This window comes from Riemerella columbina DSM 16469 (genome assembly GCF_000374405.1).
GTDB classification, from domain to species: domain Bacteria; phylum Bacteroidota; class Bacteroidia; order Flavobacteriales; family Weeksellaceae; genus Riemerella; species Riemerella columbina.
In genome coordinates this window covers 1-57,671 of record NZ_KB894273.1, presented here as the reverse complement: position 1 = coordinate 57,671, position 57,671 = coordinate 1, and the positions used below count along the sequence as shown (strand labels likewise).

62 protein-coding genes and 1 tRNA gene (1 of these 63 running past the window's edge) are annotated in these 57,671 nt (G+C 42.2%); 42 read left to right on the top strand and 21 right to left on the bottom strand.

The genetic code is table 11. The features are described from left to right. The 3 genes from C237_RS14370 to C237_RS0110665 form a co-directional block, all read left to right on the top strand. Positions 1–189, top strand: the 3' portion of a protein-coding gene (locus C237_RS14370; RefSeq protein WP_004304269.1) for an RteC domain-containing protein. 417 nt of this gene lie to the left of the window's left edge; only the last 189 of its 606 coding nucleotides appear in the window; its start codon lies beyond the left edge, outside the window; its stop codon occupies positions 187–189. Between the two features lie 301 nt (positions 190–490). Further along, entirely contained in the window at positions 491–1,621 is a 1,131-nt protein-coding gene (locus C237_RS0110670) for an ATP-binding protein (RefSeq protein ID WP_004291480.1), read from the top strand. A gap of 16 nt (positions 1,622–1,637) precedes the next feature. Next, positions 1,638–4,892 (top strand): P-loop NTPase fold protein, encoded by a 3,255-nt coding sequence (locus tag C237_RS0110665; RefSeq protein WP_004291481.1) that lies wholly within the window; start codon positions 1,638–1,640, stop codon positions 4,890–4,892. A 131-nt stretch (positions 4,893–5,023) separates the two neighbouring features. On the opposite strand, the gene mobC is transcribed toward C237_RS0110665, so the two are convergent. The 3 genes from mobC to mobA are packed head-to-tail and all read right to left on the bottom strand — an operon-like array spanning position 5,024 to position 8,727. Then, the gene (gene mobC, locus C237_RS0110660; RefSeq protein WP_004291482.1) at positions 5,024–7,042 is read right to left on the bottom strand and encodes a conjugal transfer protein MobC; all 2,019 of its coding nucleotides are present in this window, start codon (positions 7,040–7,042) and stop codon (positions 5,024–5,026) included. A gap of 30 nt (positions 7,043–7,072) precedes the next feature. After that, on the bottom strand, positions 7,073–8,320 hold the full coding sequence (mobB, locus tag C237_RS0110655) for a conjugal transfer protein MobB (protein WP_004291483.1): 1,248 nt from the start codon (positions 8,318–8,320) through the stop codon (positions 7,073–7,075). Beyond that, a complete protein-coding gene (mobA, locus tag C237_RS0110650; RefSeq protein ID WP_004291488.1) occupies positions 8,299–8,727 on the bottom strand; it encodes a conjugal transfer protein MobA in 429 nt (142 codons plus the stop codon). Before mobA ends, mobB begins: the two co-directional genes overlap by 22 nt. A gap of 421 nt (positions 8,728–9,148) precedes the next feature. On the opposite strand from mobA, the gene C237_RS0110645 reads away from it, so the two are divergent. From C237_RS0110645 to C237_RS15260, 19 genes are all read left to right on the top strand, one after another. Continuing rightward, positions 9,149–10,198 carry a ParA family protein gene (locus C237_RS0110645; protein ID WP_004291492.1) on the top strand — a complete coding sequence of 350 codons (1,050 nt, stop codon included), beginning with the start codon at positions 9,149–9,151 and terminating at the stop codon, positions 10,196–10,198. 17 nt (positions 10,199–10,215) lie between these two features. Next, the gene (locus C237_RS0110640) at positions 10,216–10,641 is read left to right on the top strand and encodes a DUF3408 domain-containing protein (RefSeq protein WP_425343211.1); all 426 of its coding nucleotides are present in this window, start codon (positions 10,216–10,218) and stop codon (positions 10,639–10,641) included. A gap of 2 nt (positions 10,642–10,643) precedes the next feature. Beyond that, complete coding sequence (locus C237_RS0110635) at positions 10,644–10,997, top strand: DUF3408 domain-containing protein (protein ID WP_004291505.1); 354 nt, start codon at positions 10,644–10,646, stop codon at positions 10,995–10,997. Between the two features lie 16 nt (positions 10,998–11,013). Further along, positions 11,014–11,742 (top strand): hypothetical protein, encoded by a 729-nt coding sequence (locus C237_RS0110630; protein WP_004304280.1) that lies wholly within the window; start codon positions 11,014–11,016, stop codon positions 11,740–11,742. Positions 11,743–11,955: 213 nt separating this feature from the next. Next, a complete protein-coding gene (locus tag C237_RS0110625) occupies positions 11,956–12,261 on the top strand; it encodes a DUF4134 domain-containing protein (protein ID WP_394810154.1) in 306 nt (101 codons plus the stop codon). A 10-nt stretch (positions 12,262–12,271) separates the two neighbouring features. After that, on the top strand, positions 12,272–12,604 hold the full coding sequence (locus C237_RS13395; RefSeq protein WP_004291514.1) for a DUF4133 domain-containing protein: 333 nt from the start codon (positions 12,272–12,274) through the stop codon (positions 12,602–12,604). Further along, the gene (locus C237_RS13390; protein ID WP_004291515.1) at positions 12,601–15,105 is read left to right on the top strand and encodes a TraG family conjugative transposon ATPase; all 2,505 of its coding nucleotides are present in this window, start codon (positions 12,601–12,603) and stop codon (positions 15,103–15,105) included. Before C237_RS13395 ends, C237_RS13390 begins: the two co-directional genes overlap by 4 nt. 40 nt (positions 15,106–15,145) lie before the next feature. Beyond that, on the top strand, positions 15,146–15,526 hold the full coding sequence (locus tag C237_RS14360) for a DUF3876 domain-containing protein (RefSeq protein ID WP_004291516.1): 381 nt from the start codon (positions 15,146–15,148) through the stop codon (positions 15,524–15,526). Positions 15,527–15,549: 23 nt separating this feature from the next. Further along, entirely contained in the window at positions 15,550–16,179 is a 630-nt protein-coding gene (locus C237_RS14355; protein ID WP_004304283.1) for a DUF4141 domain-containing protein, read from the top strand. 3 nt (positions 16,180–16,182) lie between these two features. Continuing rightward, entirely contained in the window at positions 16,183–17,187 is a 1,005-nt protein-coding gene (gene traJ / locus C237_RS0110595; RefSeq protein ID WP_004291518.1) for a conjugative transposon protein TraJ, read from the top strand. Positions 17,188–17,218: 31 nt separating this feature from the next. Beyond that, positions 17,219–17,842, top strand: coding sequence for a conjugative transposon protein TraK (traK, locus tag C237_RS14350; protein ID WP_004291519.1), 624 nt, complete (start codon positions 17,219–17,221; stop codon positions 17,840–17,842). Positions 17,843–17,848: 6 nt separating this feature from the next. Then, positions 17,849–18,157, top strand: a complete 309-nt coding sequence (locus C237_RS14850) for a TraL conjugative transposon family protein (RefSeq protein WP_004291520.1) — start codon at positions 17,849–17,851, stop codon at positions 18,155–18,157. Next, positions 18,138–19,490, top strand: coding sequence for a conjugative transposon protein TraM (gene traM, locus C237_RS0110585; protein ID WP_004291521.1), 1,353 nt, complete (start codon positions 18,138–18,140; stop codon positions 19,488–19,490). The genes C237_RS14850 and traM overlap by 20 nt, the downstream gene beginning before the upstream one ends. A gap of 34 nt (positions 19,491–19,524) precedes the next feature. After that, entirely contained in the window at positions 19,525–20,511 is a 987-nt protein-coding gene (traN, locus tag C237_RS14345) for a conjugative transposon protein TraN (protein ID WP_004291522.1), read from the top strand. 2 nt (positions 20,512–20,513) lie between these two features. Next, positions 20,514–21,089, top strand: coding sequence for a conjugal transfer protein TraO (locus C237_RS14340; protein ID WP_004291523.1), 576 nt, complete (start codon positions 20,514–20,516; stop codon positions 21,087–21,089). Positions 21,090–21,096: 7 nt separating this feature from the next. Continuing rightward, a complete protein-coding gene (locus tag C237_RS0110570) occupies positions 21,097–21,999 on the top strand; it encodes a toprim domain-containing protein (RefSeq protein WP_018676455.1) in 903 nt (300 codons plus the stop codon). After that, positions 21,996–22,499, top strand: coding sequence for a DUF3872 domain-containing protein (locus tag C237_RS0110565; RefSeq protein WP_004291525.1), 504 nt, complete (start codon positions 21,996–21,998; stop codon positions 22,497–22,499). The genes C237_RS0110570 and C237_RS0110565 overlap by 4 nt, the downstream gene beginning before the upstream one ends. Then, positions 22,496–23,023 carry a glycoside hydrolase family protein gene (locus C237_RS0110560; protein WP_004291526.1) on the top strand — a complete coding sequence of 176 codons (528 nt, stop codon included), beginning with the start codon at positions 22,496–22,498 and terminating at the stop codon, positions 23,021–23,023. The genes C237_RS0110565 and C237_RS0110560 overlap by 4 nt, the downstream gene beginning before the upstream one ends. Positions 23,024–23,231: 208 nt before the next feature. Beyond that, positions 23,232–23,477: a hypothetical protein gene (locus C237_RS15260; RefSeq protein WP_004304288.1), complete on the top strand. Its 246-nt coding sequence runs from the start codon at positions 23,232–23,234 to the stop codon at positions 23,475–23,477. Between the two features lie 33 nt (positions 23,478–23,510). On the opposite strand, the gene C237_RS0110550 is transcribed toward C237_RS15260, so the two are convergent. The 9 genes from C237_RS0110550 to C237_RS14840 form a co-directional block, all read right to left on the bottom strand. After that, a complete protein-coding gene (locus tag C237_RS0110550) occupies positions 23,511–23,819 on the bottom strand; it encodes a hypothetical protein (protein WP_004304290.1) in 309 nt (102 codons plus the stop codon). A gap of 53 nt (positions 23,820–23,872) precedes the next feature. Next, positions 23,873–24,118 carry a DUF6956 domain-containing protein gene (locus C237_RS0110545; protein ID WP_004291529.1) on the bottom strand — a complete coding sequence of 82 codons (246 nt, stop codon included), beginning with the start codon at positions 24,116–24,118 and terminating at the stop codon, positions 23,873–23,875. Then, positions 24,115–24,336, bottom strand: a complete 222-nt coding sequence (locus C237_RS14335) for a DUF3873 domain-containing protein (protein WP_004291530.1) — start codon at positions 24,334–24,336, stop codon at positions 24,115–24,117. The genes C237_RS0110545 and C237_RS14335 overlap by 4 nt, the downstream gene beginning before the upstream one ends. 31 nt (positions 24,337–24,367) lie before the next feature. Further along, positions 24,368–24,625 carry a hypothetical protein gene (locus tag C237_RS14330; RefSeq protein ID WP_004291531.1) on the bottom strand — a complete coding sequence of 86 codons (258 nt, stop codon included), beginning with the start codon at positions 24,623–24,625 and terminating at the stop codon, positions 24,368–24,370. Positions 24,626–24,649: 24 nt separating this feature from the next. Continuing rightward, positions 24,650–25,981 carry a PcfJ domain-containing protein gene (locus tag C237_RS0110540; RefSeq protein WP_004291532.1) on the bottom strand — a complete coding sequence of 444 codons (1,332 nt, stop codon included), beginning with the start codon at positions 25,979–25,981 and terminating at the stop codon, positions 24,650–24,652. Beyond that, the gene (locus C237_RS0110535) at positions 25,978–26,394 is read right to left on the bottom strand and encodes a PcfK-like family protein (protein ID WP_004291533.1); all 417 of its coding nucleotides are present in this window, start codon (positions 26,392–26,394) and stop codon (positions 25,978–25,980) included. The genes C237_RS0110540 and C237_RS0110535 overlap by 4 nt, the downstream gene beginning before the upstream one ends. Positions 26,395–26,407: 13 nt before the next feature. Beyond that, complete coding sequence (locus C237_RS14325) at positions 26,408–26,629, bottom strand: hypothetical protein (protein WP_004291534.1); 222 nt, start codon at positions 26,627–26,629, stop codon at positions 26,408–26,410. Positions 26,630–26,640: 11 nt separating this feature from the next. Continuing rightward, positions 26,641–26,856 carry a hypothetical protein gene (locus C237_RS14320; protein ID WP_004291535.1) on the bottom strand — a complete coding sequence of 72 codons (216 nt, stop codon included), beginning with the start codon at positions 26,854–26,856 and terminating at the stop codon, positions 26,641–26,643. A 161-nt stretch (positions 26,857–27,017) separates the two neighbouring features. Then, entirely contained in the window at positions 27,018–27,404 is a 387-nt protein-coding gene (locus tag C237_RS14840) for a hypothetical protein (protein WP_245539724.1), read from the bottom strand. Positions 27,405–27,982: 578 nt separating this feature from the next. Here C237_RS14840 and C237_RS0110520 point away from each other — a divergent pair. Then, positions 27,983–29,239, top strand: coding sequence for a CinA family nicotinamide mononucleotide deamidase-related protein (locus C237_RS0110520; protein ID WP_018676449.1), 1,257 nt, complete (start codon positions 27,983–27,985; stop codon positions 29,237–29,239). A gap of 6 nt (positions 29,240–29,245) precedes the next feature. Here the strand turns inward: C237_RS0110520 and C237_RS0110515 are convergent, their stop codons facing one another. The 4 genes from C237_RS0110515 to C237_RS0110500 form a co-directional block, all read right to left on the bottom strand. Next, positions 29,246–29,614, bottom strand: a complete 369-nt coding sequence (locus C237_RS0110515) for a DUF4377 domain-containing protein (RefSeq protein ID WP_018676448.1) — start codon at positions 29,612–29,614, stop codon at positions 29,246–29,248. A gap of 264 nt (positions 29,615–29,878) precedes the next feature. After that, complete coding sequence (locus C237_RS0110510) at positions 29,879–32,416, bottom strand: heavy metal translocating P-type ATPase (RefSeq protein WP_018676447.1); 2,538 nt, start codon at positions 32,414–32,416, stop codon at positions 29,879–29,881. Between the two features lie 91 nt (positions 32,417–32,507). Then, positions 32,508–33,203 (bottom strand): dipeptidase PepE, encoded by a 696-nt coding sequence (gene pepE / locus C237_RS0110505; RefSeq protein WP_018676446.1) that lies wholly within the window; start codon positions 33,201–33,203, stop codon positions 32,508–32,510. A 195-nt stretch (positions 33,204–33,398) separates the two neighbouring features. Next, positions 33,399–34,178 carry an SPFH domain-containing protein gene (locus C237_RS0110500; RefSeq protein WP_018676445.1) on the bottom strand — a complete coding sequence of 260 codons (780 nt, stop codon included), beginning with the start codon at positions 34,176–34,178 and terminating at the stop codon, positions 33,399–33,401. A gap of 128 nt (positions 34,179–34,306) precedes the next feature. On the opposite strand from C237_RS0110500, the gene recF reads away from it, so the two are divergent. From recF to C237_RS0110445, 11 genes are all read left to right on the top strand, one after another. Beyond that, a complete protein-coding gene (recF, locus tag C237_RS0110495; RefSeq protein WP_026315641.1) occupies positions 34,307–35,419 on the top strand; it encodes a DNA replication/repair protein RecF in 1,113 nt (370 codons plus the stop codon). A 31-nt stretch (positions 35,420–35,450) separates the two neighbouring features. Then, entirely contained in the window at positions 35,451–36,800 is a 1,350-nt protein-coding gene (locus C237_RS0110490) for a DEAD/DEAH box helicase (RefSeq protein WP_018676443.1), read from the top strand. A 45-nt stretch (positions 36,801–36,845) separates the two neighbouring features. After that, positions 36,846–37,391, top strand: coding sequence for a DUF1599 domain-containing protein (locus tag C237_RS0110485; RefSeq protein WP_018676442.1), 546 nt, complete (start codon positions 36,846–36,848; stop codon positions 37,389–37,391). After that, positions 37,384–38,457 carry a BT_3928 family protein gene (locus C237_RS0110480; RefSeq protein ID WP_018676441.1) on the top strand — a complete coding sequence of 358 codons (1,074 nt, stop codon included), beginning with the start codon at positions 37,384–37,386 and terminating at the stop codon, positions 38,455–38,457. The genes C237_RS0110485 and C237_RS0110480 overlap by 8 nt, the downstream gene beginning before the upstream one ends. Before the next feature lie 29 nt (positions 38,458–38,486). Beyond that, positions 38,487–38,837: a hypothetical protein gene (locus tag C237_RS0110475; RefSeq protein WP_026315640.1), complete on the top strand. Its 351-nt coding sequence runs from the start codon at positions 38,487–38,489 to the stop codon at positions 38,835–38,837. A 10-nt stretch (positions 38,838–38,847) separates the two neighbouring features. Continuing rightward, positions 38,848–39,606 carry a triose-phosphate isomerase gene (tpiA, locus tag C237_RS0110470; protein ID WP_018676439.1) on the top strand — a complete coding sequence of 253 codons (759 nt, stop codon included), beginning with the start codon at positions 38,848–38,850 and terminating at the stop codon, positions 39,604–39,606. 168 nt (positions 39,607–39,774) lie between these two features. Next, complete coding sequence (gene purD / locus C237_RS0110465; protein ID WP_018676438.1) at positions 39,775–41,013, top strand: phosphoribosylamine--glycine ligase; 1,239 nt, start codon at positions 39,775–39,777, stop codon at positions 41,011–41,013. 103 nt (positions 41,014–41,116) lie between these two features. Next, entirely contained in the window at positions 41,117–42,646 is a 1,530-nt protein-coding gene (gene guaA / locus C237_RS0110460; RefSeq protein ID WP_018676436.1) for a glutamine-hydrolyzing GMP synthase, read from the top strand. 26 nt (positions 42,647–42,672) lie between these two features. Continuing rightward, a complete protein-coding gene (locus tag C237_RS0110455; protein WP_018676435.1) occupies positions 42,673–43,599 on the top strand; it encodes a mechanosensitive ion channel family protein in 927 nt (308 codons plus the stop codon). Positions 43,600–43,646: 47 nt separating this feature from the next. Then, positions 43,647–44,660, top strand: coding sequence for a hypothetical protein (locus C237_RS0110450; RefSeq protein ID WP_018676434.1), 1,014 nt, complete (start codon positions 43,647–43,649; stop codon positions 44,658–44,660). Positions 44,661–44,675: 15 nt separating this feature from the next. After that, positions 44,676–46,139, top strand: a complete 1,464-nt coding sequence (locus C237_RS0110445) for a lipopolysaccharide biosynthesis protein (protein WP_018676433.1) — start codon at positions 44,676–44,678, stop codon at positions 46,137–46,139. 8 nt (positions 46,140–46,147) lie between these two features. Here the strand turns inward: C237_RS0110445 and C237_RS0110440 are convergent, their stop codons facing one another. The 3 genes from C237_RS0110440 to C237_RS0110430 are packed head-to-tail and all read right to left on the bottom strand — an operon-like array spanning position 46,148 to position 47,586. Next, positions 46,148–46,633, bottom strand: a complete 486-nt coding sequence (locus C237_RS0110440; RefSeq protein ID WP_018676432.1) for an SRPBCC family protein — start codon at positions 46,631–46,633, stop codon at positions 46,148–46,150. Between the two features lie 39 nt (positions 46,634–46,672). Beyond that, entirely contained in the window at positions 46,673–47,131 is a 459-nt protein-coding gene (gene dtd, locus C237_RS0110435; protein ID WP_018676431.1) for a D-aminoacyl-tRNA deacylase, read from the bottom strand. A 2-nt stretch (positions 47,132–47,133) separates the two neighbouring features. Further along, positions 47,134–47,586, bottom strand: a complete 453-nt coding sequence (locus C237_RS0110430) for a hypothetical protein (RefSeq protein WP_018676430.1) — start codon at positions 47,584–47,586, stop codon at positions 47,134–47,136. 99 nt (positions 47,587–47,685) lie between these two features. Between C237_RS0110430 and greA the strand changes: the two genes are divergently transcribed. From greA to C237_RS0110395, 7 genes are all read left to right on the top strand, one after another. Beyond that, positions 47,686–48,153 carry a transcription elongation factor GreA gene (gene greA, locus C237_RS0110425; protein WP_018676429.1) on the top strand — a complete coding sequence of 156 codons (468 nt, stop codon included), beginning with the start codon at positions 47,686–47,688 and terminating at the stop codon, positions 48,151–48,153. Positions 48,154–48,181: 28 nt separating this feature from the next. Further along, positions 48,182–48,577: an HIT family protein gene (locus C237_RS0110420; protein WP_018676428.1), complete on the top strand. Its 396-nt coding sequence runs from the start codon at positions 48,182–48,184 to the stop codon at positions 48,575–48,577. Positions 48,578–48,635: 58 nt separating this feature from the next. Beyond that, positions 48,636–49,805, top strand: coding sequence for an ATP-dependent Clp protease ATP-binding subunit ClpX (clpX, locus tag C237_RS0110415; RefSeq protein ID WP_026315638.1), 1,170 nt, complete (start codon positions 48,636–48,638; stop codon positions 49,803–49,805). Positions 49,806–49,871: 66 nt separating this feature from the next. Continuing rightward, positions 49,872–51,815, top strand: a complete 1,944-nt coding sequence (locus C237_RS0110410; RefSeq protein WP_018676426.1) for a T9SS type A sorting domain-containing protein — start codon at positions 49,872–49,874, stop codon at positions 51,813–51,815. Between the two features lie 7 nt (positions 51,816–51,822). Further along, positions 51,823–52,080 (top strand): hypothetical protein, encoded by a 258-nt coding sequence (locus tag C237_RS13380; RefSeq protein ID WP_156809751.1) that lies wholly within the window; start codon positions 51,823–51,825, stop codon positions 52,078–52,080. A gap of 51 nt (positions 52,081–52,131) precedes the next feature. Beyond that, positions 52,132–53,421 (top strand): peroxiredoxin family protein, encoded by a 1,290-nt coding sequence (locus tag C237_RS0110400; protein WP_018676424.1) that lies wholly within the window; start codon positions 52,132–52,134, stop codon positions 53,419–53,421. Between the two features lie 46 nt (positions 53,422–53,467). Continuing rightward, positions 53,468–53,541: transfer RNA gene (locus C237_RS0110395), tRNA-Met, on the top strand. Between the two features lie 131 nt (positions 53,542–53,672). Here the strand turns inward: C237_RS0110395 and C237_RS0110390 are convergent. Both C237_RS0110390 and C237_RS0110385 read right to left on the bottom strand, forming a co-directional pair. Beyond that, positions 53,673–55,166, bottom strand: a complete 1,494-nt coding sequence (locus C237_RS0110390; protein ID WP_018676423.1) for a restriction endonuclease subunit S — start codon at positions 55,164–55,166, stop codon at positions 53,673–53,675. Then, the gene (locus tag C237_RS0110385) at positions 55,160–57,184 is read right to left on the bottom strand and encodes a type I restriction-modification system subunit M (protein WP_018676422.1); all 2,025 of its coding nucleotides are present in this window, start codon (positions 57,182–57,184) and stop codon (positions 55,160–55,162) included. The genes C237_RS0110390 and C237_RS0110385 overlap by 7 nt, the downstream gene beginning before the upstream one ends. A gap of 226 nt (positions 57,185–57,410) precedes the next feature. On the opposite strand from C237_RS0110385, the gene C237_RS0110380 reads away from it, so the two are divergent. Further along, positions 57,411–57,671: transposase (locus C237_RS0110380; protein ID WP_018676421.1), on the top strand; the 261-nt coding region annotated here is incomplete at its 3' end.

The window sequence follows — 57,671 nt, the reverse complement described above, 5'->3', positions numbered from 1 at the left end:
ATGCCGCTCAAACAGCTCGCCCCACTTCTCTATAAGATATTCGGGGTTGATTCTAAAGACTGCTACCGCTTCTACACTGATATCAAACGCCGGAAGAACGAAAGCCGCACCTATTTCATTGACAGGATGCAGGAAAAACTGAACGAGAGAATGTTGCGTGATGAGGAGTTGGAGCGGATGAGAAAATAAAAAAATATCCATTACATATGAGAAGACAGGAATACTCGTATCCTGTCTTTTTATTTTCATTTAATTATATATTAATTAGCACAATATATGTGAGTTTTTCATTCCTATAAGGACAAATTTCAGAAACGTATGTCTGGTAAATTATTGAGTCATCATAGTATGAACATATATCATTACTAAAAACAATGAAACAACTTCCATAAGATTGTGGTTGTAAAAATCGCCATTTAATAGCCCGTTTTTTTTGTAAAATTCGCCAATTAAAAAAATATGATTATCTTTGCATTATATTTTATAAGGTATGGAAACAGTAAATAGAATACTTCAAGAGAAGATTACAGCACGAATCGCGCCCAATAAAGCAGTACTGATTTTTGGTGCTCGCCGTGTTGGTAAAACGGTAATGATGCGTAAAATTGTGGACAACTATTCAGGTAGGACGATGATGCTCAACGGCGAAGACTACGACACATTAGCACTATTGGAGAATCGCTCAATAGCCAATTATCGGCATTTATTGGATGGTATTGATTTGCTGGCTATTGATGAGGCACAGAACATACCACAAATCGGTAGTATTCTGAAGTTGATAGTTGATGAAATACCGGGAATAAGTGTCTTGGCAAGTGGTTCTTCGTCATTCGATTTGCTGAATAAGACTGGTGAACCGTTGGTCGGCCGCAGTACGCAATTTCTCCTTACACCATTCTCGCAACGGGAAATCGCACAGACGGAAACGGCACTTGAAACCCGCCAGAACCTCGAAGCGCGCTTGATTTACGGTTCCTATCCCGAAGTAGTAATGATGGAGAACTATGAACGTAAAACAGACTACCTACGTGATATTGTCGGTGCATACCTGCTTAAAGATATCTTAGCAATTGACGGCTTAAAAAATTCGAGCAAGATGCGCGATCTACTGCGATTGATAGCTTTTCAGTTGGGCAGCGAAGTTTCTTACGAAGAGTTAGGTAAACAACTCGGCATGAGCAAGACGACCGTTGAAAAATACCTCGACCTATTGGAAAAGGTCTTCGTTATCTATCGTCTGGGGGCTTATTCGCGTAACCTACGCAAGGAGGTTACAAAAGCTGGCAAGTGGTACTTCTACGACAACGGCATTCGCAATGCCATTATCGGGGCTTTCTCACCGCTGGCCATTCGGCAGGATGTCGGTGCGCTGTGGGAGAACTACATCATCGGAGAGCGGCGCAAAGCGAACTTCAATGAGGGACTGCACAGGGAGTTCTATTTCTGGCGCACCTACGACAAACAGGAAATCGACCTGATTGAGGAGAGTGCCGACAGTCTTACCGCCTTGGAGTTCAAGTGGGGAAATAAAATGCCGGCCGCACCGAAAGCCTTCCAAGAAGCCTATCCCTATGCCGAGTTTCATGTGGTAAATCGGGAGAATTATTTGGAGTTCGTATAATCAATAAATTACGTATATGGAAACAAAACTACAATCCAAACAGCAATATCCGCGGTTTATCCAAAATAAACCGTGTGGTATTGACAAATTCGATGGAGGTTCGCAAGAAAGGTTGGCAAAAACTATTGCTCGCCATTTTTGTCAGAATGATTCATTGGATGAGGAATGTACTTTACCTCGAATTATCGGCATCGAAGGTATTTGGGGATCTGGAAAATCCAACGTGGTTAAAATGTTGGAACGTGAATTATCAGACGACTATTACTTTTTTGAGTATGACGCATGGGGACATCAAGAGGACTTGCAACGCCGCTCTATATTGGAATTGCTTACAAGCAAACTTATTGATGATGGTATCCTATCTGGAAATGCAACAATAAAAGTCAAAGGTGGAGGTACGAAAACCGTATCATGGTCTGAAAAGCTGAAATATTTATTAGCCCGTAAAACGGAGACCGTAACCGAAAAATATCCCCTTATCAGTAATGGTATGGTTGCGGCATTTTTGGTTGCAGTTTTAACTCCGATATTTACATTTATTGCGTATGCAGTAAAACCTACACCCACAACATGGTGGTTTTCTTTATTGTCTATTATCATAGCTGCACTGCCAGTTCTTATTGCATTGTGCGTTTGGAAATGGGCATATAGCAAAGATCATAAATATGGATGGAGTTATATGTTAGCTATTTATCAAGATAAAGTCGAAAAGGACGTTTGCTATGAGACTTTGAGCGAAGACGAACCAACGGTTTACGAGTTCAAAACATGGATGCAAGACATTTCTGATTTTATCAAGGAAAAAGGACAACGTAAATTAGTCCTTGTTTTTGACAACATGGATCGTCTCCCCGCTGAAAAAGTAAAAGAATTATGGTCTTCTATCCATACGTTCTTCGCCGATAGCGGTTTTGAAAATGTTTGGGCTGTTATTCCTTTCGATGAAACACATTTAGCTTGTGCATTCGGAGATGAGACCGACGAACAAACGAAACAACTGACCAAGTATTTTATCAATAAAACTTTCCCTATTGTTTATCGTGTTGCTCCTCCTGTTATTACCGACTATCGAAGTATATTCAACAAACTGTTTGTTGAAGCATTTGGAGAAACAGAAAATGAAGCGAAAGAAACTATAAATCGGATATTCAGATTGGTAAATCCTAATGCCAATGTTAGGGAAATTATATCATATATCAATGAGATGGTCGCTCTTAAACAAGAGTGGTGTAACGAAATTTTGATGATAAACATAGCATTGTTCTGTTTGAAGAAGACGGATATTCTGGCAAATCCAGTAGAACAAATATTGTCCGGCGACTATCTGAATGGCATTCAAACAATAATTAACAATGATCTGCAAACACAACGCGAAATTGCAGCTTTGGTATATGGTGTCGATGTTGAAGATGCTCGACAAATTCCATTGAAAAAATATATTGAAGGCTGCATCAACGGAGAAGAAGACCACGACATAAATCAATATGCAGAGACTAATAAACAATTTGACACTGTATTAGAAGAAGTTATACAATGTATGGACAATGCGCTTATCGATAAGATTATACATTGTTTGCATAAATTAACTCGAAAGAGCGATGTTATTCTGCGTGTATGGCAAAGAATAGCACAATTGAAATTAAAAGAATCCATAGAGAAGCAGGTGTTCCCTGTCGAATACCAAGAACTGCTGTTGCATTTAGACACGGAAAGCCAAAACCATGTGATTGCTCAATTATATAAGAAGATAGTTCGGTTCAATGACTTCAATGGCGGCGACTATTTCAAAACGTTAGATGCAATAGACAGGTTTATTGCGCAAAATAAGTTGGCGTGCGATTTTACGTCATTGATTGAAGCAAAAACAGTCAAGCCAAATACATTTATCGATTATATTCAAGCTGCAAATGCAACAGATGCTGCCTATCGGGATAACGCGACAACTAAAGCATATAAATATTATCAAGTAGCAACAAATTCGGAGGCGCTCGATAATTATTTGGCAAACTTACTACCCGATAATTTCGACCATGCAGATATTGTAAAAACGTTAAAAGATAATTCTACCTATACGTTTCCAACGCTTTTGCAAGCGATCACGAATTGCATTGATGAACAGAATGTAAATAAAGATAATATAGGGGCTATATTTACAACCTATCGTTTATTGGCATCTGACGAAGAAAGACCTTTACCTGTAACGTTAGATTCAACCTACATAAATCAGTTGCATTCTGAATTAGAAACTGATGGCCGAAACATTAAAGAGTCTGGATATTACGATTTAGTCGCCATGCAATTGGCACATGGTCATTCCGTTTCCTTAATAGAGGGTGGAGATATAAAATATGTTGCAGAACTCATGGACTATTATGTGGATCATGGAGACTTATTAGTAAATAGTGTGGGATGGAATATACCGCTATTAAATGAAACACTACAATACATGGTAAATCATAAACTTGGCTATAAATTATTGCTCTCAGACATATTGCCCCAATTTGAAGATATTAAGAACAGAATAGGTGTAACGGATGAGGTATTTATCGAGCATTTAGCAGAGTGGAATACCGATTTGGATAAGTATATCACTAAGAACAATATTAAAGATGTAATTCCTGACGCATCTTTTTACGATTTGACCACTAAAATAAGCAATGTCCTGACCGATCATATCAATAAAATAGCGTTCGAAGCGTTGTCTGAAATAAGTGTTGATACATTATACGCCCAAAGAACAGCACATACATCATATTATTGGTTTGTCGCAATAAAACATTTACTGGCTAAAATCAAATCCTTGCCAGATAACTTGACTGAATTTGGCAAAAAGATTCTGATGGATATTGCTTCTGGAACTCAAAGTTTGAATCCTTTCCCTAATTGTTTCAAGAATATAGTTGAAAGATTGGATAAACGAAAAATTAAATCGACAGTTACCGATATAAGAAATGATTTCTGCATCGGTAAAAAGACTATCAATGCAATAAAGTTTCAATTTTTCGAAACATGGCTTAGATCGCATGGTAATTTGAAAAGTCAAGCTGGAGACGTTATTGATAAAATAGTGAAACCTGTAATTTCCGATGGGGCATGCCGTTCATTGATTCTGCAAAACAAAGATTTTTATATGGATTTAATAAATACAGCAGGGGATGATGCTTATGAATTGAAAAAGAGTCTCCGAAACCTCATACAAAAAGATTCAGATCCGCAATTGGTTAAATTTGTCAATTCGATAGATTCAGTACCTGAGGTTGAAACCGCGTAAGTATTTGTCTAACAAGTCCGAATTTTACGATTTTACCCGTCAGAACTGAAGTGCCCCCCAAAAAAATTGTATCCAACTTTTGGGGGTCACTTCAAACTTCGATAGGGATAATTTTCAATTTTGGGGACTTGTTAGACAGTCTCATTATCTGGTAGCAGTTTACACAGCACCGGATCGTTTTTGATACGCTCCAGTTCCTCCTGCACAATCTGCTTCACCTCTTCCTTGATGCGCCGGTAGTTCGCCTGCACCGTTTCCTTCATGCGGTCGTTGCCGTCCTCGTCCGTGAAGTTTGTAATGACGGGAATTTTCTTGTAGGCACTTTCTTCCCGTTTCACCTTTTCGGCATCCACCACAATCTCGCAATGAAAAATCTTCTGCTCGATACGCTCGTTGAAGTTGTCGGATACAGAACCGACAAACATTCCCTGCGTAAGCCCGGAAATCTTACTCGGTGGAATGAGCGCGTCCATCTGCGTGTTGATGGAGGTGGAAACATCCTGCCGGTTGATGGAGATGGACTGCCGTTTCTGCAACACCTTACCGAACCGCTCGGAGAGCGTCTTGGCTGTTTCCCCCACCACCTGACCGGAGAAAATATTGCCGACAGTGTTCATCACCACTTTCGCCTCTTTGTCCCCGTAGTCACGCACTAACTGGCTGAAATCCTGAAAGCCCAGACACACGGCAACCTTGTTGCTTCGGGCGGTAGCTATAAGATTGTCCAACCCTTTGAAGTATATTGTGGGCAACTCGTCGATGATGACCGATGACTTCAGCATCCCCTTCTTGTTGATGAGCTTCACGATACGGGAATTATACAGACCGAGTGCCGCACCGTAGATATTCTGACGGTCGGGATTGTTACCCACGCAGAGGATTTTCGGCTCTTCGGGATTGTTGATGTCCAGCGTAAACTCGCTGTCTGACATCACCCAGTAGAGCTGCGGTGAAATCATCCTCGAAAGCGGGATTTTTGCCGACGCTATCTGACCCATGAGCTGCTCCGCAGCCCCTCCAAGCCACGCATCCATGAACGGCGAAAGGTAGTTCTCCAGCTCCGGATAAGAGGTCAGTATCGGAAATATATCCTCGTAACGGCGGTTCAGAAACTCGATAGCATGGGGAAACGTGCAAAACTTCCCGTTCTGATAGATTTTGAGATACCAGATAATACTGGCAAACAGAATGATAGGTGACTCCACGAAGAAGTCGCCCTGCTTTTGCACCCACGTTTTATTGAGGTTGAGCATTATTGTGTAGGCACTCTCATAGGCATCCGTAATATCTTCCATAAAATCCGGGTGAATGGGATTGCACCGATGAGAGCGTCGCGGGTCGTCGAAGTTGATCACATAGAACTTCGGCTTTACCTTGTAGCCGTCCGGGTGGTTCAGCAAATGGTTGTAGGCAATAGTAGATAGGTCGGGATACTTGAAATCGTAGATGTATTGACTAAAGCCCTTTTCAATCTGTTGCTTGATAAAATTGTTTACCACGGCATAGGACTTGCCGCTGCCCGGCGTACCCAACACGATGGACGCACGGAAGGGATTAACTACATTGATCCAACCGTTGTTCCAGCGTTTCCTGTAATAGAAACGTGTCGGCAGATTGACCGAATACTCGCTTTCGATAAGCCTCGTTTCCTGCATGAAACTCTCGTTCTCGTTGTTGAAAACATCCTCCATCAAATTGTGTTTCAACAGGCGGCTCATCCACAGACCACCCATCAACAGGCAGACATAGCCCGTTCCAATGGTAAGGACATACAGTCCCGTCACCGCTTCAAGCGGCAGCGGCAGGGGCAGCAACCACCAGTTCAGGAAAAACAGCACGAACCCGACGGCAAATGCTGTCCAGATTCTCCCCCAAGTGATTTTCTCACCCTTGACACCCTTCGTACCCAGACAGGACAAGGCAAGCAAAAGGACGGAAAACAGCTTCGTGTAGAGAATGGAATGGAACAGCCCCGCCGTGCGGTCGAAGTTCAGAAGGATTTTGTCCACCACGCCGATGTTCACGCCCCACAGCCGGATGGCTTCGTAGCAGAACCAGTACACGTTCATGACCACTAAAATGATACTCACGGCACGCAGAAAATCCATGATTTTCGCCAATGCCCTCAAATCGTCTTCTTGTTGTGACATACATTGATTTTTTAATTGTTGATACTCTGATTACATACCCAAGCCCTTGCGTTTTTTCTTCTTTTTGCGCTTCATCGCCCGGATGAAAGCCTCTTCCTCGGCATCTACCGCCGGACCTTCGGGAGTGAGCAAGCCCATACCGCCCGATATATCTTCACTGTCGTAGGCGGTCTGCCCGTGTGCCTTGTCCGCAGCATCCACAGGGATGGATAGCGGTATCGGCGGTTGTCCGGCGTATGGCAGGGTGAAGTGTTCCTGCAAGGCATTCGCCGAAAGCTCCTTACCCATGCGCGAACCGTTCAGCACGCATCCCGTGCGGTGGTCGATGAAGGTAGCCCCATAGATGCGCCCTTCCTCTGTGTAGCGCAGTACGGTGTCGATGCCCTTCTCTTTGAGTTGGGATACAAATTTGTCCTTGTCATAAGTGCCTTGCAGCACGGAAAGGACGGTGCGTTTCGTCATGTCTGCCAGTTTCCTATCCTTGATTTCCGATTTGGAACGGACAAACTTCTTCTGTACGGCTTCATAGCCTGCGGACTTCCCGAAAAGCGAGGATTTGAACGGGTTGCCCACCTTGTTACCCTTGTCGTCCGTGACGGAATAGACCAGCCCGTGATACTCCCGTCCGCGCACGTTGCCCCTCGCTTCCTCCACCGTCATATTATATAAGGAAAGGAGCGCACGGTATTCGCCCATCGTCTGGAAACGGTACTGCCCATTCAGAGCCTTCACGGTGTTGCCTACCTGCTTCTTCACATCACCTGCCGATGCGGCCACCTTGCGCAACGGATTATCCAATCTCTGATTTTTACGTTCTGCCGGATGCAATCCGTACTTCTGTTCCAGTTCCCTGCGGATACGGTCGCTGCGGCGGTAGAGAAAATCCCGGTTGAGCCTTTTCCCGTTCTCGTCCACGTTGACCGTCACGATGTGCAGGTGGTGGCGGTCGATGTCCTCGTGCTTGAATACAAGATAAGGCTGGTTTCCGAAACCGAGTTTTTCCAGATACTCGCGGGCGATATTCTGCAACTCAATATCGGTCAGCACATCCTCCGGGTGCGGGTTGAGAGAGATATGCACCACCGGCTTCTCGATCTTCATCTGCGGTGGCAGGAAGGTGAGAAAACCCTCCATCGCCTTGCCTATGTCCACCGTTCCCGAACCGTCATTGTAGATGCGGTTGGTGGTGAGAAGCCGCCCCTGCGCCTCGTTAATCTTCTCCCCGTTGTAGGCAATCGCGCCGTACAACGAACTTCCTACACTGATTTTTGCGACCATTTTGCCTCCATTTCCCTTGAAAGTTCCACAATCCGGCGGCTCAGTTTCACGAGTTCGACGGTGTGTTGCTCTAATTTGTAGAGCAACGCCATCGCCTTTTTCTCTGAAAAATGCAGCCTCAGTTCCTTCACGACTTGGTTGTAATTCGTACCCACGGCACGGAATTGTGCATGAAAATCCGACAGTTTGGTGTAATAGTCCACCAACGTCTTGTCCACCTTCAGCACCTTGAACGGTTGCCCGAAGAAGTGCGCTTTGAGGAAAACAGACCGTGCATAGACACCCGATTTTCCGAACATGGCGAGGAAACGGTTGTGTTCCTCCTCGTTGAAACGGACGGTGTACCGGTACACCGCCGGATCAAGTTTGGGATTTCTCCCTGATTTGCTTTTCCTTTTCTCTTTCATATTACTTTGGATTTAGCGGATTGACGGCATAAGCCGCCGCTTCGGATTACAGCACCGCAGTTCTGAAAGGCTTCCCGACTTCGGAGGGAAAGCCCGCCCCCTGCAAGGGCAAGTGCTTTTCGTGGCTGCTCAAAATATTTTGAGCGGCTGAAAAGACATCTTGCTATGTTCAGGTGAACATAAAAATCCGTCAGGGGACGGATTGGGAAAATACCTTTCAGGACTCCGGGCCGCGCGTCATCGGCGAACCCTGCTGTCCGGGTGCAAAGTTACGCCCTTAAAGCGGTATCGGACAGATGCTTGACCCGGTCAATGACTGCCAACCGGCGCAACGTGCCGCCACTTGCCGGAGAAGTGATACAGGTTCCAAAATATACTTGTTTATTTGCAGCATGATTCAAGAAACGAACGATTTGAAGATATGATAAACGGAACATTCAAATACCCGGAAATCCGCTTCTTCGGATACTTGCCGAAACGGATACCCGAACCGTCGGAAACCCGGTTCTCCGACAATTCGGTGACGTATGGATTCAATGACTTCATGACGCAATGTCGTCAATCACCATTTGTCCGACGCACCGCTTCACCACAGAACCGGATACGCGACGACCCGCCTGCGTGTGTAGTCACGGAAGCGGATGGTGCGACAGCCAAATCCGTATGGAAACAGAAAAACAAATCATCAACAATTAAAATAAATGGAACTATGAGTAAGGAAATCTTCGTTGCATTCGCAACACAGAAAGGTGGCATCGGCAAATCCACTGTCACGGCACTTGCCGCCAGCTACCTGCACAACGTGAAAGGCTACAATGTCGCCGTCGTGGACTGCGACGACCCGCAGCACAGCATCCACGGGCTGCGCGAACACGAAATGGGGCTTATCGACAGCAGCACCTACTTCAAGGCTCTCGCTTGCGACCATTTCCGCCGGATCAAAAAGAACGCCTACACCATCGTCAAAAGCAATGCGGTGAACGCCCTCGACGATGCCGAGAGGATGATTGCCACTGAGGACGTGAAACCCGACGTGGTGTTCTTCGACATGCCCGGCACACTCCGAAGCAACGGCGTGATAAAGACGCTCTCGCAGATGGACTACATTTTCACTCCGCTGAGTGCCGACCGCTTTGTCGTGGAGAGTACCCTGAAATTCGTCACGATGTTCCGCGACAGGCTGATGACTACCGGACAGGCGAAAACAAAGGGGCTGCATCTGTTCTGGACGATGGTGGACGGCAGGGAGAGGAACGACTTGTACGGCATCTACGAGGAAGTGATAGCCGAAATGGGCTTTCCGGTACTTTCCACCCGCTTGCCCGACAGCAAGAAGTTCCGCCGTGACCTTTCGGAAGAGCGCAAGAGCGTTTTCCGCTCCACCATCTTCCCGATGGACACGGCACTGCTGAAAGGGAGTGGCATCCGGGAGTTTTCCGAAGAGATAAGCGACATCATCAGACCGCAGTGAGCATGGGCAGCAGGAAAGTGAACACGGAAGGCATCGACGAGGAACTGCTGTTAGCCTCCATCGGGCGGCGCACACAGGACGGGACACTGCGCCCCGCACAGGAAGTACCCGCAGCTGCACCGACCGAAGAGGACACCGCCGCACCGGAACCATCTCCTGTGCAACCCGTAACACGGGAAAAAGCGCAGAGGGAAAGTGGACGCCGGAAAAGGCAGGACGAGGACTACAACGAGCTATTCCTGCGCCGCAACGAGATAAAGACCCGCCAATGTGTCTATATCAGCCGTGACGTCCACGGCAAGATCCTCAGAATCGTGAACGACATCGCCGGAGGGGAAATCTCAGTAGGCGGATATGTGGATACCGTGCTGCGCCAGCATCTGGAACAGCACAAGGAGAGAATCAACGAACTGTACAAGAAACAACGTGAAGATCTGATTTGAAAATGGAAAAAGAAATGACACCGAATGAAAAAAGACCACAGCAAGACTGCGGAGGTATGTTTACCCAAGTGCAGGCGAGTGTGGAAATACTGTCGCCTGTCCCGGTAAGCGGCAAATGCAGTGAGAAGGACTATGAACGCCTGTTCATCCGCGACCCGGAAGTAAAGGCACGTGAGGGGAAGATGGCGTATGTGCGCCCGGAGTACCACGAGCGTATCATGCGTATCACCCGTGTAATCGGGCATGACCGGCTTACGCTGTCCGCTTACATCGACCATGTGCTGACGCACCACTTCAACCAGTGCGAAGATGCGATAAAGAGCCTTTATGCCCGAAATTACAATTCAGTATTCTAACCAAAAACGGAAGGATATGAATTACACAATCAGCATGACAGACATTCTGCTGGCGGTATCGGTCGGCTGCAACCTCTGGTTCCTGTTCCTGCTCCTTTACGAGCGCATCATGGACACGCGGATTGTCCGCTTCTTCAAGGGCATTGTCGGATTATGGCGGTCACTGGACGGGAATGAGGCTAAACGCATAGCGGCACACGAGGAAGTCCCTGCGGAAAAGGCGGACATCATCGGCAAGAGCCGTTTCAGGATGGCATCCACCCGGACAACCGCTGCCATACCGACGCAAGAAGCCGCCACTATTGAAAAAGGCATTGAGCTGTCGGAGGAAGAGGCTACTTTTGACGACGGAAAAACGGGAAACGCATCCCGCCCGGCACAAGTCCCGGAGGAAAAACTCGATGAGACCTTCACGAGCATACCGCCGGAGGAACTGGGATACGGGGACGACGAACCGGAAGAGGACGCCTCGGACACGCCACGGGCTTCGGGCAGCAGCTTTGACGAGATTGACGACGCCTGCAAGACCGCCAAAAACCCGGACGCGACACAGGCGGAACGTGAAAAGGCGGCTAAGGTGTTCACCGACATGGAGGGCACGGAGTTGTACGAGAAAATGATGGAAGGCTCTTCGGAGATAGGCATCCGCATCAAGGGGCTTATCGAGATTCGGCTGAAGAAATCTGAAAAGGAGTTCGTCGTGCCGGACAACATCGAGGAGTTCGACATTCGCAACTATGTATGACAACAATAAAAGAAATGAACATGAAAGAATGACATCAACCCACGCGGCGAGGAAACGCAAGGCGCATCCCCATCCGCAACGGACACGCCCACGTCCGTGGAAACAAACGGGCATCCACTAAAACCAAAGTAAAGAAACAAAGTATCAACCGCCCGACAAAGGACCATCCACCCTTTTGACGGCAAAAAACAAGAACAGTTTATGAACAAGAACATCTTGAAAAACAGAAAAGCAATCCTCTCCGCGGCACTTGTCATCGCCGCAACCGCCTCCGCTTTCGCGCAGGGAAACGGCATCGCGGGCATCAACGAAGCCACCTCTATGGTGAGTTCTTATTTCGACCCCGGAACTAAACTGATATACGCCATCGGTGCAGTCGTCGGGCTTATCGGGGGCGTAAAAGTGTACGGCAAGTTTTCATCGGGCGACCCCGACACCAGCAAGACAGCCGCCTCGTGGTTCGGCGCGTGCATCTTCCTGATTGTTGCCGCCACCATCCTGCGCTCATTCTTCCTTTAATAAATAATGTATGGCTGAATACCCAATCAACAAGGGTATCGGCCGTCCGGTAGAGTTCAAGGGCTTGAAGGCACAGTACCTCTTCATCTTCTGCGGAGGTCTGCTGGCTCTCTTCGTCCTGTTCGTCATCCTCTACATGGTCGGTATCGACCAGTGGATATGTATCGGCTTCGGCGCGGCATCGTCCTCCCTCCTTGTATGGCAGACCTTCGCGCTGAACGCCCGGTACGGTGAACACGGGCTGATGAAATTAGGAGCGGCACGGAGCCATCCCCGATACCTTATCAACCGGCGGCGGATAACCCGTCTGTTCAAACGACAACGAAAGGAAGAAAGACAATGAGGAATACATCGAAAATGACAACACTGGAAAACAGGTTCCCACTTTTAGCGGTGGAGCATGGCTGCATCATCTCAAAGGACGCCGACATCACGGTGGCTTTCGAGGTGGAACTACCGGAACTTTACACCGTGACGGGTGCGGAGTACGAGGCGATACACAGTTGCTGGTGCAAGGCTATCAAGGTGCTGCCGGACTACTCCGTCGTCCACAAACAGGACTGGTTCATCAAGGAACGCTACAAACCGGAGCTTCAGAAGGACGACATGAGCTTTTTAAGCCGCTCTTTCGAGCGTCACTTCAACGAGCGTCCGTACCTGAAACACACCTGCTACCTCTACCTGACCAAGACAACAAAGGAGCGTAACCGGATGCAGAGCAATTTCAGCACGCTGTGCCGGGGACATATCATCCCGAAGGAGCTGGACAGGGAAACCACGACCAAGTTCTTGGAAGCCTGCGAACAGTTCGAGCGCATCATGAACGACAGCGGGCTTGTCAGGCTGCGCCGCCTCTCCACCGATGAGATTGTGGGTACTGAGGGAAAGACGGGACTTATTGAACGCTACTTCTCGCTCATGCCGGAAGGTGACACCACCTTGCAGGACATCGAGCTTTCGGCAAGGGAGATGCGCATCGGCGACAACCGCCTGTGTCTGCACACCCTCTCCGACGCGGAAGACCTGCCGGGCAAGGTGGCTACCGACACCCGTTACGAGAAGCTCTCCACCGACCGGAGTGACTGCCGACTGTCATTCGCCTCCCCGGTGGGGCTTCTGCTCTCCTGCAACCATATCTACAACCAGTATGTGCTGATAGACAACAGTGAGGAAACCTTGCAGAAGTTCGAGAAGTCCGCCCGTAACATGCAGTCGCTATCTCGCTATTCAAGGAGCAACAGCATCAACCGCGAGTGGATAGACCAATACCTGAACGAAGCCCATTCCTACGGACTGACCTCGGTACGGGCACACTTCAACGTCATGGCGTGGAGCGACGATGCGGAGGAACTGAAGCATATCAAGAACGACGTGGGCAGCCAGTTGGCAAGCATGGAATGCGTGCCGCGCCACAACACCATCGACTGCCCGACACTCTACTGGGCGGCGATACCCGGCAATGCGGCGGACTTCCCGGCGGAAGAGAGTTTCCACACCTTCATCGAACAGGCGGTGTGCCTGTTCACAGAGGAAACCAACTACCGCAGCTCGCTCTCGCCCTTCGGCATCAAGATGGTGGACAGGCTCACGGGAAAACCGCTGCACCTTGACATCTCCGACCTGCCCATGAAGCGAGGTATCACGACCAACCGCAACAAGTTCGTGCTGGGTCCTTCGGGCAGCGGCAAGTCTTTCTTCATGAACCACCTCGTGCGCCAATATTATGAGCAAGGCGCACATGTGGTATTGGTGGACACGGGAAACTCCTATCAGGGCTTGTGCGGCATGATCCGACGCAAGACAGGCGGAGCGGACGGTGTGTATTTCACCTACACGGAAGATAAGCCCATCAGCTTCAACCCGTTCTACACCGACGATTACATCTTCGACGTGGAGAAGAAGGACAGCATCAAGACCCTGTTGCTGACGCTCTGGAAGTCGGAGGACGACAAGGTGACAAAGACGGAGAGCGGCGAGCTGGGCAGTGCCGTGAGTGCCTATATTGAGCGCATCCAATCCGACCGTAGCATCGTGCCGTCGTTCAACACCTTCTACGAGTATATGCGTGACGACTACCGCAAGGAACTGGCACAGCGTGACATCAAGGTGGAGAAGTCCGACTTCAACATCGACAACATGCTCACCACCATGCGGCAGTATTACCGGGGCGGGCGTTACGATTTCCTGCTCAACTCCACGGAGAACATCGACCTGCTCGGCAAGCGGTTCATCGTCTTCGAGATAGATTCGATTAAAGAAAACCGCGAACTGTTCCCCGTCGTGACCATCATCATCATGGAAGCCTTCATCAACAAGATGCGGCGGCTGAAAGGCGTGCGGAAACAGCTTATCGTGGAAGAGGCTTGGAAGGCCCTCTCATCGGCGAACATGGCTGAATATCTGCGCTATATGTATAAGACGGTCAGAAAATATTACGGCGAGGCAATCGTGGTGACGCAGGAGGTGGACGACATTATCAGTTCTCCGGTGGTCAAAGAGAGCATTATCAACAACTCGGATTGTAAAATCCTGCTTGACCAAAGGAAATATATGAACAAGTTCGACCAGATACAGGCGTTGCTCGGACTGACGGAAAAGGAGAAGTCGCAGATACTCTCCATCAACATGGCGAACAACCCTTCACGGCTCTACAAGGAGGTGTGGATAGGCTTGGGCGGCACGCAGTCGGCGGTCTATGCCACGGAGGTCAGCGCGGAAGAGTATCTGGCGTACACCACCGAGGAAACGGAAAAAGTGGAGGTTTACCGTCTGGCGGAGAAGCTGGGCGACGACATCGAAGCCGCCATCCGGCAGCTTGCCGAAAGGCGGAGAAACAAGGAATAACTAAAAAACAGAATGTATCAACCAAAAAAGAAAAACGCGTATGAATTTACCAAAAGTGAAAATGCTGCAAGTCAGCAAGTGCCTTATCGGATTGGCGGTCATGATGCTGCAATCCTGCGACGTGGCCGACAACCGCCGCGACATGCTGTGCGGGAACTGGGAGAGCGTGGAGGGAAAACCTGACGTGCTTATCTACAAGGAGGGCGAAGCCTACAAAGTGACGGTGTTCCGTCGTAGCGGTCTGCGCCGCAAGCTCAAGCCGGAAACCTATCTCTTGCAGGAGGAGAACGGCAACCTGTTCATGAACACCGGCTTCCGCATCGACGTGTCCTACAACGAGGCCACGGATGTGCTGACTTTCTCGCCAAACGGGGACTATGTGCGGGTGAAGCCGCAGCCGGGACATCCGACCGAAGAATAACAACCACTAAAATCCAAAGTAACATGAGAACAAGAATAACAATGATTATCTGCCTGTGCCTGCTTTTCGCGGGCAGGGCAAGCGCACAGTGGGTCGTAAGCGATCCGGGCAATCTAGCGCAGGGCATCATCAATGCCTCCAAAAACATCATCCATACCTCCAAGACCGCCACGAACATGGTGAGCAACTTTCAGGAGACGGTGAAAATCTATCAGCAGGGCAAGAAGTATTACGATGCCCTCAAATCGGTGAACAATCTGGTCAAGGACGCCCGCAAGGTGCAGCAGACCATCCTGATGGTGGGCGACATCACAGACATCTATGTGAACAGTTTCCAACGGATGCTCCGTGACGGGAATTTCAGACCCGAAGAGCTTTCCGCAATCGCTTTCGGCTACACGAAACTGCTGGAGGAAAGCAACGAAGTGTTGACGGAACTCAGGAACGTGGTGAACATCACCACGCTCTCCATGACCGACAAGGAGCGCATGGACGTGGTGGAACGCTGCCACTCGAAGATGAAGCGTTACCGCAACCTCGTGAGCTACTACACGAACAAGAACATCTCCGTGAGTTACCTGCGTGCGAAAAAGAAGAACGACCTCGACCGCATCATGGGGCTGTACGGGAACATGAACGAAAGATACTGGTAGCCTATGAAGTTCGACAACCTTCATCAGATTTTACGTTCACTTTATGAGCAGATGATGCCGCTGTGTGGGGACATGGCTGGTGTGGCGAAAGGCATCGCCGGGCTGGGTGCGCTGTTCTACGTCGCCTACCGGGTATGGCAGTCGCTGGCGAGAGCTGAACCGATAGACGTATTCCCGATGCTCCGTCCTTTTGCCATCGGTCTGTGCATCATGTTCTTCCCGACTGTGGTGCTGGGCACGATAAACAGCATCCTCTCACCCGTCGTACAGGGCACGGCAAAGATGCTGGAGGCGGAAACGCTGGACATGAACCGATACCGGGAGCAGAAGGACAAACTGGAATACGAGGCGATGGTACGCAACCCCGAAACCGCCTACCTCGTGTCCAACGAGGAATTTGACAAGCAACTGGAGGAACTCGGCTGGTCGCCCTCCGACATGGTGACGATGGCGGGAATGTATATCGACCGGGGAATGTACAACATGAAGAAGAGCATCCGCGACTTCTTCCGCGAGATACTCGAACTGCTGTTCCAAGCCGCCGCCCTCGTGATAGACACCGTCCGCACCTTCTTTCTCGTGGTGCTGGCGATTCTCGGTCCGATAGCCTTCGCCCTGTCGGTATGGGACGGTTTCCAAAACACGCTCACGCAGTGGATATGCCGCTATATACAGGTCTATCTGTGGCTACCGGTATCGGACATGTTCAGCACCATACTGGCGAAGATACAGGTTCTGATGCTGCAAAACGACATCGAGCGGATGCAGGCAGACCCGAACTTCTCGCTGGATTCGAGCGACGGGGTGTATATCGTATTCCTCTGCATCGGCATCATCGGCTACTTTACCATTCCCACCGTTGCGGGCTGGATTATCCAAGCCGGAGGCATGGGCGGTTACGGTCGCAACGTGAACCAGATGGCGGGACGAGCCGGAAGCATGGCGGGCAGCGTGGCGGGTGCAGCCGCAGGAAACGCAGTCGGACGTGTCGGCAAATTGCTGAAATAATCAATGTGCAATCATAAATTGGAAAATATAAATGGAATTCAAATCACTTAGAAACATCGAATCGTCGTTCAGGCAGATACGCCTGTTCGGTATCGTCTTCCTCTCGCTGTGCGCCGTGGTGACGGTGTGGAGCGTGTGGAACTCCTACCGTTTCGCAGAGAAGCAACGGGAGAAAATCTATGTGCTGGACAACGGCAAGAGCCTGATGCTCGCCTTGTCTCAGGATTTGTCGCAGAACCGCCCGGCGGAGGCACGGGAACATGTGCGCCGTTTCCACGAGATGTTCTTCACGCTATCACCTGAAAAAAGCGCGATTGAACACAACGTGAAACGTGCCTTGCTGCTGGCGGACAAGAGCGTGTACCACTATTATTCGGACTTCGCGGAGAAGGGGTACTACAACCGCATCATCGCCGGGAACATCAACCAAGTGCTGAAGGTGGACAGCGTGGTGTGCGACTTCAACGCCTATCCCTACCGTGCCGTGACCTACGCCACACAGAAAATCATCCGGCAGAGCAACGTCACCGAGCGCAGCCTCGTGACCACCTGCCGCCTGCTGAACGCATCGCGGTCGGATGACAACCCGAACGGTTTTACCATCGAGGGTTTCACCATCATTGAGAACAAGGATTTACAGACTATCAAACGGTAACAGGACATGAAAAGTATCAGAAAATCAATGTGGGGCATGTATTGGAAACTCCACGACAAACGGAAACGCTTGGCGGCAAGTCTCAAAGGGTATCTGGACGGCTTGCCGCCGGAAACACGCCGCCGCATCGTGCTGGGGATGTTCGCCGCCTTCGCGGTGCTTGCCCTTTACACCTTCGGCAGAGCCGTCTATGACATCGGCAGGAACGACGGCTCACATATGGAAACGGGACACGCCGGACGGGTGGAACTGCCGACCCCGGCGGAAACAGGCAATCACTTAACACCTTATTTATATGGAACAGACAAAGAATGAACCGACGAAAGAGAACAAAGCTGCTCCCGAAACGGGGAAACCGAAAAAGGAGCGCGAACCGCTGACAGAGGCGCAACGGCTGAAACGGCAGAAGATGATCGTGCTGCCCGCTATGGTGTTGGTGTTCATCGGGGCGATGTGGCTGATATTCGCCCCGTCCTCCGGCAAGGAGCAACCGCCGGGAACGGACGGATACAACACCGAGATGCCCGACGCTGACAAGGCGAACCGGCAGATTATCGGCGACAAGCTGAAAGCCTACGAGCATGGGGAGATGGAAGAGCGTCAGGAGAGCCGCAACCGTGCCATCGGGCAGCTGGGCGACATGTTCGACCGCGAGATAGCGGGAACGGAGAACGGAGTGGACTTCGACCTCGCCAATCCGGGCGGCAAGGAAGAAAGGGCAAAGCCAGCCACGCCGCAGACCATCCAGTCCTCCGCAGCCGCCTACCGTGACCTGAACGCCACGCTCGGAAACTTCTACGACCAGCCGAAAAACGACAATGCGGAGATGGACGAATTGTTGGAGCGCATCGCATCGCTGGAGTCGGAACTGGAAAGCGAGAGGGGCAAGGCTTCCTCTATGGACGAGCAGGTGGCTCTTATGGAGAAGTCCTACGAGCTGGCGGCAAAGTACATGGGCGGTCAGAACGGAGGACAGCCATCGGCGGAACAGAGGGCAGAGCCAACTACCGTGCAGAAAGGGAAGAAGAACAAGGCAATGCCTATCAGACAGGTGGAGCATCAAGTAGTTTCTTCACTCTCACAGCCTATGAGTAACGCGGAGTTTGTCGCCGCCTTATCGCAGGAACGCAACCGGGGTTTCAACACGGCTGTCGGCACGGCGGAGGTATTGGACAGGAACACCATACCGGCGTGCGTGCATGGGGCGCAGAGCGTGACGGACGGGCAGACGGTAAGGCTGCGCCTGCTGGAGCCTATGGCGGTGGCAGGCAGGACAATACCCCGGGGTGCGGTGGTGGTCGGCACGGGCAAGATACAGGGTGAGCGGCTCGACATCGAGATTACCTCGCTGGAATACGACGGCACGATTATCCCCGTGGAGCTTGCGGTCTATGACACGGACGGACAGCCCGGCATCTTCATCCCGAACTCGATGGAGATGAACGCCGTCCGGGAGGTCGCCGCCAACATGGGCGGCTCGCTGGGAAGCAGCATCAACATCTCCACCAATGCCGGGGCGCAGCTCGCCTCCGACTTGGGCAAGGGGCTGATACAAGGCACGAGCCAGTACATCGCCAAAAAGATGCGAACCGTCAAGGTGCATCTGAAAGCCGGGTACAGGGTCATGCTTTACCAAGAAAAATATTGAAAACAATAAAAATTACCACTAAAATCCAAAAGTAATGAGAAAAGTAATCATCATGTTTGCCCTCGCTATGGGCATCATAACTGCCAACGCGCAGGAGAATGTAACCGTTGAAACGACCAACGGAAGTGAACAACCGACCTTGACGAAGGAGGTCTATCCGCAGAAGGAGGCGGACGGCGACCTATATCACGGGCTGTCACGCAAGCTGACCTTCGACCGCATGATACCGCCGCACGGTCTGGAAGTGACCTACGACAAGACCGTCCACGTCATTTTTCCGGCGGAGGTGCGCTATGTCGATTTAGGCTCGCCCGACCTGATTGCCGGGAAAGCCGACGGAGCGGAGAACATCATCCGTGTGAAGGCTACCGTAAGGAATTTTCCCAACGAAACGAATATGTCCGTCATCACGGAGGACGGCAGTTTCTACACCTTCAACGTGAAGTACGCCGCCGAACCGCTGTTGCTCAACGTGGAGATGTGCGACTTCATCCATGACGGCAGCACGGTGAACCGCCCGAACAACGCGCAGGAAATCTATCTGAAAGAGCTGGGCAGCGAAAGCCCGATGCTGGTGCGCCTTATCATGAAGTCCATCCACAAACAGAACAAGCGCGAGGTGAAGCATATCGGCTGCAAGCGTTTCGGCATCCAATACCTGTTGAAAGGCATCTACACGCACAACGGCTTGCTTTATTTCCACACGGAGATAAAGAACCAGAGCAACGTGCCTTTCGATGTGGACTACATCACTTGGAAAATCGTGGACAAGAAGGTTGCGAAGCGTACTGCCGTGCAGGAGCAGATTATTCTGCCGCTCCGCGCGCAGAACTACGCCACCCTCGTGCCGGGCAAAAAGAGCGAGCGCACGGTCTTCACGATGGCGAAGTTCACCATCCCCGATGACAAGTGCCTCGTGGTGGAATTGAACGAGAAGAACGGCGGCCGTCACCAGTCCTTCGTGATTGAGAACGAGGATTTGGTACGCGCGGGTACCATCAACGAACTTCAAGTACGCTGACCATGAGAAAGTACATCGCAATAATCATCGCGTCGCTTGCCCTTTTTACAGGGCAGGCGCACGCCCAGCGGTGTCTGCCGAAGATGCAGGGCATCGAGGTGAGGGCGGACATGGCGGACGGCTTCAATCTCGGCGGCAAGGACGGCGGGTACAGCTTCGGGGCGGCTCTCTCCACCTACACGAAGAAGGGGAACAAGTGGGTGTTCGGTGGCGAATACCTGTTGAAGAACAATCCCTACAAGGACACCAAGATACCCGTGGCGCAGTTCACGGCGGAGGGCGGCTATTACTTCAAGATACTGTCGGACGCCCGAAAGATTGTTTTCGTCTATGCCGGGGCTTCGGCTCTCGCCGGATATGAGGCGGTAAATTGGGGGAAGAAGGTGCTGCATGACGGCTCCACGCTGCACGACCGGGACGCCTTCATCTACGGCGGTGCGCTGACGCTCGATGTGGAGTGTTACGTGGCAGACCGTATCGCCCTGCTTGCCAACCTGCGGGAGCGTTGCCTTTGGGGTGGCGACACACGGAAGTTCCACACGCAGTTCGGGGTCGGTATCAAGTTCATCATCAACTGACACGGGCATGGAAAGGACGGAAATAGATGCTGTCAGAAGGATGCCGCTTGCGGATTTTCTCGCACGGCTGAGGCATGAGCCTGTCAGAAGGAGCGGTAACGAGCTGTGGTATCTTGCCCCGTACAGGGGCGAGCGCACATCCTCTTTCCGTGTGAACGTGGCGAAACAGCTCTGGTACGACTTCGGTTTGGGCAAGGGCGGCGACATCTTCACGCTTGCCGGGGAGTTTCTGCAAAGCGATGACTTCATGAAGCAAGCGAAGTTCATAGCGGAAGCCGCCAATATGACGGTTGCCGGATGGGAAAAGCCCGTCTATCTCTCGAAGCCGACCGAATCCGTTTTTGAGGATGTGGAGGTCGCTCCGCTGCTCCGCTCACTGCTGACGGAGTATTTAGAGGAACGGGGCATCCCTTACGCCATCGCATCCCGTCACTGCTGCCGCTTGAACTACGGTGTGCGTGGGAAACGGTATTTTGCCGTTGGCTTTCCGAACATGGCAGGTGGCTATGAAGTCAGAAGCCGATATTTCAAGGGTTGCATACCTCCGAAGTCTGTATCACTGGTAAAGGCGAATGACATCCCGGCTGACGAGTGCCTCGTGTTCGAGGGCTTCATGGACTTTCTCTCTGCCGTGACGCTTGGTGTAACCGGTAACGCTGACTGTCTTGTGCTGAACTCAGTCGCCAACGTGGAGAAGGCGGCGGGATTGCTGGACGGATACGGGCGCATCGGCTGCTTCCTCGACCGTGACGAAGCCGGACGGCGGACGCTTGCCGCACTTACCATGCGATACGGGGAACGTGTCACCGACCGTTCCTCCCTCTATGACGGTTGCAAGGACTTGAACGAGTACCTGCAACTGACAACGAAAAAACAGAAAAACAACCATCTAAAAATCGAAGAACAATGAACATACTGAACAACAGAAACAAGAGAACATCAATATTCAAGGCAGTGGCGTTATGCCTGATAGCCGCCATGTCATTCACCCTCGTGTCATGTGACGATGACATGGACATCCAGCAGTCCTATCCCTTCACGGTGGAGGTCATGCCCGTGCCGAACAAGGTAGTAAAGGGGCAGACAGTGGAAATCCGCTGTGAACTGAAAAAGGAGGGCGACTTTTCGGGTACGCTCTATACCATCCGCTATTTCCAGTTCGAGGGGGAAGGCTCGCTCAAAATGGATAACGGCATCACCTTCCTGCCTAACGACCGCTACCTGCTGGAGAACGAAAAATTCCGCCTGTACTACACGGCGGCGGGTGATGAGGCGCATAATTTCATCGTGGTGGTGGAGGATAACTTTAGCAACTCCTACGAACTGGAATTTGACTTCAACAACAGGAATGTAAAGGACGACGATCTTACCATCGTTCCCATCGGCAACTTCAGCCCCTTGTTGAAATGATGCGTGTATTCATGACAATGCTCTGTTCACTTCTGACGGTCTGTTCTGTGTCCGCGCAGATCAGCCGCCAAGAGGGAACGGACGGGCAGGCGGCAATCTACCGACTGCCGCTTATGGAACGTGCTTTTTTATGCTGCCGCTACTTTGAAGGCTGGCACTCAGAAAAACACTACCCATACGTCGGTTGGGGTCACAAACTTTTGCCAAACGAGAAGTATTCGGCACGAACCATGACAAAACGGGATGCGGATGAACTTTTGCGGAAAGACCTGCGCAAATTTGTCGCCATGTTCCGTAAATTCGGGGTTGATTCGATTTTGCTTGGCACGTTAGCTTACAATGTGGGACCGGCGAAGCTGTTAGGCAGCAAAACAATCCCCAAAAGCACCTTAATCAAGAAGCTGGAAGCTGGTGACAGGAACATCTACCGTGAGTATATAGCCTTCTGCAACTACAAAGGAAAACGCCACGCCATGCTGCTCAAACGGAGAAAGGCGGAGTTTGCGCTGTTGTATATCCCATAAAAGGACTGACAAAACTGGCAAAAGACGTGCCATATTTAACTTGGCACGTCTTTTGCTCTATCACTTGATAGATTATCGTAGGATTTTCTCGTTAATTGACATCGTTGAGCCATTTTTGCCTATCGGTTTCCAAATAACACTTCAAGTTGTAAGTGTTGTGAGAGCAATACAAAACATAGTTATTAACCATAAAAAGTATAGCGAAATTATGAAGAAAGTATTTAGGAAAATTCAGAAAGGAACAACAAAAATGATTGAACGTATCAAATCGTTGGGGGAAATGGAGACGAAGCAGAAATGTGTAGTTCAACGGTTCGAGATTATCATTCCCCTCCACCAAAAAATAACGACCCAATATATAGCCTCCGCAAGTTTTACTTGCGGATTTTTTAGTTATCGCAGATTGGACAAAGGTTTCTTTGCTACTTTCTTTGTCCGCCATCATGCTCACTGAAAGAAAGTAGGGCGGCTCTCGCCGCCCCGCCACTCAAAAGCGTGTGTAAAGTCCCGTCACCATCGTGAACATTTCCTCCAGCATATCAAAATAGATACCCTCGTGTACGGCAATGTCCTTTGTCTTGCACTCAAAGGTCTTTTTGCTGAACGTCCTGCGGTAGAAGCGCATATTGTAGAGGTCTGCCCCTTCGTCATAGATGATGTCAAGGCGGTTGGCACTTGTTTTGTTCCTTGCAAGGCTCATCCGTAAGCCGTTGCCCATATCTATGAAATCACGGCTACCTGTCATGGCGGTGAAGCGTTTTCCGCCTATCTGCTGTAATATCGTCTTGGCTATCATATCTTTTGTTTTTAGGGTTTTAAGTATTGGCGGTGCGGACACCGCCATCCCGTTCAAAATTCTCGCATTTCGGAAATGGGGGTCTGCCGTTGTAGCCACTCTTTCACACATTCCATATTGTACTCGCTCGTGATGACTGCCGTATGGCTGTCGGTGGCGGTGAAACGTGTGCTTTCGTAATCATCTATCCACCCCTTGAGGGTGTCCGTTCCCCACGCTCCGGTATCGTCAAAGATACCGTCCAATGCCGTGATAGGTTCGCTGAACTTGACTATCAGCGTTTGATAGGTCGTGTTCATAGTCTGTCCTCCTTTCCCTTCTTTGCGTTCAGCCACTTGTCCCGTGCGGCTCGGCACTCGTCCAACGTGGGTTTGACACAAGAGAACAATTCTCTGTCTATGGGGTGGCGGTAGTCGTACTGCACAAGTGTCCGCCTGCGTCTTCCGATACCCGATTGGAAACGCTCGTATTTCTCCGTACCTGCTTCCGCGCAGGTGCTTACTCCGTTGATGGTCATTCGTGTTGTCATAATGTTGCTTTTTAGATGGTTAAAAATGTACTGACAGAACTCTGTTCTTCATCACCATTTCGGGGTTGCTTGTGTAGCGTTGGTGCAGGTAGAAATGGTGTGAGCCGAAGCCGTAAAGGAAAAACTTGTCAAGTTCGTGCTTCTCGGCAAACTCCTTTACGCTCTTTCTCAATTCCCCCTCACTCGTTGTGAGAGTGAGGAGGTTCACAAATTCAAGGAACATCGTGGGGATTGCATCATCCCACACACAAATCATACTTTCAATTCTTACTTCCATATCAATGTTGTTTTAGGGGTTATGCTATGCCGCTTTCATCCGCTCACGGATAAGGTTGGCGTTCTTGTTCACAAGGTCTATGATGCGCTCGTGATATTCGGTGTCCTGGTTGTGCTTGCCGTGGCACTGCACCACTTCGAGGGTTCGCAAGTCCACCTCTACGGTTTCAATAATCTCATCGCCAATCCTTGCCGATAGTATGAGGGTGTCGGCTTTCTTGTAGTATCCACTGCCAAACACGCAGATGCCCTGCGTCTTGCCCTCGTTGTAATACTCGTCTATGCTTTCAAGCACCTTGACGATTATTTCCTCGTCCGTGATTACCAAGCCGAAGAATTTGGATTTGTTGGCGATGAAATCCTCCGCATCTTTCTTTCGTTGGAGTTGTCGCTGTTGCTCACGCTCACGCCTTTCAATCTCCCAACGGCGTTGCTCTGCGGCTCTTTCCTTCTCGTGTATGGCTTCAATTTTTCGGGTTGCGTTGTCGTGTGCCGCCATGAAATCTTCGGGACAGATGTTCTTCGGGTTACGGAGGTCTTGACCGAGTTTTTTGAGCATACGCAGATAGTCGCACCACATTGAGAGGTTGTCTATCTGATACTTGTGACGCTTGGCAATCAGATATGATGCCCAACATTCATCGGCAGTACGGGTATTGAAAAGAAAGTGTTTCATGACCTCAATCTCACCGCCTTTCATAAGGGTTTCAATTCTTGGGTCTGAAAGCAAGGCTTTGAAAAGACGCACGGGGGAGATGCCGTGGAAATCGCCCTTGAAGCCGTTACGTCTGAGTTGGGGCAATATCCTCATCTTTGGATATGCACAGCTTCTTGCCACCACATCATCGTATAGGCTGTTGTGCGGTCTTACCTCCATATCGCTGCCTAATGCCCACACATCGCAATAGCAGAAAAGGAAGCCACGGAGCAACGCCATGTCCGTAACCTTGCCGTCGGGTGAAATCCAACGCTGCACGACCTCGTGGCAGTAGAAACGCATCGGTTCGCCTTTCCTGCTCTCGCATCTGACCTGCGCCACGCGGATTACCTGATACCCTTTGCAGGTGGTTATCACGCTGAAATTCTGCGTTTCCTTGTAGATGCGTCTGCGTGTGTCCTGCACTTTGAGTTCGGCATGGCATTTGGGGCAGGTGCAGCCTTCAAGGGTGTCGCATAGTCCGCTGTCGCTGTGCCACTCGTGACCGCAGTCGGAACAGGTGATGTTCCCTTTCTTGGTGCGGTAGCCGATATGCTCAACGCAGTGGCGGTATGCCCAATCTATTTGTGTCGCTGATATGGGGCGAAGGTTGGCGGAAAGTCTTGCCACCTCTTTCTGTATCTTGGTCTTCGGTTTCATAAGCCTAAATCAAATAATGAGGGTTGGGGTTGGTTTTCTTTTCTCGCTGACGGTCTGTGGCGGTTCTGCAACTTGCGGAGTTCCTCCTCTTGGTATTTGCGGACAGCGTTCTGACGTGCCTCCGCCTTTTCCTCTGCCGTGAGTTTCACAACGTGGTTCACAACCACTTGGCAGTCCATCGGTTTGCCCACCTCTATCTCGTTTTCCTCATAGTAGTGGATGGCTTGCCCGAATATCTCTCCGTCCGTGAAACCGTTGCAACCGCTTTTCTGCACATAGTTCAGAATGTGGGTCACGCACTCGTCCATGTTCTTGGCAGGGTTGCGGTACTTCTTTGCAAATAGCGCATCTTCCTCCGCACGCTGTTCCAAGTACATATATATCGTTCTCTTGAAATGGTCTGTTCCTTTCATATCGCTGTCATTTTTAGATTATCTGTTTCAGTATCTCTCTCCAATAGGTCGGCTCTACCTCGCTGAGAAGGAAGTCCATGAAATCCCTCCGTGCGTCCTTGTTCAGTTCGTGGTACAATCTTCGGAAAGTTTCAAAATTGCCGTTGATGTACGTTTCCACCATATACACGAAGATGTTGTCCACCTCGTAATATCTGCACTGCTGCGCTGCCGTCTTGCTGTTTCTTTTTGCCATGTCGGTAAGGGTTAAAGGGTGAATAACCAAAGGATGAAGCCAAAGAAGGCAATGGTGGAAAGGATAGCCACGATTACACCTATCGCCACTCGGAACACTCCGTTTACAATCTCTCTGATGATGCCCCAAAGGATGCCGAACACCCCGAAGGCGGTGCGCATCATCAAGCCGCATATCGCCAACCCGATGTGTTGCGCCATTTGTCTGAAATTTGCCGTTGCCGTCATATCTTCGCTGTTTTTGATTTTTTTGTTTTTAATGCGGATTCAAGAGCTGAGGGAGTTGAGTTTCAAACTATCTTATCTGCCTCTCGTTTATCCGACATTTTTTTTATGCGTCTTTCTGTCGCATCGGTCGTTTTCGTTTCGGGTGCTTGAAAAGGTAGGGATTAGGGAATGCAAGGTTTTTCGGTCAAAATACTACCCGCAGGGCTGGAGATTTTTACCGAAAACAGGAGGCTTGACCTTGCTTTCCCGTCCAATCCCGGAATTACCTTTGCGCCCAGAACGAAAATGACTGACTGATGCGGCTTACTGAAAGGCGCAAAATGGAGGTAAACGAAAACAGAGGCAGATTGTGTAGAAAAAAACTTCAGGGGAAAATCCGTAAAAAAAAGAATCACCAAAAGGAAAAAGACATCACCGGAAGCGTGAAAAGGGCAAACCACAACAAAGGAAGTATGATTGTTTCCGATCCGACGGAACTTGTTCAGCCGGGTGGCAACAATCATTCTTCCCAGTTTGTCCGGCTGTGTGTGGGCGCCTGTTTCATTCATGGGGCAGGCTGACACACTCTGCATTCACTTTCCGCTTCCGGCAAAAGAGACAGCGAAAAAAGAAAAATCATTTGAAAACCCGTAAAAGCATCTCTTGGCATAGGCGCAAAAGAAAGGGGCATTGCTTCATCTGTCTAAACATCGTTTAGGCGTGAGGCAATGCCCTTTTCTCCAGCTATGCGGTAGTCGGCACACGTTTGTTCCAAACTCGTTTTGGGCAATGGTGTGCCGACGGACAATACCGCTTTTACGGAAAATTCTTATGAATGAGGGGATAAAAAACGGGAGTTTATATCAAAATCTCGAATTAAATAGCTACTTTTGCATACGAAGAGTTCTTTGAAGGTTACGCAACGCGCAGAAGGATAATGCAGTAGATAACTAACTAAATCGTAACCTATTACTATCAAGAGCAATTAACCTACGCTCATTTCCAATAAATTACACTCTTTTCGTAACTTCATGTAGCAAAGATACAAAATTTCCTTAATATCAATTTGTTTCATTGATAATTTATCAGCCTTTAAACTATAATTTATCTATTGAATAATCGTAACTTTGTTTTTAAATATTCGATTATGATAAAAAGTGCAGTATTGATAAGTATTGGCGATGAAATCTTAGCAGGAAATACGGTGGATACTAATTCTAATTTTATAGCCCAGCAACTTGGTAGCATAGGAATTAAAGTGATTCAAATTTTTGCGATTTCTGATGATGAATGGAATATTACAAAAACTTTGGATTTAGCCTTTTCTATGGCAGATTTGGTCGTTACCACAGGTGGGTTAGGTCCTACAAAAGATGATAAGACGAAGAAAGTCATTACCCAATATTTTAAGGATACTTTGGTGTCTGATACCACAACTTTAGAACACTTAAAGCAATTATTAATAAAACGCAATCGGGAGTATTTATTTGATATTAATCAAGCTCAGGCAGAAGTACCTTCTAAGGCTACGGTGTTTCAAAACGATTATGGAACAGCACCGTGCTTAATGATGCAAGAGGATGGAAAATTCTTATTTGTTTTGCCAGGTGTGCCTTTTGAAGTGAAGCCTTTAATGAAGGATAAAATTATTCCTTATTTAGCCACTACTCACCAGCAACCTTATATTTTAACGCAAATTATTTCTGTTGTCGATTTTCCAGAGAGTTTGTTATCTCAAACGATAGAACCTTGGGAACTGACATTGCCAAAGCATATTGCGCCAGCCTATTTGCCCATTGGTAACCGAGTTAAGTTGAAATTAACCGCCACGGGAAGTGATTTGGAGCAATTAAAATCGGATTTAAAGTACCAGACAGAACAGTTGAAACCTTATATTCAGGATAAAGTGATTGCTTGGGAACACGATAGTATTGTTGAAATTTTAAAATCGGTATTAGTAGAAAAACAATGGACTATTTCTTGTGCAGAAAGTTGCACGGGAGGAACTGTGGCAAAATTGCTAACCTCAATTTCTGGAAGTTCGGCATATTTTATTGGAGGAATGGTGGCGTACGATAAAGCTCAGAAAGTTAATTTGCTAAATGTTCCTAAAGATTTAATAGACCAAGAAACCACTGTTTCGGAAGCCGTAGCCCAAGCGATGAGTGAAGGTTGCCAAAAAGTATTTGATACAGATATTGCCGTATCTACTACGGGCGTGGCAGGACCACAAACCGACGAATTTCAAAATACAGTAGGCGAGGTTTATTTTGCCATCACGATTCATAAAGAAACCACTACTCATCGTTTGTATTTACCATATATGGAGCGAGAAGATTTTATCAATTTTGTTTCTCAGCGGGTTTTACAAAAAGTGGTAGAGCGGTTGGTGAAATCCTTTTAATGGTTACTAGTTTTTCTTAACATCTGAAAGAATTTTCATTAAAGTATATTCTATACTGTTATCATCCTTTGATGGGGTAATCTGATGCTTTTCGTTTACAGTGATTTGGTATTCATAGCCTTTTTTATAAGTGAAGCTTTTTATCTCATCTAGAAAAAGTGTAAAGGTGGCTGTGCTGCCTTTTTTTTGAGCAATCATAGCTTCACGGTCTATTTGTTCAGATGGAGGTGCAGAGACACAACATTTTTTGGTTGTCGTTTTTGCCATGATTTTTAATTCATAATTTTGGCTAACCAACTCGTTTCCTCTTTCAGAACAAGCGAATATTAAAAATGATAACCCCAATAGCAATCCGAAATATTTAATGAATTTCATAGGTGTTTTTTTAAAATTAAAAAATGTAGAAAAAAACTGAAAAAACTGACTATTATAATGGAATACATTTATTGGTTTATTCTGAAATCGAAAGTCTTAATGGAAATACGATAGAAGTATACCCATATGTTGATTATGACGATTTTATGAAATTCTATAGACATCATCAGAAGTTAAAATAGGATTATGAAGATCTACAAAAGAAATATGATATCATAATGTCAAACTATAAATAAAAAAACATTTACGAAAAACTATTAATATTTAAAATCTCATCCTTCTCAACCTCAACGCATTTAATATCACAGATACAGAACTAAAACTCATGGCAACGGCGGCGAGCATTGGGCTGAGCAATAATCCAAAAATAGGGTAGAGGAGCCCTGCGGCAATAGGGATACCCAAAGTATTATAAACAAAGGCAAAAAATAAATTTTCTTTAATATTTTTAAGCACTTTTTCACTTAAAACTCTCGCATTGGCAACGCCCATTAGGTCGCCTTTTAGGAGGGTGATTTCGGCACTTTCCATGGCAATATCGGTTCCTGTTCCCATGGCGATACCCACATTGGACTGGGCTAAGGCAGGGGCATCATTAATCCCATCGCCCGTCATGGCAACAATTTTACCTTCGGCTTGGAATGTTTTTACCCGTTGCATTTTATCTTGAGGCAAACAAGCAGCTTGATAGTCTTTAATTCCCAACTGCGAAGCGATGGCTTGTGCTGTAGTTTCATTGTCGCCCGTCATCATGATGACCTCAATGCCTTGTGCTTGGATTTTTTCAATCGCCGCTTTGGCATTAGATTTTATTTTATCCGTAAAACTAACCAACCCAATCACTTGGTGGTCTTGGGCAATATAAGACACCGTATGTCCTTTTTGTTGAAGGGTTTTGGTATCTTGGGCTAAGGTTTCATCTAGGTTTAATTGATAGGCATCTATTAAAGCCCGATTTCCCATAAACACAGGGCTTTGGCTATATTTACCTTTTACCCCTTTGCCAGGAATATTTTCAAATTGTTCAATATCTAAAGTTTTAGAATTTGGTTTTTTATAGGCGTTTACTAAAGCTTTAGATAGCGGATGTTCAGAGTTTTGGGCTAAACTGGTTGCAATTTCCAAAACTAAATCTTTGGAAATTGAGTCTAAAGATTTTATGGATTCTAAAGAGGGCTTGCCTTCCGTTAAAGTCCCTGTTTTGTCAGTGATTAAAACTTCTACTTTATCCATCATTTCTAAGGCTTGGGCATCTTTAATCAGGATGCCATGTTGTGCGCCTTTGCCTATCCCTACCATTAAACTCATTGGGGTTGCCAAACCTAAAGCACATGGACATGCTACAATCAATACGGCAACTGCATTAATCAATGCCATAATCAATCGGTTTTCACCACCGAAGAGGTACCATAAAATAAAAGTTAATACGGCAATACCAATCACAGTCGGGACAAATACTTTGGCGACTTTATCCGCTAACTTTTGGATAGGGGCTTTGCTTCGGCTGGCATCATTTACCATATTAATGATTTGAGAAAGCAGCGTATCAGACCCTACTTTTTCGGCTTTCATTTTAAAGGCTTGATTGCCATTAATCGTTCCCGATATTACCATATCGCCTTTTGATTTTTCAATAGGAATAGGTTCCCCAGTAATCATACTTTCGTCTATGGTGGCGTTTCCATCTATAATTTTACCATCAACTGGAATTTTGCCACCAGGCTTCACTAATAAAACATCACCAATTTTAACTTCAGATAAAAGGATGATGCGTTCTTGATTGTCTTCAATTAAAAATGCTTCAGAAGGGGATAGGTTCATCAATTGCTTAATGGCTTCCCCTGTTTTTTTATGGGCTTGGGCTTCCATTAATTGTCCTAAAATCACTAAGGTTAGGATGACGCCCACAGCTTCAAAGTACAAGGGTGGATGTTGATGAAACTGCTCTGGTAAGACTTGTGGAAAGAATAACGAAATTAAACTAAAACCAAATGCTGCTACCACACCTAAGGCAATTAAACTAAACATATTGAGGTGTCCTGAGGTATACGAACGCCAACCTCTAACCATCAAAAACCAACCTGCATAAAACAAAACGGGTAGGGTAAGCAATAATTCAATAATGCCTTGCGTTTGGTGTGACCAACCAAAATCTACCCACATACCGCCCATCGAAATGATGAACAATGGTATAGTAAATCCTAAAGCCACCCATAACTTTTGTTTTAGAGTTTGGTAATGTGTATCAGTGGTATCTTCTGAATTGCCATCGGGAATTTTAACCAAATCCATCCCGCAAATAGGGCAACCGACATTGGTGTCATAAACTTTGTCGCCTTCGCAAAACATAGGACAGTAATATTTGCCCGCATTCTTCTGCATATCTGGCTTTTGGGAATTGATAGTAGGCTGATGTTGATGTTTGTGCTGATGTTCTTTCTTTTCCTCAATAGGTACTAAATACATCTGGCAAACAGGACAGCGTTCACCTTGCTTAAAATAAACTTTATCGCCTTCGCATTCCATAGGGCAATAGTAAACAGAGCTTGGTGATACGCGGTCTTGCGGTGGGATAAAGGTAGAATTTTGTGGTTGGCTAGAGTCTTGAAGTTGATAATTGCCAACTTCTTTTAAAACTTGATTAAGCGACTCTAAATTTAATGATTTATTAGATATTAAAGTTGCCGTTTGCTGTTCTAAATCTACGCTAGCCTCTACGCCTTCTATTGCATTTAAAGCATTATTGATTTTACTCTGACAGCCAGAGCAAGTCATTCCGAGTACTTTATAGGTTTGTTTCATTATTTTTAAATTTGTTGTATCTTAAGAGTCTATTTAAATTTTAAGTGAAACTACCTTTAATGAACTTATCACTCAAAACTCATCACTTAAATTAACTTAGACTTGTGCCAATTTCTATTTCGTAAGGGGCTTTACCTTGTTCAAAAATTCTAGTGGTGTGTGGACCTTCTACGGTAATTTGATTTCCAATTTTTCTTATCCAGTTGCCTTCTCTCAATCCTACCACTTTGATGTCGTTTTGAGAAAGAAACTCTTTAATTCTGGTGTCCCTAGTTTCGCCATTATGTTTAGAATTTGGAATAGGGTCTAGATAATGTGGGTTAATGTTAAAAGGAACTAGTCCCATACATTTAAAGCTTGGTGTAAAGACGATAGGCATATCGTTGGTAGTTTTCATATTAATTCCGCCTATATTACTCCCTGCACTAGTTCCTAAATAAGGTTTTCCTTTTTCCACTTCGGTTTTTAGCACTTCCATAAGGTGTTGTTCGTGCAAGGTTTTAACCAATAAAAAAGTATTGCCACCACCCGTAAAATAAGCCTTTGCTGATTGTATAGCTTCTTTTGGGTCGCTAAATTCGTGGATGCCTTTAATCTTAATCCCTAATTGCTGAAAAAATTCTGCCGCTTTTTGTGTATATTCATCGTAAGTTAAGCCTTGTGGACGAGCATAGGGTATAAATAATACTTCGCCTATACCTTGATAAAGTTGGGATAATTCTTCTTTTAAATAATCTAAATATTCGCCACCGTATAGGGTGGAGGTGGATGCTAATAAAATGTTCATCTGTATTTAATCTTTAAGTTTTAAATTAATATCGTCTAAAAAATCTTTTGTAAGGGAATATCGCCAAGACTATAACATGTAATGCTAAAGAAATAAAACATAAAATAGGACGGTACTGAAATAATTCTCTATGGACATATAATAGCAATAAGTTCGCCATTATAAACAAAATGATTTTTAAAATTCTAGATTGCATTATTGTAAGATTACTGGGGTTTTACCATCGGTAATGATGACTTTGTTATTTGTATTTCTAATGGCTTCTATCCATTTTTCTTGTAATATCTTTGCATCTAACCCTTGTGCTCGAACACGGTTGGCTTCGGCATCTATTTTGGCTTTTTCAAGGTTCATTCTAGACACTTGCAATTCGTTTTTTACTTGCTCCGCTTGCTGTATCGCAATATTTCTTTGCTCAATAGCAGTTGCCATACTCTGTGGGGGTTTTAGCCCAGAAGTAAGGTTGTTGAGTTGGAAAAATTTCTTTTCAAAATCTTTTCTTAACCTTGTTTCTACTTGTCTTTCAAAAGCGTTGAGGTTATTCATTAAACTATCGGTAGTATAGTTTCGGGCTTCTTCTCGGTAGGCATTAATCACGAGTTTATTTAGGATGGCATCTTCTACATTGTCCATCATCACTTGAGGATTGTTAATGCCCAGATGCTTATAATTAAATACAATGTCCACCCCTTTGCTTCTTATAGCTTGGTATTGATAAGAAGGGTCTACCGAAAATACACCAGCATCTTTAGCATTAATGGTGACCTCCTTTGGGTCGCCACTGGTTTCGAACATAGGGACTTGATATAAAATAACACCTGGCGCCAGTGTCCATTGTCTACCCGTTACGGTATGAAAGTCCTCCTTACCGTTTCTACCATAGTTTTCCATCAATACCCCTTCGTAATTGGGTTCTACACGAGAGCAACTGGCTAAAGCAACACTGATTAAGCCCAATAGTACATATTTCTTCATTGGATATAAATTAAATTTTTTTTAAAAATGTAAATTTACTAAAATTAGACGAATTGTAGGGTGTAATAATGGCGTCTTTATTTTTATTTTCAATTTTATTGAAGTATTTTTGGGGCTTAGATTCTTTTATGAAAGTACATCAACTCCATATCACTCAATTTAAAAATCATACGCAACGGCATTTTGAACTGTCACCAGAGATTAATGCATTTGTAGGCAATAATGGTGCGGGTAAAACCAATATCCTTGATGCTTTGCATTACCTCTCGGTGGGAAAAAGTTTTTTGAATAATTCTGACCTTAATAATATTCAAAACGGTGCGGATTTTTTTACCATAGAAGCTCAAGTAGAAGACGGCGAAAAAACAACGGTACTAAAGGTGATTCAAAGTACAGAAACTAAGAAAATTATCAAAAAAAATGATAAAACTTATCCGCGTTTGGCAGACCATATAGGGTTTTTGCCTTCGGTGATGATTTCGCCCTATGATGCCAATTTAATTTCTGATTCTGGTGAAAGCCGTCGCCGATTTTTAGATGCGATGATTGCTCAGGTAGATGCCCATTATCTTTACAGTTTGATACAATATCAAAAAGCTATAAAACAGCGAAATGCTTTGTTGAAATCTTTTGCTAAAAATCGCTATTTCGACCAAGATTCATTGGATATTTATACTGAGCCGTTGCAACAACACGCTACGGTGGTGTACGAAACCCGCCAACAGTTTATTCAGCAATTGGAACCCATATTTAAAACCTTCTATCAAATGATTTCTGGAGGTAAAGAGCAGGTGGCGATAGAATATGAAACCGATTTAGCAACTCAATCTATGTCGGAATTGCTGCAATCTCATTTGGATAAAGACCGTGCTTTAACCTACACTTCCAAAGGGGTTCATAAAGACGATATCCTTTTCAAAATGAATGGTGAACTGATTAAGAAATTTGGTTCGCAAGGGCAGCAAAAATCTTTTCTCGTGGCATTGAAACTGGCTCAAATTAATAGAATAAAAGAACTGACGGGCAAAACTCCACTTTTGCTGTTAGATGATATTTTTGACAAATTGGACGACCACCGCGTGGCACAGTTAATCCAACTGGTGAATAGGGAAAACTTTGGGCAAATCTTCATTACCGATACCCACCGTGAGCGTACCGAGCAAATTTTAAAAACGACCGAAGCAGACTTCAAAGTATTTGAAATTGAAGAATCTGCTCATATAGAGCCTTTCAATAAATAATTAACTACCTTTGCATACTAAACCATTAATCATGACTCATACTTTTGCAGATTTTGAACTTCCAGAGAAACTTTTAGATGCCTTGGCAGATTTAGAATTATTTGAACCTACGCCGATTCAGGAAAAAAGTTTTAGTCCTATCATGTCGGGAAGAGATGTGATGGGAATTGCACAGACGGGAACGGGGAAAACTTTAGCCTATCTATTGCCCGTGCTTAAAACTTGGAAGTATAATAAATCTGGAAATCCTACGGTGCTGATTTTAGTGCCTACAAGAGAATTGGTAGTGCAAGTAGCAAAGATTTTAGAAGATTTGTGTCAACATTTAACCACTCGAATTATTGGCGTTTATGGGGGTAAAAACATCAATACCCAGAAACTATTGTTTAATGATGGCTGTGATATTTTGGTGGGAACACCGGGGCGTGTGATGGACTTGGCGATAGACAATGCGATTTCTCTTAAAGAAGTACAAAAACTAATTATTGATGAGTTTGATGAAATGCTCAACCTTGGTTTTCGTCCTCAATTGACGCATATTTTTGAAATGATGAAACTCAAAAGGCAAAATATTTTGTTTTCTGCGACGATGACGGATGCCGTAGATGAAATGCTTTACGAGTATTTTGCTAGCCCCGTAGAGGTTTCTTTAGCAAAGTCGGGGACACCATTAGAAAAAATAGAGCAGTCGGGCTATAAAGTTAAAAATTTCAATACAAAAATCAACTTGCTAAAATATCTCTTGGAACAAAATGATGATTTGTCTAAGATATTGATTTTCTGTAATAATAAAAAACACGCCGATTATCTTTTTACCAAAATTGATGAATATTTCCCAGAAGCTTTCGAGGTCATTCACTCCAATAAATCCCAAAATTACCGTCTGCGAGCCATGCGAAAGTTTGAGGAAGAAAATTTGCGAGGGCTTATCACGACCGATGTTATGGCAAGAGGGTTGGACATTTCTGATATTACCCATGTGGTGAATTTTGAAGTGCCAGAAGTGCCAGAGCAGTACATCCATAGAATTGGTAGAACGGGTAGAGCAGATAAGGATGGTAAAGCCATTACTTTCATTACAGAAAAGGAAGAACCACTATTTTTGGATATAGAAATTCTAATGCAAAAAGAAGTAGATCTAATGCCGATGCCAGAAGCGGTAAAAATTAATCCTCAAAAAATAGCTTCCGAAAAAGAAGCGGTGAAGATGAAAAATCCAGTCATGGTAAAACTAAACGATGGCGGTGGAGCGTTCCATGAGAAAAAAGCAAAAAACAAAAAAGAAAATTGGGGTGGACCAAGCAAAAGAAAACCACCGAAAAAAGTAGGAGCGAACCGAGCGCAACAAAAAGCGAAATCTAAAGCCAGAAGAAAAAAGTAATTTCTAAAAAATCCTTATATTTGAAACTCTATTTATAAAGTTATGATGTCCAAAACTTCCGAGCAATTTGATACGGTGGTACAGCAATGCCAAGACCTATTTGAGAAAAAACTTCAAGACTATGGAGCGGCGTGGCGTGTGTTAAGACCGAGTTCGATTACCGACCAAATCTTCATTAAAGTAAGCCGAATCAGAACTTTGCAAACCACTACCGAAAGAATGGTTAATGAAAGTGAAGAGGAAGAATTTATGGCGATTGTAAATTATGCTATTATAGGACTAATCCAATTGAATGAAGGATTTTCAGAATCTTTTGATGAGGACAAAGAGGCGATTATGCAACGGTATCAACATTACAGAGCCGAAGCTAAAGCTTTGATGCAAAGGAAAAATCATGACTACGGCGAAGCATGGCGCAATATGAGAGTCTCATCGATTACCGATTTGATTTTTCAAAAAGTATTACGGACTAAACAAATAGAGGATAATCAAGGGAAAACATTGGTGTCCGAAGGGCTAGATGCCAATTATTACGATATGCTAAACTATGCGGTATTTTGCTTAATTAAAATTCATGAAGCTAATGTTTAAGCGAGTGTTAAGATTTATTGTAGGATTAATTTTTATAATATCGGGCTTTGTAAAAGCAGTAGATGTTAAGGGATTTTCTTTTAAGTTAGAAGAATACTTTTCACCACAAGTATTCAATATTTCATTTTTGGAAGATTGGGCGCTCCCCCTAGCTATGGTTGTAGTGGTTTTGGAGTTGGTGCTAGGCTTACTATTGTTATTGAATATTCAATTAAAAAAAGTTTTGTGGGCATTAATTGCATTATGTGTATTTTTTGCTTTTCTCACTTTTTATTCTGCGTATTATAATGTAGTTACCGATTGCGGTTGCTTTGGAGATGCAATAAAATTTACGCCGTGGCAGAGTTTTTGGAAAGATATGGTACTTTTAGGATTCTTAGTGTGGCTTTACTTTTTATATAAAAATCAACCACAAGTTAAAGTTCAAAATTACAGATATTCATTTTTAGCGGTGGGAGTAGTGGTTTCTCTATGGATTATATTTCACGGGTTGAAGCATGAACCCATCATTGATTTTAGAGATTATAAAATAGGCACCGACCTCAATGCAGAAAGAAAAAAAATAGAAGCATCGCCTTCGGAATATACCACTTTTTATACGTTAAAACACGCTAAAACTTCGGAAGTCATTAAGGTAAGTCAGGATGATTACATCAATAAAAACTATTGGAAAGACGAGTTATGGGAACTTCAAGAAGACCAAACCACTTCGGAACTTACCAAGCAAGGTTACGCTTCGGAAATTGCCAAACTAAGAATTGAAGATATAAATGGCAATGACATTACCGATAGTCTTTTGCAGGCACCTAAAACGGTATTGATATTTTCCTATCAGCCAGATAAAGCCGATGCTAAGGGCTTACTAAATTTAGAAAAAAAGATAGTCTCAGCTAAAAAGATAACGGTTTACGGAGTTTCCACAAAGGCAGATACTTATAAAATAGTACCTAATGCCCTAATGGACGGCACTGCCATTAAAACCATAGCCCGAAGCAATCCGTTTGTATTGGTATTGGAAAAGGGCGTAATCGTAGATAAAAAATCAGGGACGGATGTTCTAGATTAATATAACATTAAAATTATAAAAAATAAACCATGCACAAATCTAATAAATCTATAGCGGGTTACCATTTGCTGATGATACTTTCAGCGGTAGATTACGAATTTCAGCCAGAAGAGGGCTTAGTAATTCAGAAGTATTTAAAAGACGAATTTCCATTCAGAATTAATTTGGATAATGAATTGGAAGTGATTTCTACCTTGCAGCCAGAGGCTTGGAAAGACCATTTTGAGTTTCATGCCCATTGCTTTTTAGACGATTCTACAGAGGCGGAAAGAAAAAAGTTTTTGCGTTTTGCAAAGTCATTAATTAAAGCCGACCAAGAGGTCACTGAACGCGAACATCAGTTTTATGTACTATTAAAAACCATTTGGAAATTTAATTAAACTTAATATCATGAGAAAAAATATTGTAGCGGGCAACTGGAAAATGAATAAAAACTTTGAAGATGCCCAGTCTTTAATGAACGAGCTTAAGGACTATACGCAAAATCATCAACCCAACTGCGAAGTAATGATTGCACCACCTGCCCTCTATCTTACTACGGCAAAATCTATTTTGGATAAAACGAAAGTAGGCGTATTTGCACAAGAGGTTTCAGAGCACCAGAGCGGTGCCTATACGGGGGAACTTTCGGTAGAGATGCTTAAATCTATAAATGTCGATGGGAGTTTGGTAGCGCATTCTGAGCGTAGAGAATACTTTGGGGAAACAGACAGCCACGCCAATAGAAAAATTAAAAATCTTCTAGACCAAGGATTGACGCCTATCTACTGCAACGGGGAAAAATTAGAAGATAGAAAAACGGGGAAATATTTAGAAGTCATAAAAAATCAAACCGAGGTGGCATTATTTACCCTATCGGCAGAGGAAATAAAGAAAGTGGTTATCGCTTATGAGCCAGTTTGGGCGATTGGAACGGGGGAAACAGCGACTGCTGAACAAGCACAAGAGGTACACGCCTACATCAGAAAAATGATAGCCGATAAATACGGCGATGAGGTAGCCCAAGAGATTTCTATTTTGTATGGTGGTTCTGTAAAGCCTAACAATGCTAAAGAAATTTTTTCCCAGCCCGATGTAGACGGTGGTTTAATCGGTGGTGCGGCACTTAAAATTGAAGATTTTTCAAAAATTATCGAAGCATTTGCTTAATGAAATACTAAGGTCGCTCCAGTGGGGGCGACCTTTTTTTATATCTTGAAATGAAGGTTTATAATGGGCTATACTTTAGTTTAAAAACTTTAGGTAAAAACATTTCGAGATTAGAATCAAATTTGTATTTTTGCACCACAATCATTTATTAGTTTAAATAATCAGAGAATGAGAATATTAGTCGTAGGGAATGGCGGTAGAGAGTCAGCCTTAGCCTTAAAATTAAAAGAAGATAAACGCATTACCGAAATGTATTTTGCTAAAGGGAATGCCACCACACAGAACATTGGTAAAACTTGCCATGAAACGGATATCATCTCGTTAAGAGATTTTGCTATCAAACATAAAATTGATTTAACCATTGTAGGTCCAGAAGCTCCGTTGGTAGATGGTCTAGTAGATGAGTTTAAAAAACACGATTTAAGAGTGTTTGGACCAGAAAAGAAAACGGCAGTTCTAGAGGGAAGTAAGGCTTTTTCTAAAAAGTTTATGCAAAACCATGGCATCAAAACGGCTAAAGCTAAAGTCTTTGATTCTTACGAAGAAGCGAAATCTTATTTGCAAACCAAATCTTATCCATTGGTAGTGAAAGCCAGCGGTCTAGCAGGTGGAAAAGGGGTGATGATTTGCGATGATAAAGAAGAAGCCGAAGCAGTAATCTATGATTTTATGATTAGAAAAATCTATGGCGATGCTGGTATCCGCGTGATTATTGAAGAGTATTTAAAAGGATTTGAAGCTTCTATTATAGCATTTTCTAATGGTAAGGAATTGTTCCCATGTTTACCAGTAAAAGATTATAAAAAAGTAGGTACAGGCGACAAAGGTGCCAATACAGGCGGTATGGGTGCCGTAGCGCCAAGTCCAGAGTTTACCGAAGAACATATGGAAGACTTTAGAAAAAATATTCTAAAACCAACGATGGCAGGGCTTAAAGAAGAAGATTTAGAGTTTAAAGGCTTTATTTTCTTTGGGTTAATGGTGACTGCTGATGGTTGCTACTGTCTAGAATACAATATGAGATTAGGCGACCCAGAAACTCAGGTGATTATGCCATTGTTAGAAAACAACCTTTACGATTTAATAGAAGATTGTTTAGAAGGCAAACCGATAGAGCTTAAATTTAAAGATGAAAAAGCCGTATGCCTAGTGATGTGTTCTGGTGGCTATCCAAGAAATATTGAAACGGGCTTTGAAATCCGAGGTTTAGACAAAGTTTCACATAGCGAAGTACTATTCGCTGGAGCAACTAAGCAAGGCGAAAGAGTCGTTACGAACGGTGGGCGTGTGCTCAACTTAGTGGCGACTGCACCAACTTACAAAGAAGCAAGAGATAAGGTGTATTCCGATGCACTACCTGTAAAATTTGACTATGCATTCTATCGTGAAGACATTGCTAAATTTTAACATATAAAATCAATTTTATCTTTGAGATTTAAAATTTTTATGGGCTTCGGGTCTTTAAAGATTTTAAATCTCAAATTTTTAATAGACATCACAAAAATTCATTATGGAAAACGGAATTATTATTTTAGACTTTGGCTCTCAATACAACCAATTAATTGGGCGTCGTATTCGTGAAATGGAAGTCTACGCCGAAATTTTACCTTACAACACGCCCATCGATACATTATTGGCTAAAAAACCTAAAGGTATCATTTTGTCTGGAGGACCGAGTTCTGTTAATGCCGCCGATGCGCATTTAGTAGAGAAAGCCTTATTTGAACAACATATTCCGATACTGGGTATTTGCTATGGTATGCAGTTGACGACTCATTTGCTAGGTGGAAAAGTAAAAAAAGGCGTAAAAGGGGAATACGGTAAAGCAGAATTACATATCGAAAAAACTTCGGCATTATTTAATGGGGTAAACCAGCAGTCTACGGTGTGGATGAGCCATTTTGACGAGGTAGAAACACCACCAGAAGGTTTTGATATTAATGCTAAAACAGGAGTGATTTCTGCAATTTCTAATGAAGATAAAGGCATTTATTGCGTTCAGTTTCACCCAGAAGTTTCTCATACTGAGGAAGGGGCTAAGATGCTTCAAAATTTTGTGTTTGATATTTGCCACGCCGAAAAGAATTGGAAATTAACCAATTATATCGATAAAACCATCGCCGATATCCGTGCTAAAGTAGGCAACCAAAAAGTTATTTTAGGTTTATCGGGCGGGGTAGATTCTTCTGTGGCAGCAGTGCTGATCCATAAAGCCATAGGTGACCAATTGACTTGTATTTTTGTAGATACGGGGCTTCTAAGAAAAGATGAAGCTAAAAAGGTGATGAAAAACTATGGGGAGCATTTTCATCTTAACATTAAATTGATTGACGCGTCCGAACGATTTTTATCTAAATTAGAGGGCATTTCTGACCCAGAACAAAAGCGAAAAATCATCGGTAATGAATTTGTAGCGGTTTTTGATGAAGAATCTCATAAAATTGAAGGGGCTAAGTTTTTAGCTCAAGGAACCATTTATCCTGATGTTATTGAATCTCAATCGGTTAATGGACCTTCTGCGGTGATTAAATCTCACCATAATGTAGGCGGGCTACCTGAAGATATGGAGTTTGAATTGCTAGAGCCATTAAGAGAATTGTTTAAAGATGAAGTAAGAAAAGTAGGCGAGGAGCTAGGTATTCCACATCATTTAGTATATCGCCATCCATTCCCAGGTCCAGGTTTGGGTATTAGGGTTTTAGGTGCGGTAGATGCAGAAAAAGTGAGAATTCTTCAAAAAGCAGACGATATTTTTATAGAAGAGCTTTATAGCAACAACCTTTACGAAAAGGTGTCTCAAGCGTTTGTGGTACTATTACCTGTAAAATCGGTTGGAGTAATGGGCGATGAAAGAACTTATGAATATACGGCTGTGGTGCGTTCTGCCAATACTATTGATTTTATGACGGCAACTTTCAGTAGATTTCCTTGGGAGTTTTTAGAAAAAGTATCTAATAGAATCATCAACGAAGTAAAAGGTATCAATCGTGTGGCTTACGATATTTCGAGCAAACCACCAGCGACGATTGAGTGGGAATAAATTAATTTTAATAAAAAAATAAAAGTATGTTTTTACAAACCTCAAAAAACCATTTTGCGGTAGGTATAGATAGTGCTTGGGACAAGGCTTATGATAAATTAGAATCTTGGCAACGGGCAATTTATTCTAACATTCCTAATGTTATTGTTGCCATTGTTATCTTTATCATCTGTTTGTTTCTCTCCCGTTTTATCAATAAACTAACTAAAAAACTTCTGATTAGAACCAGTTTACAAGATTCTGCTAAAAATGTAGTGGCAAAATCCGTCGCTGGCCTAGTCATTACGATAGGGATTTTCTTAGTCTTAATGGTGTTAAACCTTAACGGAATCTTAAAGACCATTCTTGCTGGTGCAGGGGTGATGGGTTTGGCCGTTGGTTTAGCCTTACAAGGTACTTTGTCCAATACGTTTTCTGGAATTGTATTATCTTTAGTTAAAGATGTGAAAATTGGCGACTGGATTTCATCTAATAACTATTCTGGTGAAGTGATTGATATCGACTTTAGAATGACTACGATAAAAGATGTGGATAATAACATTGTGCTGATTCCTAATAAGTTGGTGCTAGAAAAACCGATTAAAAATTCGTCTATTACTTTTCAAAGAAAACTAATTTTGAATTGTGGGGTAGGATACAAGTCGGACTTGGAACTGGTAAAACAATTAACGATTGATACAGTAAAGGCTACTGTAGAGGATTTAGTGGAAGATGCGGATATCGTGTTTATGTATAAAGAATTTGCGGATAGTGCTATTGATTTTGAAGTTCGATGTATGATTAATACCAACTCTGGATTACAAGTGGCACTACAAAAAAGCAATTTGATGGTGGCGCTTAAAAAAACTTTTGATGCCCACGGCATTAATATTCCATTTCCAATCAGAACTTTACAAATGGAACAGATGCCTCAAAATTCTCAGACTCCTCAGAATCCATCATCATTTAGTTAAGGTTAAAAGCCTGTCGTTATTGGCATGCTTCATTATTTTAGAGAATTATGCATAACATCCGTAAATCCATTGCTTATATCGAATTAGATACCCATCCCGAAATTGCAACGCGATTTTTGGAATTAATGGGAACTTCGGAAAATTTTGAGGTGGATTTTTATGTGTCTGATCACATTGCTAAAGTTTTACCGAATTTAGACCAAGCTAATGTCATCATTACACAACCCAAAGTGTTACTAGAACAACTTTCTCAGCAACATTATGATGCGGTAATTATTGGCACGATGCATCGTTATTTTAATGTATTTTATGAAGTGGTAAAACGCTATAAAACGGGTATTATTACGCATAATCTTAATTTTGCTGAGGCTAAAAACTTTCAATTGCTCAATGTTATTTTTAAAAAAGAGACCCGATATCGATTGAAGTTAGCCCTTAGGGAAGGTTTGTTTTTAAAATCTAAGGTATACCAAAAGGCACAGCAGCTCTGGATATTGGATAGGGATTTGGAGCATAGCCACTACCAGTATTTGCCATTGTTTTTTGCTAAAGCGCATCAACCTACGACTAAAAATGAGGTTTTTACCATAGTCATCCCAGGTAGTGTAGACCAGCACAGGCGAGATTATCAAGCGGTTATTCATCAATTAAAAACTTATCAAGGGGTTCCCTTAAAGATCGTTTTTCTAGGTCAGGCGAAAGGTCAGGAATTAGGATGGATTAAGGCTTTGGAATATGCCTCTCATCCTTCGTTAAAGCTTATTTATTTTAATGAAAAAGTAGAGGCTGTATTGTTTGATGAATGGATGGCTCGGGCAGATGTGCTGTGGTGTCCCATCCAAAAACAAACCGAGTTTATGAGTATTCCAGAGACTTATGGACGCACCAAAATGAGTGGCAATATCGGCGATGCGATGACTTACCAAAAACCGATTGTATTGTCTAAGAACTTGGCTGAGGTTTTGGATATTAAGTCCGCTAAAGTTTACAAAAATGAAGACTATTCTCAATCTAAGGTTTTAAAACAATTGGAAAATGTGTTGCTAGAATTTTGTAAATAAGTATTTTTGCAACCTATGAACATCGTGACACGCCAAAGTTTAAAGTATACCATTGTGGGGTATTTTGGGTCTCTTTTAGGGATTCTGAGTACTTTTTTTCTCTTTACCCACGATTTAGAATTTTATGGCAAACTAAGATTCATATTACCTACGGCACAGATGTTCGTTCCAGTGGTGGTGTTTGGAATTTCGTTTTCCAATGTTAAGTTTTTCCAAATGATGCAACGCGAGGGCAAGCATCATAATTTCTTATCACTTTCTTTATTGGCGGTTGGTTTCAATTTTATCATTTTTTGTATTGGGTTTTGGAGTTACGGCTTGCTCGTTCCGCAGTATTATCAATCTGAAATTTGGCGACTGAAATTTATTATCCTGCCCTTGGTACTGATTTTAGCCCTTTCGGCGGTATTTAATAAGTATATTTCTAATTATAAGCGGATTGCGATTTCTAATATTTTTGAGAATGTATTTCCGAAACTCGCTAATATAGGGGCATTTTCTTTATTCTTTTTTTTTAGTATTTCCGAAACTAATGCTTATCGTTTTTTTATCTTAGTATTTTTTGTGGCTTTGGTAGGCTATTATATTTACGCCAATCGGTTGGAAATCATTAATTTTGATTTTTCCACTTCTTATATTAAAAAAGAAAAAAGGTGGAAACCTATTCTGGATTATAGTTTTTATGGATTTTTGGGTAATCTTGGAAGTTATTTGGCTTTAAGTATTGATAATGTGATGATAAGCGAAGGGATTGGCTTTGAACAAAATGGGGTATACTCTACCATTTATTCCATTGTAGCATTGGTCAGTTTACCAGCGATGGGGCTTTATAATATTTCGGCACCGATTATCAATAGCCATTTTGAACAAGGTACTATGAAAGCGTTAAATCAATACCATCAAAAGACTTCATTTAATTTAATGGCGGTAGGTTTGGTATTATGGTCGTGCTTAGTGGTTGGTTTTCCTTATTTAACACACTATATGCCTAAAAGTGGAGCGGCGATTTTATCAGCACAGCCATTGGTATGGATTTTAGGCGTGGCTACATTGTTTGAGTTGGCAACAGGATTCAATAGTCACATCATTTCTATGTCTAAATATTACCGATTTAATATCGTGGTGATGTTAATATTAGCGGGTTTTACCATAGGACTCAATTACTTTTTTATTCAATACACCCATTTGGGTATCATGGGCGTTGCGATTGCCTATGCGACTTCTCTTACATTGTTTAATCTTACTAAAATCACTTTTAATTACTATAAATTTAAAGTCTTTCCATTAACTGTTAAAATGCTGTACGCCATACTATTAGCGGGAGGAATTATCGCGGTGGTATGTGTGTTGCCAGATTTTAGTATTCCATTTTTAAACTTAGTTTATAAACCACTGGTGGTGTTATGTTTATTTTTTTTAGGCAATCTATGGCTAAAATTTTATCCGATATCTCACTTAACAAAAGTATTTAGAAAGTAGTGTTAACATTAACCAAATCGTTGCTCACAAAAGCGATGGCGGTAGGTGAATATTTTATAGAGTTTACTCTTAATTAAGCTACTAGCAAGCCATCTTCCCAAAGCCCCGAAAGGCAGTTTAAAAGTAATGATATCCGTCATTTCCACTTGGGTATCACTCAATGAATTAAAGTGATGTTCGTGATGCCACATGGAATAAGGACCAAAGCGTTGCTCGTCTATAAAAATTTCTTCATCTTTTACCAAAGTAATTTCCGTCACCCAATGATTTTTCACCATAGGCATAATTTCAATTTCGTAAGTAATGATTTGTCCTTGATAGGTTTTTTCGGGTAAATGTTCTGTGGTGATTTTAAACTTTAAATCGTTGGGCGTCATTTGGTCAAGATTTTCAGGTCTTGAGAAAAAATCCCAAATTTCGAACATATTTCCGTTGAGAATTTGTTTACTTCTTAAAGTGTAAACTCCAGAATGATAAGTAATATTAATATCCATAGTTGATGATAATTTGGGTTAAAGGTACAAAAAATGCACCTACTTTTTAGCAGGTTTTTCAGAAGAATCCATAATAATGGTGACTGGACCATCATTAATTAAAGATACTTTCATATCTGCACCAAAAATCCCCGACGCTACCTTTAATCCAGATTTAGCCAATTCGGATTTAAAATAATCAAATAACGGAACAGCTTTATCAGGTTTAGCTGCTTTTATAAACGATGGACGATTACCTTTTTTATAATCTGCCATTAAGGTAAACTGGCTGATGCATAGAAATTCCCCTTGGATATCATTAATAGATAGATTCATTTTGCCATCCTCATCGCTAAAAATCCTTAGATTAATAAGTTTTTTCACGAGCCAATCGGCATCGTCTTGAGTATCGTGTTCTTCTACACCGACTAATAACATTAGCCCCTGATTGATAGCCCCTACAATTTCATTATCCACTTTTACTGAGGCTTCGGAAACCCTTTGTAATACAACTTTCATACTTAGTATTTTATAGATAAGGTATTCGACGATGCATCGTAATAATTTTGATAAGTTTTAGGTGGCACTTGGGCTACTTTAGTAGGTTCCCCTGTCAGTAATATCCATTCGGCACCATCTTTTGGGCAAATAATTTTGATATCTTCTTTTACCTCGAGCGTGGTAGCGGCATCTGGACAAATATGTGGGGCGTTTCTATCGTACACTTTAAAGGTATGGAGTCCCGTTCTTATCACGATTAACCCTCTTGTACCAGAGAGTTGCTCATTAATATAAAGCCAACCGCCTGTATTCCATAAGGCTTGGTAAGCAGGTAAATTCAGATTTAAGTCCACTTGGATTCTTGTATTAGGAAAACAATTTACTGTATCCTCTCGATTGCCACAACTGGATAAACCTAAACCACTGATTAATAATGAAATTAGGCAAATTTTAAGAAACTTTATATTTTTCATTTAAAATAAATTTATATCTTTGCATAGAATATTAAATGTAAAACATTGTCCGGCAAATGTCGGATTATTTTTTTATAATAACGCTAAATTAATAAAATTATGGCTTATGTAACGAAAGAAGGCTTAGAAAAAATGAAAGCCGAACTAGAGCAACTAGAAACGATAGAAAGACCAAAAGTTACTCAACAGATAGCAGAAGCAAGAGATAAAGGGGATTTATCCGAAAATGCAGAATACGATGCTGCTAAGGAAGCACAAGGATTATTAGAAATGAAAATATCTAAATTAAAAGACCTAGTAGCGACTTCTAAAGTGATTGATGAATCTCAATTGGATACTTCTAAAGTGTCCATCCTTACTACGGTGAAACTTTTGAATAATGCAACGAAGAAAGAGCAGACCTTTACCTTAGTTCCAGATAACGAAAGTGATATTAAAGCGGGTAAAATTTCCATTAATACTCCTATCGCTAAAGGTTTGTTGGGTAAGAAAATAGGCGAGGCAGCAGATATTGTATTACCCAATGGTAACAAATTATCATTTGAAGTTTTGGATATTTCTTTGTAATTTTGAAGTAAACTAAAACACAAAATTTATGGCTTCTATTTTTACAAAAATAATCGACGGCGAAATCCCTGCTTATAAAGTGGCAGAGGACAATCAACATTTGGCATTTCTAGACATTATGCCTTTAGCAGAGGGTCATACGCTTGTAATTCCTAAACAAGAGGTAGACTTAATTTTCGATTTAGACTCGGAAGCGTTCAAAAATCTTTGGGCATTTGCTCAGAAAGTGGCTAAGCAGTTAGGAAAAGCTTATCCCGAAAAGAGAGTTGCCGTAGCAGTCGTGGGACTAGAGGTGCCTCATGCGCACATTCATTTAGTTCCTATTGACAAAGTAGAGGAGTTAAACTTTAAACAAGACCGACTTAAATTGAGCACTGAAGCGTATCAAGATATTCAGAATCGTATTCAGTCGGCATCCAATTAGTTAGTATAAAAGGTCGTCTTTTTTTAACTAAAATTTAAATTAACAGAATCATATTACTATGAATAATAACCAATGTTCCTTTTGTGGAAGACAGAGAAACGAAGTTCAAATGCTGGTTTCTGGCGTCAATGGTTTAATTTGCGAAAATTGTATTGAACAGGCTCATGCCTATGTAAAAGACCATATTAAAAGTGATGGCTTTGCTCCAGCACAGTCTATTAATGAGCTGAAAAAACCTAGGGAAATTAAGAAAAAATTAGACGAGTATGTGATTGGTCAAGACCAAGCTAAAAAACAATTGTCTATTGCGGTTTACAATCACTACAAAAGATTACTCCACGCACAAGAAGAGAATAAAGAGGTAGAGATTGAAAAATCTAATATCATCATGATAGGTGAAACGGGGACTGGAAAAACTCTATTGGCAAAAACCATTGCAAGGGAACTCAATGTACCGTTTTGTATAGTAGATGCCACGATTCTTACCGAAGCAGGCTATGTAGGCGAAGATGTGGAAAGTATCTTGTCTAGACTTCTAATGGTAGCCGATTACGATGTAGAAAAAGCCGAAAAAGGTATAGTCTTTATTGATGAAATTGACAAAATTGCTCGTAAGTCTGACAACCCAAGCATTACCCGAGATGTTTCTGGGGAAGGGGTACAGCAAGGTTTGTTAAAATTATTAGAAGGCAGCATTGTTAATGTACCACCACAAGGCGGACGAAAGCATCCCGATCAAAAATATATTCAAGTGAATACCCAAAATATTTTATTTATTGCGGGGGGTGCGTTTGATGGAATTCAAGAAATTATTGAAAGACGCTTAAATAAACAAGCTATTGGTTTTAGTAAAGAAAAATTAGAATCTAATGATGAGGACGATTCACAATTATTGAAACATATCAACTCAACGGATTTAAGAAAATTTGGTTTAATCCCCGAGTTGTTAGGTCGTTTTCCAGTGATTACCTATTTGGAAAAACTGACAAAAGAAACCATGATTAGAATTATGAAAGAGCCTAAAAATTCTATTGTCAACCAATTTAAAGCCTTATTTGCTATGGATGGTGTGGATTTAGATATTACAGATGAAGCCTTAGAAAAAATAGTAGACGACACCATTGAAAAAGGCTTAGGCGCGCGTGGTTTAAGAGGAACCACCGAAAAAGTTTTGGAAGATTATATGTATAATATTGATACTGTTGCAGAAAAAATACAAATAAAGTAGTGAGACATAAAAAATATTTTGTACCTTTGTCAAAATTTTTGTTTTTAAAATATTAAAATAATTGAAATGAGAAAAAAAATACTTCCTTTAGGAATGCTTATTACAGGACTATGTCTGAACGCTCAGACTATGTTTGTAGGGAATGGTGCTAGTGTCAATGTAAAACCTGAAACTTTGGTTTATAGTGGGGGAACCGTAAATGTTACTACTGATGGAGTGGTTACTAACGAAGGGAACTTTAAGATTGTAGATGGGAACTTTACTACGGGTAAAACTGATGGTGCTAATTTTATAATTAAGCAAAACTCTGCTACTGGTGCAGATGTTTATGGTAATTATGGACAGTTATGGATTGATAATAATACCCAAAGTAATATCACGGGAACTGTTAAAAAAGAATTTCAAACGGTAAATAATGGTAAATATCAACAATTAGCATTGCCATTTGAGGGGAAACCATTTAGTGAACTTTCGTCTGAATTAGGTAAAAGCTTTTCCACAGAAAGATGGAGCGAGAACGAAATTTTAGTTTATAATAATACGATGGTAAGATCTGATCATATTAAAGACTTATCTAATACAACTAACACTACGCAAAGTAGCTCTGGAGATTATAAGTCTTCGTATTATATGTTAGGTGCTAAAGGTTCTGATTTTACTACATTGCATACAGTAAAAGGTACACCTTTTTATTCAGCTAATCATACGGTGCAATTGAGCGGGGCTCCTGCTTCTATGGTTAATTTTGGTACAGATGGGAATGGTAAAAATGCTTATGGGGAAACCTATAAATCTTATATGTATGATGCCTTTTATACTTATCCTACTGTTTGGACAGGAACATATGGTAAAAACATATACCAATTTGGTAATCCTTTTTTAACTAATTTAGATTTAACTAAAATTCCATCTGATTTACAAAACAAAATTCAAGGTATTAGAGTTGAAGTAAGTGGTGTAGATTATGATAGAACTAAAGGGTCTTCTTATATCGGATATAAATATGTAACTTTTAGTGCTGCTACAGGTACCCCAGTAGGAGATGTCAACTTAGCAATCGTTAAACCAATGGGGACTTTCGTTATAAAAATGAAAGATGCTCAAACAGGAAGTTTGGATTTAGCTACTCTAAGAACTTTTAATAATGTTGCTTCTATACCTTCTGGCTATGGTCAAGGTAATGGTACGATGTCTCTGTCTAAAAATAATTTAAAAAGCGGTTTTAGTGAACAGCAACATGGAGGCTTTAAATCTTTATCTTCTGATCCATTTAATACAGTAAAGCAATTGGGAATCATTGCGTTAGATGAAAATGATAAAGAATTAGGTAGAACTTATTATATGGTTTCTTCTGATGCACAGACGGGAACAAGCTTTAATGCCTTAACACAAGTTAAAGCAACTGGTTCTGATGTTATAGGAACTTATGAGGAAAAATCTGATGGAGGTTATGATGAACAAGCTGCTAATAGTTACTGGTTATATATCAATGAGGCTAATGAGAATGATTTTAAAGGTAAAGATATTTTATTGGCTTTATACGGAGATAAAATAAAGAATATTAAATTTGAAATTAGAGAAAATGCTAAATTAATTAAACAGGGGCAAGACAGGTTATCTAATAATGAAAGTTTTTATATTAGTTCTGGAGAAGGAAATTTAGTTGCTCTACAGCAAGATGCTAAGTATCCTGTTACACAGCAGTATTATAATTTATATTATGGCAGACCAGAAAATTCAACATTAAAACTATCTGATGACATTTCAAAACCTTCTGATTGTTTATTAGTCTATGATAGCAACATATCAGCCTATAGATTAATATTTGATTCTAAATGGAACGAAGCAAATATTAAAGTGTATGATATGGCAGGAAGAGTTATAATTTCTAAATCTAATTATAAAACAGATTCAGACTTTATCATTAATTTACCTGAGGCTCAGTCTACTTATGTTGTTACAGCGGTATCTAAAGATGGGCAGAAGTTTTCTCAAAAAATATTAAAATAAAAACAATATGTACAATAATATTAAATTAAAATTATACTTTACTTTACTGCTACTTTATGGTAGCGGAATGTTATTTGCTACAGTTGGACCTGGGGCTCCTCCTACTCCTCCTACTGGTGGCGGTGGTGGTGTAGCAGGGCCTGGTGAAAAGCCAAAAAATCCAATAGACATGTATGAATGGTATTTATTAGCCTTTACAATTTTGATTTTTGTAGGTTATTATATTTATATCTCAAAGTATAAAAAGTCTAAAAGTTTAACTTAAAACTTGTTAAAACTCACAGTTTTCTGTGAGTTTTTTCTTATTTTTGTACCTATGAAAAAAATATTCTTACTACCGGTTTTATTATGTGCTACATATTTTAACGCACAATTTACTATTGAGGTAACCGCTCCAGATTCATTTTCTAAACAACCAGTGGTTGTTTATACTTTAAATGGTTCAAAAGATGTTTTGGCGACTCAGGCTCAAAAAAAAGATGGAAAATGGGTGCTAAATTATAGTCAACCTTATAGAGGTATGCTAAAATTATATTTTCCAGACAATAAGCAAACAGTTAATTTTATTTCCGAAAATAAAAATGTAGTTATTGGACTTCAAACTGAAAATAATACGATTACAGAGGTGCTATTTAAAGATGAGGCTAACCAATCCATGAAAAAATTCATGACTGTTGCTCAAAAAAAAGAAAGAGTATTACCCGCATTAGTACAAATTAAAAATTTGTATAATGATAATTCTACTTTTGATCATGCGTTAGAAAACGAAATTCAAAGGTTACAAAAACCACTTACTACTCTATCTAATAACGATAATTTTGTGTTTTTAAACTATTATATCAATAATTTAAAATACGCTGAATCTAGCGATACCCATCAATTTAAAACAGAGGATTATATCAAGTTTCTTTCTAGCACAAATGAATTATTAGAAACATCGTCATTGCTGAAACCTATTTTAATTAATTTTCTAAGATCTACCAATAAAGCACAAGTCAGTTTAAATGTGGATCAACTTTTAGAACAAGTTAATGTAGAGTCTCCTAGGGGACAGAATATATTAGCTGAATTGTTGGATATTTTTGAAACTTATGGGTTGGAAGATGAAAAAAATAAATACTTTAAGCTGGCGAGCAACCTTAAATGTACTATAAATAAAAATTTAAGTGAAAGTTTATCAAGTATAAAAAATACAATGGTTGGAAGTGTTTTTCCAGATCAAGTATTTTCTAAATCGGTTTCAAATTCTAAATATAAAAGATTAAGTGACATAAAAACTGATAAGAAAATTATTTTATTTTGGTTTTCTAAGTGTCCTCATTGTATGACTGTACTGCCAAAAATTCAACAGCATTATGAACAACTTAAAAATAATGGTGTAGAAGTAATTGCTTTATCTTTGGACTCTGATAAAGAGTCTTACGAGAATACTATTGCCTCTTTACCTTGGATTAATGATACTGAACTTAATGGTTGGAATAGTTCTTATGTTACCAAATACAATGTACATGCTACTCCTACTTTTTTTGTGTTAGATAAAAACAATAAGATTGTTTATAAGCCAAATAGTTTTGAAGAAGTGCTCAGTAATCTAAATTTAAAATAAAATTTTGGTGGTTGTAAAATATTTTTTATATTTGCACCACTCAAATGGCGAGGTAGCTCAGTTGGTTAGAGCGTCGGATTCATAACCCGGAGGTCACGGGTTCAATTCCCGTCCTCGCTACAAACCGCCCTATATATAGGGCGGTTTTTTAATTATACCCCCAGAAACACCCCCACTTTTTTAAAGAAACAATAAAAAACCTCTGAAAATTCAGAGGTTATATTTTTTAGTAAAAACTCAATACACAACAATTATCTTGATATTAATACAGTATCATTTATTATATTTTCCATTTTCTTAATTGCTTCTTGCTCTTTTAAATAAGCTTGGTATCTCAACTCGTTTGCTTGTAACACCAAATCATTTATTTCTTTTTGTTTTTGCTGGTTTTTTAAAAGAGGTATATAAACTCCTCTAACATTCTTGTCATCAACCATATCGACTACTGAACCATAAGTTTCTCTTTTGATTAGAATCTGACCATAATCAGAATTTAAGAAACAAAATAAATAGCCTGCAATATCATTTGAATGAGCTATCACCTTAATAATGTTTTGGCTAACAGCCCAACCATTCCAGTGTTTTGGAACAATCTGAACTTTTCCGATTGTTCCTCTATCCGAAATCAAAATATAGTTTTCAAATACTTCTAATTCCTTTTGGATTCTTGCTGCGTGAACACTTTTAGAAAGAAATTTTTCAACTTGTGGATTTAGTTGAGTTATATCTCTACCACCAAGAAAAGGCACGCCATTTTCTCTATCAACATAAGTTCTTTTGAAAACCCCCGCAAGAATTACATCTTTTGATAATTGTCCGATTGTAGTAATTTCTTTTGCATGACGCTTGATTTCTTGCTCTACTAACTGAACAATTGGAATATGATAAGACCCGTCAAATCGTAATCTTAAATCACTTAATTTTGTGGTGTAGTTTCTTAATTCAACAGAGTTATCAAAGTAGTCTGTTTTTAGTTCCTCAATGGGTTTGAGTTGGAGTTCTTCATAAAGAATTTCTTCTGCTTTGTCAATTAAATCGTTTGATTCATCACGCAAATCGTAAGATTCTATTACAAGCTCGTGTATTTCTTTTTTTAAAACTTTAGGCGCGTTAGGGATGATAATGTTTTCTAAATGTTCTGGTTCAATGTGCTTTATTACAGCTCCATAATTATTTGTTTGAAGAATTAATTGACCATCAGCTGTCTGAAAAAAAGCATAAGTATAACCTAAATCATATTCATTTTTGAAATTTACTCTTATTATGTCATCTGAATATAGTTTTCCTATATTAGATTTTGAGGTAATAGTACACTTACCTATTGTTCCTGAACGGGACATTAAAAGATTGTTTGCTACCAACTCAACTCCCGCAAGAGCTTTGTATGTTTTAGGCGAAATATATTTGGTTGCTTTTGGCTTTATTTCAGTCATTTGAGAAGGTAAGAAAAAAGGGTTGCCTTCCTTTTTTGAAACATAGATTCTTTTAAAACGACCTGGATAAAAAGCATTATTAATAAGTCCATTTTCTGACCAAAGATTAATAACCCCGTACTTATTATTCAAGATTTTGTTTTTAGCAATTTTTGCTTCTAAATTGAATGCATGTGCCTCTAAGCGTAATTTATTATTAAAAACTTCTGATAATGAAACAGAAGTGTGTTTCAATGGTTCAGGCAAATAAGTATAGTCTATTTCTTTTTCGACCTCTTGAAACTTATATGCTAAATTTCCTCTATCTACCATGCTATTCCTTGTTTAGTTTTCCATTTTGCAAAAACATCTGCAACATGAACGGTTTGGTCGTTTACAATCTTTTCTTGTGTTATTTCTTTACGCACAATTAAATTTCCTTCAGCATCTTTTTCTTTTACAAGTTCTTCCACTTCAATCATTACAATATTTCCTTTTTCATCTCTTTTAAAGATTTTACCACCCCTTTTATCATGTCCTATGTGGTCAATCATAGTCATGAAAATTTCATAATCAACCATCTGTCTTGTCTTTTCTTCCTCATCTATTTCTGCTTTGGTTTTCTTTTGAAGGAATAGAATAGAGCATTGTGTCCCATTTCTCGGCTGGAAGGCGTCAGCGTGCAAATCTACACTTGCTATAATTTTAGTATTTTTAATAAGCCAATAACGAATATATTCAAGTCCTGGCGCTCCTAATATTGAGTCTGGTAAAACAATTGCTGTTCTTCCGCCTTCTTTTAAGAGTTGGATAATTCTTTCTATAAAAAGTTGCTCAGGTGGCACACTTGACTGTAAACGGTCTGTTTTAAACCAGTTTCCATTTTCGTCTTTATTCCAAATGTAAGCTATATCAAACTGTTCAAGTATTTGTTGGTCTTGGATTGGAATTTTTGAACCAAAAGGTGGGTTGGTCACGATAACATCAAAGTGACTTAAACTCCTATGATTGCGAATGTCACTTGCAGAAATGCCTAATGCTTTTGCAAGTTTCTTTTTAGTTTCTTCTTCCCACTCTTGGGGTGGTAAAAGTGAATTGAGTTGTAGAATGTTTCCGCTTCCATCATTATTCATTACCATATTCATTTTGGTTGCTTTTACCAAATCAGGGTTTATGTCAAAACCAAAATAATTTTCAGATGCGATTTCTGAAATCTTATCATTAAAGGCTTTTCTTACATCTGCATTCCAACCTTCTTCTTCTCCATATTGAACTTCCATTCTTTCACGCAAAGAATCAATAACTGATGTCATAGCTGTAACTACAAAACCACCTGTTCCACAGCTACTGTCTAAAACGCGTTCGTTTTCTTTGGGGTTTATCATGGCAATTGCCATTTTCATTACATTTCTTGGGGTAAAAAACTCTCCTCTGTCGCCTCTCAAATTCGCACCTACAATTTCTTCGTAGGCTTTTCCTTTAATATCAATATTCGTTGTGAGAAGGGCATATTTTTGAAGTTCTGCCACTAAATAAGTAACTGTTCTTGGTGTTAATTTTATTTCATCATTCTTGTCGAATATCTGCCCGTGTCTCTTTTTTACTTCTTCAAATATTTTAGAAATTCGTTTATAAACGCTGGCTTGTCCATCTTTGTAATTCCTTTCCTTTGAAGTAGTGAAGAACTCTATCGGTTCAAGTAAGTTTCGCTCATCATGAATTTTACAGAAAATGATTTTAAGAAACTCAAAAAATGCAGGTTGCTTTTGCAGACCTTCGTTTACATAAATAATATTATGGCATGTTTTGAAAGTAAAAAGTAAATTGTCTTCGTATGCCTTTATTAGTGTATTTCGGTTAGGTCTTTCATCTTCGTCAGTCGTCCCATCGGCAGAAGGAATATCATTAAATTCTGGATAATCATATTTTCCTTGCTCATTTTTAATTCTTCTCAAAACAGTTTTATGCATTCCGTTAGTCCACATGCCCCACTCACAATTTCCACAAGCTGACATGTAAGACCTCATTTGTTCAACGCCATTGTTTTTATCAGTGGGTTTTACAGATTCTTTTTTACATTCAATGACTAACCAAACATTATCTTGATGCTTCATTTCCTCCTCGGTTAGACCTTCTGGAAAAATAACAATATCGGCTCTCTTTTTACTCGAACCCATTTGAATGCCATACTCAATTTTGATTTGTTGTTTTGAGTATTTATGTTCATTTATTAAACGCTTTTCAACAGTTTGTCTCACATATTCTTCTGGTGTATCCACTCGAATTGTTCCATCAATATAATCTCTTATCTTTCCTTCAGGAATTAAAATGATATTCTTATTTTCGATCATTGTTAAATCTATTTACTTATATAACCTGTCTTTTTCCTCTTTTATCGACGGGGCAAGATACAAATAATTGATATAATTTCGTGAGAATATTCTATGATTTTAATCTTTATTTATTGCTTAGCAATCTTATTTTACAATGAACTGATTTAAACTTTTTTTTGGAAAACAAAAAAGGGTTGACGAAATTTGTGTTGCAAGACATAATTATTTCAAAGTCAACCCTGTGATGTATAAAATACTCGACAAAGATACAATAAAAGATGAAATAATCCCACATTTGCCACGAGCAAAAAGAGGATTTCAAGTAACAGTTCCTTTAGAAGAAGTGGTAGATGCTATTATTTTCAAATTAAAAACAGGAATTCAGTGGCATTTATTACCCGTAGAATCTTTTTTCAAAGAAAAAACACTTTCGTGGCAATCGGTATATTATCATTATCGAAAATGGTGTAAAACCGACACCTTAAAGAATTTATGGTGTAAAATA

Excerpts from the sequence above, each read along its gene's own strand:
- C237_RS0110535 (WP_004291533.1), bottom strand. The coding sequence starts at position 26,394 with ATGAAAGGAACAGACCATTTCAAGAGAACGATATATATGTACTTGGAA.
- mobB (WP_004291483.1), bottom strand. The coding sequence starts at position 8,320 with ATGGTCGCAAAAATCAGTGTAGGAAGTTCGTTGTACGGCGCGATTGCC.
- C237_RS0110545 (WP_004291529.1), bottom strand. The coding sequence starts at position 24,118 with ATGAACACGACCTATCAAACGCTGATAGTCAAGTTCAGCGAACCTATC.
- C237_RS0110440 (WP_018676432.1), bottom strand. The coding sequence starts at position 46,633 with ATGGATATTAATATTACTTATCATTCTGGAGTTTACACTTTAAGAAGT.
- dtd (WP_018676431.1), bottom strand. The coding sequence starts at position 47,131 with ATGAAAGTTGTATTACAAAGGGTTTCCGAAGCCTCAGTAAAAGTGGAT.
- C237_RS0110430 (WP_018676430.1), bottom strand. The coding sequence starts at position 47,586 with ATGAAAAATATAAAGTTTCTTAAAATTTGCCTAATTTCATTATTAATC.
- C237_RS14335 (WP_004291530.1), bottom strand. The coding sequence starts at position 24,336 with ATGACCATCAACGGAGTAAGCACCTGCGCGGAAGCAGGTACGGAGAAA.
- C237_RS0110665 (WP_004291481.1), top strand. The coding sequence starts at position 1,638 with ATGGAAACAAAACTACAATCCAAACAGCAATATCCGCGGTTTATCCAA.
- C237_RS0110450 (WP_018676434.1), top strand. The coding sequence starts at position 43,647 with ATGCATAACATCCGTAAATCCATTGCTTATATCGAATTAGATACCCAT.
- C237_RS0110385 (WP_018676422.1), bottom strand. The coding sequence starts at position 57,184 with ATGATCGAAAATAAGAATATCATTTTAATTCCTGAAGGAAAGATAAGA.
- C237_RS14330 (WP_004291531.1), bottom strand. The coding sequence starts at position 24,625 with ATGGAAGTAAGAATTGAAAGTATGATTTGTGTGTGGGATGATGCAATC.
- traM (WP_004291521.1), top strand. The coding sequence starts at position 18,138 with ATGGAACAGACAAAGAATGAACCGACGAAAGAGAACAAAGCTGCTCCC.
- C237_RS0110475 (WP_026315640.1), top strand. The coding sequence starts at position 38,487 with ATGCACAAATCTAATAAATCTATAGCGGGTTACCATTTGCTGATGATA.
- C237_RS0110480 (WP_018676441.1), top strand. The coding sequence starts at position 37,384 with ATGTTTAAGCGAGTGTTAAGATTTATTGTAGGATTAATTTTTATAATA.
- C237_RS0110390 (WP_018676423.1), bottom strand. The coding sequence starts at position 55,166 with ATGGTAGATAGAGGAAATTTAGCATATAAGTTTCAAGAGGTCGAAAAA.
- C237_RS13380 (WP_156809751.1), top strand. The coding sequence starts at position 51,823 with ATGTACAATAATATTAAATTAAAATTATACTTTACTTTACTGCTACTT.
- pepE (WP_018676446.1), bottom strand. The coding sequence starts at position 33,203 with ATGAACATTTTATTAGCATCCACCTCCACCCTATACGGTGGCGAATAT.
- C237_RS0110410 (WP_018676426.1), top strand. The coding sequence starts at position 49,872 with ATGAGAAAAAAAATACTTCCTTTAGGAATGCTTATTACAGGACTATGT.
- C237_RS14355 (WP_004304283.1), top strand. The coding sequence starts at position 15,550 with ATGAGAACAAGAATAACAATGATTATCTGCCTGTGCCTGCTTTTCGCG.
- C237_RS0110565 (WP_004291525.1), top strand. The coding sequence starts at position 21,996 with ATGAACATACTGAACAACAGAAACAAGAGAACATCAATATTCAAGGCA.
- C237_RS14340 (WP_004291523.1), top strand. The coding sequence starts at position 20,514 with ATGAGAAAGTACATCGCAATAATCATCGCGTCGCTTGCCCTTTTTACA.
- C237_RS15260 (WP_004304288.1), top strand. The coding sequence starts at position 23,232 with ATGAAGAAAGTATTTAGGAAAATTCAGAAAGGAACAACAAAAATGATT.
- C237_RS0110570 (WP_018676455.1), top strand. The coding sequence starts at position 21,097 with ATGGAAAGGACGGAAATAGATGCTGTCAGAAGGATGCCGCTTGCGGAT.
- C237_RS14360 (WP_004291516.1), top strand. The coding sequence starts at position 15,146 with ATGAATTTACCAAAAGTGAAAATGCTGCAAGTCAGCAAGTGCCTTATC.
- mobC (WP_004291482.1), bottom strand. The coding sequence starts at position 7,042 with ATGTCACAACAAGAAGACGATTTGAGGGCATTGGCGAAAATCATGGAT.
- C237_RS0110515 (WP_018676448.1), bottom strand. The coding sequence starts at position 29,614 with ATGAAATTCATTAAATATTTCGGATTGCTATTGGGGTTATCATTTTTA.
- C237_RS0110635 (WP_004291505.1), top strand. The coding sequence starts at position 10,644 with ATGGAAAAAGAAATGACACCGAATGAAAAAAGACCACAGCAAGACTGC.
- clpX (WP_026315638.1), top strand. The coding sequence starts at position 48,636 with ATGAATAATAACCAATGTTCCTTTTGTGGAAGACAGAGAAACGAAGTT.
- C237_RS0110630 (WP_004304280.1), top strand. The coding sequence starts at position 11,014 with ATGAATTACACAATCAGCATGACAGACATTCTGCTGGCGGTATCGGTC.
- C237_RS0110670 (WP_004291480.1), top strand. The coding sequence starts at position 491 with ATGGAAACAGTAAATAGAATACTTCAAGAGAAGATTACAGCACGAATC.
- mobA (WP_004291488.1), bottom strand. The coding sequence starts at position 8,727 with ATGAAAGAGAAAAGGAAAAGCAAATCAGGGAGAAATCCCAAACTTGAT.
- tpiA (WP_018676439.1), top strand. The coding sequence starts at position 38,848 with ATGAGAAAAAATATTGTAGCGGGCAACTGGAAAATGAATAAAAACTTT.
- C237_RS0110420 (WP_018676428.1), top strand. The coding sequence starts at position 48,182 with ATGGCTTCTATTTTTACAAAAATAATCGACGGCGAAATCCCTGCTTAT.
- C237_RS0110645 (WP_004291492.1), top strand. The coding sequence starts at position 9,149 with ATGATAAACGGAACATTCAAATACCCGGAAATCCGCTTCTTCGGATAC.
- C237_RS0110540 (WP_004291532.1), bottom strand. The coding sequence starts at position 25,981 with ATGAAACCGAAGACCAAGATACAGAAAGAGGTGGCAAGACTTTCCGCC.
- traK (WP_004291519.1), top strand. The coding sequence starts at position 17,219 with ATGGAATTCAAATCACTTAGAAACATCGAATCGTCGTTCAGGCAGATA.
- C237_RS13390 (WP_004291515.1), top strand. The coding sequence starts at position 12,601 with ATGAGGAATACATCGAAAATGACAACACTGGAAAACAGGTTCCCACTT.
- C237_RS14325 (WP_004291534.1), bottom strand. The coding sequence starts at position 26,629 with ATGGCAAAAAGAAACAGCAAGACGGCAGCGCAGCAGTGCAGATATTAC.
- C237_RS0110485 (WP_018676442.1), top strand. The coding sequence starts at position 36,846 with ATGTCCAAAACTTCCGAGCAATTTGATACGGTGGTACAGCAATGCCAA.
- recF (WP_026315641.1), top strand. The coding sequence starts at position 34,307 with ATGAAAGTACATCAACTCCATATCACTCAATTTAAAAATCATACGCAA.
- C237_RS0110400 (WP_018676424.1), top strand. The coding sequence starts at position 52,132 with ATGAAAAAAATATTCTTACTACCGGTTTTATTATGTGCTACATATTTT.
- C237_RS0110500 (WP_018676445.1), bottom strand. The coding sequence starts at position 34,178 with ATGAAGAAATATGTACTATTGGGCTTAATCAGTGTTGCTTTAGCCAGT.
- C237_RS0110560 (WP_004291526.1), top strand. The coding sequence starts at position 22,496 with ATGATGCGTGTATTCATGACAATGCTCTGTTCACTTCTGACGGTCTGT.
- C237_RS0110445 (WP_018676433.1), top strand. The coding sequence starts at position 44,676 with ATGAACATCGTGACACGCCAAAGTTTAAAGTATACCATTGTGGGGTAT.
- guaA (WP_018676436.1), top strand. The coding sequence starts at position 41,117 with ATGGAAAACGGAATTATTATTTTAGACTTTGGCTCTCAATACAACCAA.
- C237_RS0110510 (WP_018676447.1), bottom strand. The coding sequence starts at position 32,416 with ATGAAACAAACCTATAAAGTACTCGGAATGACTTGCTCTGGCTGTCAG.
- C237_RS0110550 (WP_004304290.1), bottom strand. The coding sequence starts at position 23,819 with ATGATAGCCAAGACGATATTACAGCAGATAGGCGGAAAACGCTTCACC.
- C237_RS0110520 (WP_018676449.1), top strand. The coding sequence starts at position 27,983 with ATGATAAAAAGTGCAGTATTGATAAGTATTGGCGATGAAATCTTAGCA.
- purD (WP_018676438.1), top strand. The coding sequence starts at position 39,775 with ATGAGAATATTAGTCGTAGGGAATGGCGGTAGAGAGTCAGCCTTAGCC.
- C237_RS14850 (WP_004291520.1), top strand. The coding sequence starts at position 17,849 with ATGAAAAGTATCAGAAAATCAATGTGGGGCATGTATTGGAAACTCCAC.
- traJ (WP_004291518.1), top strand. The coding sequence starts at position 16,183 with ATGAAGTTCGACAACCTTCATCAGATTTTACGTTCACTTTATGAGCAG.
- C237_RS0110490 (WP_018676443.1), top strand. The coding sequence starts at position 35,451 with ATGACTCATACTTTTGCAGATTTTGAACTTCCAGAGAAACTTTTAGAT.
- greA (WP_018676429.1), top strand. The coding sequence starts at position 47,686 with ATGGCTTATGTAACGAAAGAAGGCTTAGAAAAAATGAAAGCCGAACTA.
- traN (WP_004291522.1), top strand. The coding sequence starts at position 19,525 with ATGAGAAAAGTAATCATCATGTTTGCCCTCGCTATGGGCATCATAACT.
- C237_RS14840 (WP_245539724.1), bottom strand. The coding sequence starts at position 27,404 with ATGAATGAAACAGGCGCCCACACACAGCCGGACAAACTGGGAAGAATG.
- C237_RS14320 (WP_004291535.1), bottom strand. The coding sequence starts at position 26,856 with ATGACGGCAACGGCAAATTTCAGACAAATGGCGCAACACATCGGGTTG.
- C237_RS13395 (WP_004291514.1), top strand. The coding sequence starts at position 12,272 with ATGGCTGAATACCCAATCAACAAGGGTATCGGCCGTCCGGTAGAGTTC.
- C237_RS0110455 (WP_018676435.1), top strand. The coding sequence starts at position 42,673 with ATGTTTTTACAAACCTCAAAAAACCATTTTGCGGTAGGTATAGATAGT.